The sequence below is a fragment of the Streptomyces sp. NPDC014991 genome (genome assembly GCF_043080665.1).
In the GTDB taxonomy this organism is placed as follows: Bacteria; Actinomycetota; Actinomycetes; order Streptomycetales; family Streptomycetaceae; genus Streptomyces.
Genome location: NZ_JBIBVY010000005.1, coordinates 76,455 through 133,057 on the forward strand (window position 1 = coordinate 76,455; position 56,603 = coordinate 133,057).

The following is a 56,603-nucleotide window of genomic DNA, read 5'->3' on the forward strand; positions in this document are numbered from 1 at the left end:
GGCCGGTGACCGACATGCTCTCCCTCACGCGGGAGCGCACCGCGGGAACCTGGACCATCAGCCGGGTCCGCAGCCGGGACGTGCGGGGATCCTCCTCGACGCCCCGCCGGACGGCCTGCCCCAGAACGTGGCGGACGGTGTCCGGCCACGGTTCGTCCGGGGGCCGCCGCCGGATCTCCGCCAGGAGGAGCGGACCGTACTCGTCGGTGACGACGATGTCCTCCCTGGCCGGGAAGTACCTGAGGACGGTCGACGGCGACACCTCGGCCCGGGCGGCGATCCGGTCGATCGTCGTGGCCTCCCAGCCCTGCTCCTCGATCAGCGCGTACGTGGCCGCGCGGATCGCCTCCCGGGTCCTGGTCTTCTTGCGTTCGCGCAGGCCGGGGCGGCGCCCGTCGGGGGCGGAGGCGGTGGGCGGGGGTGCGGCCGTCATGCCGGTCATTGTCGGGCATCCACCGTGGCGGCGGCCACGGCCGGGGGCGGCGCCGGGGACGAGGTCAGGCGTGCTGGTAGGCCACCAGCGAGATGCCGATGTAGTGGACGACGAACGCGGCGAGGGTCAGGGAGTGGAAGACCTCGTGGAAGCCGAACCAGCGCGGTGACGGGTTCGGCCGCTTGATGCCGTAGACCACACCGCCGGCGCTGTAGAGCAGGCCGCCGACGACCACCAGGACCAGGACGGCGATGCCGCCCGTGCGCGCGAAGTCGGGCAGGAAGAAGACGGCCGCCCAGCCCATGGCGATGTAGCAGGGCGTGTAGAGCCAGCGCGGGGCGCCGACCCAGAAGACGCGGAAGGCGATGCCGGCCGCGGCGGCGCCCCAGATCCCCCACAGCAGCCACCGGCTCTTGGCGCCGGGCAGGAGCAGCAGGGTCAGCGGGGTGTAGGTGCCCGCGATGATCAGGAAGATGTTGGCGTGGTCGAGGCGGCGCAGGACACGGTCCGTCCGGGCGCTCCAGTCGCCCCGGTGGTACAGCGCGCTGACGCCGAAGAGCAGGCAGGCCGTGAGGACGTAGATCCCGCAGGCGACGCGGCCCCTGGGGGATCGGGCGCCGGCGGTGAGTACGAGTCCCGCGACGAGTACGGCCGGGAACATGCCCAGGTGCAGCCAGCCGCGGAGCCGGGGCTTGACCGGATGCGGCAGGGGGAGTTCGACGGGACCGCGGCCGGCGGCCGGCGTGTTCGTGGGCGTGTCGGGGACGGACGCAGTCATGGATCGCATGGTACCCAGGCCGCCGGAAATCGCCCATCAGTGCCGCCCATTGAAGGCCTCGTGGCAAAAAGTCCTTCAGTCGAACCCAATGCGGACGCAAAGAACCGAGGAAACCGTGGGATTCCTCACGCCGCTCACCTGTGATGCCCTCTGGACAGATGGGCACTAGAATCGGATGATCAAATGAGTGCGGTCGGCACCGGATGAGCGGGCTACGAAGCATCCGGGTCGCGGCCCCCACGGGGCGAACAACCCAAATTCCCTCATTTAGGAGCAATCGTGGCGCGCGACATCGCGGCTCCCACCGTCGTCCCCACCCACCACCAGGAACTGATCTCGTGGGTCAACGAGATTGCCGAACTGACGCAGCCGGACAGCGTGGTCTGGTGTGACGGCTCCGAGGCCGAGTACGAGCGGCTGTGCGAGGAACTGGTCGCCAAGGGCACGTTCCGGAAGCTGGACGCGGTCAAGCGCCCCCACTCCTACTACGCCGCGTCCGACCCGAGCGACGTCGCGCGCGTCGAGGACCGCACCTTCATCTGCTCCGAGAAGGAGCAGGACGCGGGCCCGACCAACCACTGGAAGGCCCCCGCCGAGATGCGGGAGATCTTCGCCGGCGAGCAGGGCCTGTTCCGCGGCTCCATGCGCGGCCGCACGATGTACGTCGTGCCCTTCTGCATGGGCCCCCTCGGCTCCCCGCTGTCCGCGATCGGCGTGGAGATCACCGACTCCGCCTACGTCGCCGTCTCCATGCGCACGATGACCCGCATGGGCCAGGCCGTCCTGGAAGAGCTGGGCGACGAGGGCTTCTTCGTGCGCGCCGTCCACACCCTCGGCGCCCCCCTGGCGGAGGGCCAGGAGGACGTGCCGTGGCCGTGCAACTCCACCAAGTACATCTCGCACTTCCCCGAGTCGCGCGAGATCTGGTCCTACGGCTCCGGCTACGGCGGCAACGCCCTGCTCGGCAAGAAGTGCTACGCCCTGCGCATCGCCTCCGTGATGGCCCGCGACGAGGGCTGGCTGGCCGAGCACATGCTGATCCTCAAGCTCACCCCGCCACGGGGCGAGTCCAAGTACGTCGCCGCCGCCTTCCCCAGCGCCTGCGGCAAGACCAACCTCGCCATGCTGGAGCCCACGGTCTCCGGCTGGACCGTGGAGACGATCGGCGACGACATCGCCTGGATGCGGTTCGGCGAGGACGGCCGCCTCTACGCGATCAACCCCGAAGCCGGTTTCTTCGGCGTCGCGCCCGGCACCGGTGAGCACACCAACGCCAACGCGATGAAGACCCTGTGGGGCAACGCCGTCTTCACCAACGTCGCGCTCACCGACGACGGCGACGTGTGGTGGGAGGGCATGACCGAGGAGCCCCCGGCCCACCTGACCGACTGGAAGGGCAACGACTGGACGCCGGCCTCCGGCACGCCGGCCGCCCACCCCAACGCCCGCTTCACCGTGCCGGCCTCGCAGTGCCCGATCATCGCGCCCGAGTGGGAGGACCCCAAGGGCGTGCCGATCTCGGCGATCCTCTTCGGTGGCCGGCGCGCCAGCGCGGTCCCGCTGGTGACCGAGTCCTTCGACTGGAACCACGGCGTGTTCCTCGGCGCCAACGTGGCCTCCGAGAAGACCGCTGCGGCCGAGGGCAAGGTCGGCGAGCTGCGCCGCGACCCGTTCGCGATGCTGCCGTTCTGCGGCTACAACATGGGTGACTACATGGCCCACTGGGTCGACGTGGCCAAGGACAAGGACCAGTCGAAGCTTCCGAAGATCTACTACGTCAACTGGTTCCGCAAGAACGACGAGGGCCAGTTCGTCTGGCCCGGCTTCGGCGAGAACTCCCGGGTCCTGAAGTGGATCGTGGAGCGGCTGGAGGGCACGGCGGAGGGCGTCGAGACGCCGATCGGCATCCTGCCGGCCAGGGGCGCCCTGGACACCGAAGGCCTCGAACTGTCCGAGTCCGACCTGGACTTCCTGCTCACCGTCGACAAGGACGTGTGGCGCGAGGAGGCCGCCCTGGTCCCCGGTCACCTCGAGACCTTCGGCGACCACACGCCGAAGGAGCTGTGGGACCAGTACCGCGCGCTGGTGGAGCGCCTGGGCTGAGCGCCCCCGACGACTCCACGGCCGGTCGCGTGCCCTGACCAGCGATCGTCACGGCCGGCCGTGGGACCCACCTGACCGGAAGGGGCCCCGCACACTTGTGTGCGGGGCCCCTTCCGGTGGTTTTCCGGCGGCCGGGGGCGGCGTGGTGTGTGGCGCCCGGTCCGCGCGTCGCTGCGGGTGCACGCGGACCGGGGCCGATCGGGGGGAGCCGGGCAGGAGGTCAGTGGGCGGTGCTGAGTTCCTTCGGCCCGGACAGCGCGGCTCCGTGCGCGTCCATCCGCTCCGCCGTGAGGATCGCCGCGGCCGTGTCCGCGCGCGACGCGGCGACGAGGAGAGCGCGCGCGGCGAGCGTATGGGCGCGCCGGTGCAACGCGCACGGGTCACCCGCCGCGGCCGGCGCCGCCCGCAGGGGCGTGCGTCCTCCCCGCAGCCGGGTCACCTGCGCCGCGAGGCGCTCCGCGGCCGTGTCCAGGTCCTCGGTCGGGGCCAGTGCGCGCAGTTCGTCGGTGACGGCGAGCAGCGCGGAGAGGTGGCCGGCGAGCTGGATGTCCAGCTCCTCCTCGCGTGAGCGGTGCGGGAAGCCGGAGGCGGTGCCGGCCATCGTGGTGTGGACCGACTTGGTGCGGATCGGTTCGTACATGGGGATGGCCTCCTGTGCTCTGACAGGAAACCATCCTAGCTTGGATTTCGTCTAAAGTTGAGTCGGGTCACGGAACGCGGTCCTCCGCTGCCCCTCCGTCCGCACAGCGGCCGGTTACGGCTGGCTGTATCCGTCCAGGAAGGTGCCGATCCTCGTCACGGCGTCCCGCAGGTCGGCGACCGCCGGCAGGGTCACCACCCGGAAGTGGTCCGGTTCGGGCCAGTTGAAGCCCGAGCCCTGCACGACCATGATCTTCTCCTGTCGCAGCAGGTCCAGGACCAGCTGCCGGTCGTCCTTGACCTTGAAGACCCGCGGGTCCAGGCGCGGGAACAGATACAGCGCGCCCCTGGGCCGTACGCAGCTCACGCCCGGGATCTGCGTCAGCAGCTCGTAGGCGGTGTCCATCTGCTCCTTCAGCCGCCCGCCCGGCAGCACCAGGTCGTTGATCGTCTGGCGTCCGCCGAGCGCGGCGACCACCCCGTGCTGGCCCGGCATGTTGGCGCACAGCCGCATGTTCGCCAGGATCGTCAGACCCTCGATGTAGGAGTCGGCGTGCGCGCGCGGGCCGGAGATGGACATCCAGCCGACGCGGTAGCCCGCCACCCGGTAGGCCTTCGACATGCCGTTGAAGGTCAGGGTGAGCAGGTCGGGGGCGACCTTCGCGGTCGGGGTGTGCGTGGCGCCGTCGTACAGGATCCGGTCGTAGATCTCGTCGGAGCAGACCAGCAGGTTGTGCCGGCGGGCGATGTCGGTCAGGCCCTTGAGCACGGACTCGTCGTACACCGCGCCCGTGGGGTTGTTCGGGTTGATGATGACGAGCGCCTTGGTGCGGTCGGTGACCTTGCGCTCGATGTCGGCGAGGTCGGGCATCCAGTCCGCCTGCTCGTCGCAGCGGTAGTGCACGGCCGTGCCGCCGGAGAGGGAGACGGCCGCCGTCCACAGGGGGTAGTCGGGCGCCGGTACGAGGACCTCGTCGCCGTCGTCCAGCAGGCCCTGCATCGCCATCACGATCAGCTCGGAGACGCCGTTGCCGATGAAGACGTGCTCGACGTCCGTCTCGATGCCGATGGTCTGGTTGTGCATGACGACCGCGCGGCGGGCGGCGAGCAGGCCCTTGGCGTCGCCGTAACCGTGCGCGGTGGAGACGTTGCGGAGGATGTCCTCGAGGATCTCCGGGGGACACTCGAAGCCGAACGCCGCCGGGTTGCCGGTGTTGAGCTTGAGGATGCGGTGGCCCGCCGCCTCCAGCCGCATGGCCTCCTCGAGAACCGGACCCCGGATCTCGTAACAGACGTTGGCGAGCTTCGTCGACTGGATCACCTGCATGCCGCGAGCTTACGGCTCGGTAACGCCTCGTGGGCCGTGTTTTCCACCACGTGAGACACCGAGGTTTGCCCGGATATCGCCGTTGACTGTCTCAGGAGTCACTTGCGTCTCTAGAATCCGCTGACATGTCCACGGAACGGGAGTACGAGGCGGGGGCGCACGACCCGCGGGGAGCGGGCGGCGCGCCGGGAATCCGGCCGAACGTCTACCACCCGCGGCCGGCCCCGGCCCCGGCCTACGAGGAGTACGCCGACCCGGCCGCGGCGCACGGCTGGCAGGACGAGTACCAGGTCACGCGCGAGCTGCCCCCGGTGCCCGTGGAACCAGCGCCGGGCGCGGACCGGGCGGGGCGCCGGCGGGCACGGCGGCGCCGCAGCGACCGCCGCAGGGTGGCGGTGGTCGCCGGCGCCCTCGGGGTGGCCGGAACCGTCGCGGTGGTCGCCGCTCTGGCCGGTTCGCACGCCCCGGCCGGATCCCGTCCCGTGGACGGCGGGCGGGTCGCGGGCGGCACTCCCGCCACCGTCGGCGGCGGCGCGGACACGCCCACCCCGTCCGTGACGGCCCCGTCCGCCACGGCATCGGTCACCGCCGCGGGATCCGCCGTGGCCTCACCCACCCGCACGGCCACCGGCCGCCCCTCCGGCGGCACGGCCCCGAGCGCCGCCCCGAGCGGACCGGACGGACCGAGCGGGCCGAGTGGGCCGGGCGGCAGTCCGCCCGCCACGGCCACGGCCCCCGCTACGGCCTCGGCCACCCCCGCGCCCACGACCCCGGCCACCGGTCCGACGGCGTCCGTTTCCGGCAGCCCGTACGTCCGCGGTCACGGCCACAGATGGCCGAAGGGGCCACGCTGACCCGACCGAGCACCTCAACGACCACGTTGTTCCCAGTGGTTGAGATCGCGGGTGTCGGAAAACCCTCCCCGGTGCGAGAGTTGAACCCGCGCACAGGGAAACCCCTATGACCTGACGCGGCTTCTTGTCCCCGAGCCCCTCAGCGTCTGAGAATGCGCATGACAATCGAGTGGGCGACCGGAGGACCTCCGGTCGCCCAAGTCGTAAGAGGGGACCCCCACATGAACAAGCCTCTCCTTGCCGCGCTCTCCTCCCTGGCGATAGCCGGGCTGGGCGCGACACCGGCGATCGCGGCCCCGTCCGCCGCGCCGCACACCACGGCCCCGCACGCCACCGCGCAGGCGTCCGCCCCGCACGCCGCCAAGGCCGCCGCGGTGACCGTCAACTTCGCCGGCACCGTCTCGCTCAGCAACTGCTCCGGCTCCGTCATCCGCTTCCCCAACTCCGCCGACACCGACCCGGCCCTCGTGCTGACCAACGGCCACTGCCTGGAGACCGGCTTCCCGGCGCCCGGCGAGGTCATCACCGGCCAGTCCTCCAGCCGCACCTTCGGGCTGCTGAACTCCGCCGGCACCAAGGTCGCCACGCTCCGCGCCAACCAGGTCGTCTACTCGACCATGACGGACACCGACGTCACGATCTACCGGACCACCACCACGTACGCGGCGATCCGCAGTTCGTACGGCATCAGCCCGCTCACCGTGCAGGACACGCACCCGGTCGCCGGCACCGCCATCAAGGTGGTCTCCGGCTACTGGAAGCGCATCTACAGCTGCAACATCGACGGGTTCGTGTACCGCCTGAAGGAGGGCGACTGGACCTGGAAGGACTCGGTCCGCTACACCTCGGCCTGCAACACCATCGGCGGCACCTCCGGCTCCCCGGTCATCGACACCGCCACCGGGAAGGTCGTCGCCGTGAACAACACGGGCAACGAGGACGGCCAGCGCTGCACGGAGAACAACCCGTGCGAGGTGGACGCGAACGGCAACGTCACGGTCCGTCAGGGCATCAACTACGCCGAGGAGATCTACAACGTCCCCGCCTGCTTCACGACGGGCAACAAGCTCAACCTGAGCGCGTCCGGCTGCACGCTGCCCAAGCCGTAGCCACCGGCGGCGGGCGGTCACACCGGAGTACGGCGGACCGCCCGCCCCGCCAGCACGTCCGTCCGCCTGCCGTCCTCGATGACGAACCGGCCGTCGACCAGGACGTACGGGATGCCTTCCGGCAGCCTGCGCGGCTCGGCGAAGGTGGCGCCCGGCGCGACCGTCTCCGGGTCGAACAGCACCAGGTCGGCCCGGTACCCCTCGCGCACCAGCCCCCGGTCCGGCAGCCGCAGCCGGGCCGCGGGCCGCCCGGTGAGCCGGGCCACGCACTCCTCCAGCGTCAGCACGCCCAACTCCCGCACGTAGTGCCCGAGATAGCGCGGGAAGGTGCCGTAGGCGCGCGGGTGCGGCTTGCTGCCCCGCAGGATGCCGTCGGAACCGCCGGTGTGCGCCCGGTGCCGCATGATCGCGCGGACGTTCTCCTCGTGGCCCACGTGCTGGAGAACCGTCGTACCCAGCCGGTCCCGCAGCAGCAGATCGCGGGCCGTGGTCCAGGGCGTCTCGCCGCGCAGGTCCGCCGCCTGCCGCACCGTACGGCCCACGAGAGTGCCCAGTGCCGGGTCGGTGACCCCGGAGATCTCGACCGTCTCCCACTCCACGGGCACGCCGTGGCAGCCGTCGGAGCCGGTGACCTCCAGGTCGTGCCGCATGCGCTCGGCCGTCTCCGGGTCGGCGAGCCGGGCGAGGACCTCCTCCGGGCCGCCCTCGCTCGCCCAGCCCGGCAGCAGCGCGGCCAGGGTGGTGCAGCCGGGCGTGTAGGGGTAGGTGTCCAGCGTGATGTCGGCACCCTCGTCCAGGGCCCGGTCGAGCAGGGCCAGCAGCTCGGGGGCGCGGCTCCGGTTCACGCCGAAGTTCATCGTCGCGTGGGCCAGGTGCAGCGGGCAGCCGGCCTCCCGGGTCAGGGCGACCATTTCGGCGTAGGCAGCCAGGGCGCCTGCGCCGTAGGAGCGGTGGTGGGGGCAGTAGTAGCCGCCGTACGCCGCCACCACCCGGCACAGCTCGGTCAGTTCACCGTCCCCGGCGTACATGCCGGGTGTGTAGGTCAGGCCGGAGGACAGCCCGACCGCGCCCTGCTCCAGCCCCTCGGCCACCAGCCGCCGCATCCGGTCCAGTTCCCCGGGGGTGGCCTCGCGGTCCTCCCAGCCGACGACGAGGGCCCGCACCGTGCCCTGCGGGACGAGGTAGGCCGCGTTCACGGCGATGCCGCGGTCCAGCCGGTCGAGGTACTCGCCCACCGACCGCCAGTCGAAGTCGATGTCGTCGCCGTACCCGTTCCAGCCGGTGATCGCCCGGCGCACCTCGGCCAGCGTGCGGTCGTCCACCGGCGCGTACGACAGCCCGTCCTGGCCGATCACCTCCAGCGTGACCCCCTGCGCGGCCTTCGCGCTGTGGTCGGGGTCGCGCAGCAGGGCCAGGTCGGAGTGGGCGTGCATGTCGATGAAGCCGGGAGAGAGGACCAGGCCCTCGGCGTCCAGCTCCCGCACGGCACCCGGCCGCTGGCAGCCCGCCGCGGCGGCCTCCTTCACGATCGAGACGATCCGGCCGCCGTCGACCACGACGTCGGCGCGGTAGGAGTCCGCGCCGCTGCCGTCGACGACGTCGGCGTCACGGATGACCAGATCCTCCACGCGCGGGCCTCCTAGAAGAACGTGCGGACGTAGTCGACGACCGTGCCGTCGGCCTCGGCCACCGGGATCAGCTGCCACTTGTCGAAGACCGTGCACGGGTGGGACAGCCCGAAGCCGACCCAGTCGCCGACCGCGACATCCGTCCCGGGCGCGGTGCGCAGCCACAGGTGCTGGTCGGACAGGGCGCTCACCTCGATGCCGGCGGCCGGACGCTCGGTACCGTCCCGGCGTACCACGTGGGCCACCGGAAGGTCGAGGTCGTAGGCCGCGTCACGCTTGCCCGCGTTGACGAACGCCTCCGTGGGCGACGGCCGGGACACCACCTGTGCCCACAGCCGGAACGCGGGCTCCAGCGCGCCCTCCTCGGGCACCCGGTTGAACGGCGTCAGCCTGCTGTAGTGCACGTCGTCGTGCGAGACGTAGGCGCCGGAGCGCAGCAGCCGCAGCACCGGCAGGGAGAGCTGGGGGACGGCGGAGAAGACGTCGGCGACCGCGTCGAACCACTCACTGCCGCCGGCGCTCACCACGACGGTGTCCGCCCCGGCGAAGCGCCCGGCCCGGTCGAACTCCACCGCCAGGCCCACCAGCCGCTCCAGCCACCGCCGCACCCGCTCCGGAGAGGCGTCCGGCACCTGGGCCTCGTACCCCGCCACGCCGACGAGCCGCAGCGTGCCGGTGCCGGCCACCGCGTCGGCGACCGCCGTGGCCTCCGCCCCGGTCCGCACACCGGTCCGGGCGCCCTCGCCCGCGCCCAGCTCCACCACCACGTCCACCGGACGGACCGCACCCCGCAGCGCCGCGTCCATCAGCTCGACCCCGCGCACGGAGTCGACGTAACAGACGAACCGGAACTCCGGGTCGGCGGCCAGCTCGGCGGCGATCCAGCGCAGCGCGGAGGCGTCCACCAGCTCGTTGGCGAGGAAGATCCGCCGGACGCCGAACGCGCGGGCGACCCGCACCTGGTGGGGCACGGCCAGCGTGATCCCCCAGGCGCCGTGGGCGAGCTGGCGGTGGAAGAGCTGCGGGGCCATGGACGTCTTGCCGTGCGGGGCGAAGGCCAGGCCGTGCCGGGCGGTGTACGTCTCCATCAGCGCGAGGTTGTGCGCCAGGCGTTCGGCGGACAGCGCGAGCACGGGGGTGGTGAAGCCGTCGTCCGCCCGGAACAGGTTGCGGCGCTGGGCCGTCAGCTCGCCGACGGTCAGGCCGTCGGCGTCCGGCGGGAGGCCCTTGAAGCGGTGGTCGACGCGTTCCTCGGCCAGGCGGGCGAGCCGTTCCCCGGCCAGGCGGGCGAGCGCTTCGGTGCTCATGGGGCCCCTCTCTCGGTCCGTGCTCATTGCGATATGTGCAACGGCCATTGCATACGGTGCTGGCTGGTGTCTAGCATCTCGCCGAACACCGGGTCAACGGAGAACCGTCACCCGGCAATCGACAGGAGTCATCATCGACGACGCTGCTTACGCCTCGGCCGTTGCGCACCCGTGGGACGTCGTGGACGTGGTGACGCTCGGCGAGTCCATGATCACCTTCCTGCCCGGCCGGCCCGGCCGCCTCGCCGACGTGCCCTCCTTCGACCGGGCCATCGGCGGCGCCGAGTCCAACGTGGCCTGCGCGCTGGCCGTGTTCGGACACACGGCACGCTGGGTCGGCCGGGTCGGCGCCGACGGCTTCGGCGACCACCTGGTGGAGCGGATCGCCGGCTACGGGGTCGACGTCTCCGCCGTACGCCGGGACCCCGGCCGCCCCACCGGCGTGTACTTCCGCACCGCCGGGGACCGCGGAACGGGCGCCCACGAGGTGGCGTACTACCGGGAGGGCTCGGCCGCCTCCGCGATGAGCACCGGGAACGTGGACCTGGCGGCCGTACGGGCGGGGCGCGTGCTGCACCTGTCGGGCATCACGGCGGCACTGTCCGGCGACTGCCTGGCGCTGATGTACGCGCTGACGGCCCCCGACGCCGGCCGCCCCCCGCTCTCCTTCGACGTCAACCACCGCCCGGGCCTGCCGGGAGCCGACCCGCCGGCCCTCCTGGAGCTCGCCCGCAGGGCGGACCTCGCCTTCGTGGGAGAGGACGAGGCGGAGCAGGCGTGGGGCGTCACCGGGGGACCGGCGGCGATCCGCGAGGCACTGCCCGAGCCGGCGGTGCTGGTCGTCAAGCAGGGGGCGAGGGGAGCGACGGCGTTCGACGGCGAGCCCGTCTTCGAACCGGCCCCGCACACGGACGTCGTCGCGCCCACCGGCGCCGGGGACGCCTTCGCCGCCGGCTTCCTCTCCGCCACCCTGCGCGGACTCCCCGTCCGCGACCGCCTCCGCCACGGCCACCTGATGGCCGCCGCCACCCTCACCACCCCCGGCGACCTCGCCACACCCCCCACCCGCGGCCACGCCGACCGCCTCGCCGCCCTGGACGACGACGCATGGGGGAGACTTCGACTCGGCCCCGGCTGGACGCAGGCCGATCGGGCCCCACAGGAGGCGAACATCCCATGAGTCAGACCGTCGACCGCGCCCTGAGCATCCTGCCGCTGCTCGCCGAGGGCCCCGCAGACCTCGGGCAGGTCGCCGACCGCCTGGGCGTCCACAAGTCCACCGCGCTGCGTCTCCTGCGCACCCTGCACGAGCACGGCCTGGTCTACCGCCAGTCCGACCAGCGCTACCGCCTCGGCGCCCGCCTCTTCGCCCTCGCCCAGGAGGCGATGGAGAACCTCGACGTCCGCGAGATCGCCCACCCCCACCTCGCGCGCCTGAACGAGAGCTGCGGACACACCGTCCACCTTGCCGTGTACGAGGAGAACGAGGTCCTGTACATCGACAAGGTCGACAGCCGCTATCCCGTCCGCATGTACTCGCGGATCGGCAAGCCCGTCGCCATCACGGTCGCCGCCGTGGCCAAGCTGCTCCTCGCCGACCTCCCCGAACCCGAGCGCCGGGCCCTCGCGGACAAGCTCGACTACCCCCTGTACACCTCGCGCTCCACCCCCGACGCCGCCGCGTTCCTGCGCGAGTTGGAGCAGGTACGCGAACAGGGCTGGGCCACCGACCTCGGTGGCCACGAGGAGTCCATCAACTGCGTGGCCGCACCCATCCGCGGCGCCGACGGACGCGTCGTCGCCGCCATGTCGGTCTCCGCGCCCAACGTCGTCGTCACCGCCGACGAACTCCTCACCCTGCTCCCGCAGGTGCGCCGTACCGCGGACGCGATCAGCGGCGAGTACTCCGGAAGAACGCCAGTGAAGGGCACCCCCGCATGACCGATAAGACCGCGCTCACCCCGAAGACCCACACCGCCCCGCCCGCCGCGTTCTCGCACGGCGTCAGGAAGGGCAACATCCTCCAGGTCGCCGGCCAGGTCGGCTTCCTGCCCGCCGAGGAGGGCCGGCCCCCGACACCGGCCGGCCCCACCCTGCGCGAACAGACCCTCCAGACCCTCGCCAACGTACGGGCGATCCTCCAGGAGGGCGGCGCGGGCTGGGACGACGTCATGATGATCCGCGTCTACCTCACCGACGTCGGCCACTTCGCCGAGATGAACGAGATCTACAACGCCTACTTCGCGGAGCAGGGCCTCACCCAGCCGCCCGCCGCCCGCACGACGGTCTACGTCGGCCTGCCGGCCGGCCTGCTCATCGAGATCGACGCGCTGGCCGTCCTCGGCTGAGCCCCTGACGCCCCCGCGCCCCCCTCACCTCCCGCACGTCCCGCACGGCACGGCACCCTCCGGGGCGCCGTGCCGCGATCCCCCCTGCCCGAAAGCAGCATGCATTTACGAAGAGGACCCCCGTATGCCCGTTCCGCTCGCCGTTCCGGCCCCCGCCGCCCCACCCCACACCGGGGGCCTGCTCCTCCTCGTCGACGGCACCCCCGGCCTGCTCACGGTCGCCGCCCTCGGCATCGCCCTGCTCCTCCTGCTGATCATCAAGGCCAGGCTCCAGCCGTTCGTCGCCCTCCTCGCCGTCTCCATAGCCGTGGGCCTGCTGGCCGGCCTCTCGGTCACCGAACTCTTCGGCACGGTCCAGCGGTCCGACGCCGTCTCGACCATCGAATCCGGCATGGGCGGCATCCTCGGCCACGTCGCGATCATCATCGGCCTCGGCACGATGCTCGGCGCGATCCTCGAGGTCAGCGGCGGCGCGGAGGTGCTCGCCGGCCGCCTGCTGACCCTGTTCGGCGAACGCCGCGCCCCCCTCGCCATGGGCCTGACCGGCCTGCTCTTCGGCATCCCGGTCTTCTTCGACGTGGGCATCTTCGTCCTGGCCCCGATCGTCTACGCCGCCGCCAGACGCTCGGGCAGGTCGATCCTGCTCTACTGCCTGCCGCTCCTCGCGGGCCTGTCCATGACCCACGCCTTCCTGCCACCGCACCCCGGCCCGGTCGCCGCCGCCGGACTGCTGCACGTCCAGCTCGGCTGGATCATCCTCATGGGCGCCGTCTGCGGCCTCCCCGCCGTCCTGGCCGCCTGGGCGTACGCCGCCTGGATCGGACAACGGATCTTCGTCGCCGTACCGCGGGACATGGCCGACGCCGCGGAGGAGGCGAAGCGGGCCGTCCTGGCCGAACAGCGTGCGCAGGCAGTGGCGCCGCAGGAGCGGCCGGTGCCGCTCGGCACGGTTCTCGCCATCATCGGCACGCCCCTGCTGCTCATCCTCGCCGCGACCTTCTCCTCCATCGCCCTGGACCCGTCCCCGGGCCGCTCGGTGCTGGAGTTCGCCGGCAACCCCTTCGTCGCCCTGACCGTCGCCCTGCTCCTGGCCTGCTACCTCCTCGGCATCCGGCGCGGCTGGTCCCGCACCTCCCTGGAGACGGTGTCGACGTCGTCCCTGAAGCCCGTCGGCAACATCCTGCTGGTGGTCGGCGCGGGCGGGGTCTTCGGCGCCGTACTGAAGGCCGGCGGGGTCGCCCAGGCCCTGTCGGACACCTTCCACGGCGTGGGACTGCCGGTGATCGCCCTCTCCTACCTGATCTCGCTCGTGCTGCGGGTCGCCCAGGGCTCGGCGACCGTGGCCATCGTGACGACGGCGGGCATCGTGGCACCCCTGCTGTCGGCGGACCACCACTCCCAGGCCTTCACCGCCCTCGTCATCATGGCGATCTCCGCCGGTTCCATCTTCGCCTCGCACGTCAACGACGGCGGCTTCTGGATGGTGGCGAAGTACTTCGGCATCAGCGAACGCGACACCCTGCGGACGTGGACGGTTCTGGAGTCGGTGCTCTCGCTGGCGGGGTTCGCGGTGGCCGGTGTGGTCAGCGTGTTCGTGGTCTGACTGGTTCCGGCACAGGGAAGTCGTCCATACTGCCGCCGTGGAGCAGCGCATAGGAGCGAGCAGCAAGCCGTCGGAAGGCGAGCCGGCGGACGCCGAGCCGTCGAAGGCCGAGCCGTTGCAGGCCGTGCCGTTGAAGGCCGAGCCCGTGACGGGCGCCGGTTTCGACCCGGCTTTCATCCCGGGCATCACGGGTCCGTCACCCACGGGTCCGGTGGCCAAGGGTCCGGGAGCGAAGGATCCGGCGGCCGGGAAGCCGAAGGCCGAGGATCCGGTGTCCGACGATCCGGTGGCGGACGATCCGGTGGCCGTGGGGACGGCGGCCGACGGGGCGAAGGCCCCGGTGCCGGCGGCCGGGGACCCGGCCTCCTCGCCGTCGTCCGACCCGGCGGACGCCGGACCGGCGCCCGAGGGGCCGGTGTTCGAGGCGTCCGACCGTCGCGCCCGGATCGTCGCCGACCACCGGGGGGTCCGCCTCCGCCTGGACGAGGAGACGTGCGATTTCCGCTGGGAGGAGATCGCCGCGGTGGAGACGGAGTCGCCCCGCTTCGGCAAGCGCTTCACGGTCACCGTGCACACCCCTGACCGCCGCTGGTACCCGATCGAGATCGAGGCGGCGGCCAGGGCGCGCTTCGCGGAGTGGGAGTCGGCACTGGACGCGGTGCTCGACGCCTACTTCGAGGAGGCCTAGGGTCTTTCGTTCGGATCGGGCCGGATCAGGGAGCGGGTCGTGGTGCCCTGCGTCGCAAGGCGGAGGAGGGCGCCATGGCGGAGCCATGGCAACCGACGACAACGCGGCGAGGCGCGGTGCCAGGGCCCGCGAGCCCGGCATGATCCGAACGAGAGGGCCTAGCCGCTAGCCGCAGTACTGGGCGGCCTTGCCGATGGCCCGGTACATGCAGTCCGCGTTCTCCAGCAGCTGCAGCACGGCGTCCTTGTTCCGGGAGGTCTCGCGCTCGATCACCTCGTCGGGCGGGTAGAACCCGCCTCCGCCGGACGCCGGATACATCTCGAAGGTGTAGTCGAAGATCTTCTGCGTACCCCACAGATAGTCGTCGATCGACCCGTCGGTGATGTACAGGTCACTGGACTGCTCCGGCGTGTACCCGTTGCTGGCGGCCATCTTCTGCCCCACGGCCTTGTACGCGGCCGCGTCGTCCGCGGTCATCCCGGACGCCGTGTCCGCGTACGTGTACCCGAACGGCCACAGCACCAGCTCGCTGTAGGTGTGGAAGTCGATGCCGGCCCTGATCTGCTGCCGCCCGCCGACGACCCGGCTGCGCACGAAGTCGGCGACGACCCGCACCTCGGGCGCGGACTCGGCGGCGGACCCGCGGTAGGTCTCCGAGGACGTCGACCCGGAGGAACCGCCGCAGCAGCCCCACTTGAAGTTCCAGTTCCGGTTGAGGTCCGTACCGACGTACGAGGAACCGGAGTTGGGCTGCCGGTTCTTCCGCCAGGACCGGTAGGACCCGGTGGCGATGTCGTACTCGCCCCCGTCCGGGTTCAGGTCCGGGACGATCCATATCTCCCGGCTGTCGACGAGGTTCTTGATCCGGGAGTCGGTCCCGTACCCCGCGCCCAGTTCGCGCAGCAGGTACAGGGCCATCTCCACGGTCAGGTGCTCCCGCGCGTGCTGGTGGGCGGTGAACAGCACCTCGGGCTCGTCCTCGTCGGTGCCGACGTTGTCGCTGACCTTGATGGCGACGATGTCCCGCCCCTGGTACGACTTCCCGATCACCCGCCGGCTCATGATGCCCGGGTAGGCGGCGAGCCGCTGGTCGATCTCGGCGTTCGTCTCGGCGAAGTTGTGGTACTTCGAGTCGGCGCTCGGGAAGTCGTGGAGCCGGGCTCCGGCCCGCTGCGGCGCGGCGCCCAGCGGCTGGACGTCGTACCCCAGCCGGCGCAGCCGCCGGATCTGTTCCGCCCGCCCGGAGACGACGACGGTCTCCTCGTCGGCCTCGTCGACGGTGACACCGGTCGCCTGAATGGCCGTACGGGTCACGGGAGTCGTGCTCTGGCGGATCTCGTACTGCCGGATGTCGTCGCCGGAGGGAGCGGCCCGGCGGACGCTGTCGGCACTGGCCTGACCGACGGTGGCCGAGACGGGGGCGGCGAGGGCGAGGGCCAGCAGGGCGCCGAGGGCGGCGGTACGTCTGCCGCCGAGCGCGCCGGAGCCGCGGATACGGAGTCGCATGAACTCTCCTTGGGTGTGGAGGTGGGGGTGTTCGCGTGCGACGTGCGGTGCGGTCCCGCCGGGGCCTTCCGTGGGGCTCCCTGTGAGTCCGCTGTGCGGGTTGGCGCTCATGCTGAAGCGTTGGCATGCCTAGGTCAAGCATGGGCGGGTCCGGACCGGCCGGAGGCGGCGGAAACCGGCCGACCGCACGGAAGCGCCGCACGCGCACCCCTCGGTGACGACCTGCGGCCATGCCGGTCCATCTCCTGTGGCCCACCGGCCACCAGGACGCGGCCGATGGCGCGGCACGACCCCGCACCGCGACGGCGACGACGTCGAACTGCTCGGCGTCTACTCCGCCCACGCGAAGGCGGCGGACCCGATGCGCCGGGCCCGCCTCCTGCCGGGCCTCGCCGACGAACCGGAGTACTTCGTCATCGACGAGCACACCGTGGACGCGGACGAGTGGACCGAGAGCTTCGCACGCGTGACCCCGCTAACCGGCTGGGGCACGCGGACAGCGCGCCGTTCCGGAGGAAGCGGCGCGCTGCCGGTGGGTGAGGTCAGCACTCACCCCCGCACGGGCGGGTGGGGATCAGTGGCGCCCGCCGTGCCGTCCGCCGTCGCGGTCGCCGCGGTGGTCACGGTGGTCACGGCCGCCGTCGCGGTGGCCGCGGTGGTCACGGTCGTCGTGGCCCCAGGAGATGGAGTCGACGAAGCGGCCGTGGTCGTTGCGGAGGGTCGCCGTGTCGTGGTTGTTGTCCCACACGGACCGGCGGCGGTCCTGGTAGAGGTCGTTCCGGTTGTCCCGGCCGAACCCGGTGTGCACGCGGACGGTCGCGTCCCCCGCCAGCCGGTAATGGCGGAAGGTGTAGGTGTGGCCGTCCTCGTCGGACAGCGTCCACCCGTCGAGGTTCACGGCTCGGCGGCTCTCGTTGCTGATCTCCACCCACTCCCGGTTCAAGGGACGGCCGGAGCGGTCGTGACGGGCCGACGAGGGGTGCTGCACGCCGCTGATGACCACGTCGTCGCGGTGCGAGCGGCCGTGGTCGCGGTCGACGGCCGAGGCCGGCAGTGCCACCGCACCCACGACGGCGGCCGCCGCCACGGTGGCGGCGGCGACACGGCGGGCGGTGACGGAAACGGAAACGGACACGAAGTCCCCCTTCGCAAGGGCTGTACACACCTCGCCGCGGTGGCCCAGGGCGCGTGCGGCGAAGTGCGGTGTACGGGTGGCGGCCGGTCGGCCGCACATCCACACCATGCAGTGACATGCGGGGACGATCGCGGATATGCCGGTCACCGTTACGGTTCGCGCACATATCTGTGACTCACGGCTGCAATGTCCATTTATGCCCCGCATTGCCACTGAGCGCCCAACTCAAGAACACGACGCGACGCCCGTCACCCGAAAGTGGGTAACGACGGGACCGGCACTGCGGCGTTGCGCGCATCCGCAGGGGCCGTCTCCGAGGGGTGTCCGCGCCCGGTTTGCAGCCGGCGCGGACACCTGGCAAGTGCACCTTGGTGCTGTGTGGCGGTTCAAGGACCTTGACTGCCGTCTCGTAGCGACAAATCCAGCCGAGCGTCATGGTTGACCGGGGCCTCGACCTCGGGCTCGGGTCGGGGCTCGGTCCTGGTGGCGCCGTTCCCCCGGGCGATGGGTGCGGGGGTCGCCGGTACCCGAAATGCGAGGTCGGTGACTGTCTGGTGGCGGAATCACTTCCTGTGGGCCTAACGGGGTGTTTCGACCGGCCTAGCGGAATACCTCATCGAGGATCCAGTACTCAGATCCTTCTCTGCTCACCGCACGCACCTTCTGGCCGCTCAGGTCCCGCGCGACGAAGAGAAGGTCGCCCTCCGGATCCTGCAAGAAAAAGATGTTGGTCGCGCTGGTCAGTCTCACGTGGAACCATCCGTGCTCCAGGCCGCCAGCGGCAAGGAAGGAGTCGTCTTCGGCCAGTACGCCTGTCTCCCGAGCGTGCCTGGTCCAGGTTTCGTTGACTCGCGCGGCAAGATCAGGTGTGTCACGTGGGATTGTTTCGACGGGCCGTGCCTCTACGTGCACCACTCGACGAAAGGCTTCGGTGACGCCTGGCCCGGACCCTGAAAACGTTCCGATCACCGCAAGGCCTACGGTTTCGAAACGCCGCTTGTTCTCGTCGTCAGACAAAATGATGATCTCCGCCGGTTTTGCCCAAAGCGTGATACCGATTTCTTGTCGAATGCCCGACCGATCCCAACTCGAGCATGGTCTGCGGGACCGGTATATCCGGTCAAATCATCGGGCTGCCGTGTGTTCTAGCCAACGAGACAGAGCGCCGCGGGTCTCCTCGGGGATTGAAGCATCTTCGGAAAGCTTCATCCCCATTTCTCTTAGAGGAGTAATGTGATAAGCGTCGCGCAGACAGACGATGTCTGTCCACTTCTGCCCTTGAGACCCCTGAACAACTACGTTTCCATTGAGGGAGAGCATGATGAATTCTGGCCGTCCCCAGCTATATCCCGTAACCCCGGCCTCGGCGCCGGATCCTGCGAAATCCCAGTCTGTCTGGAGCTGTACGCGTGCCCACCATGCCATGTCGGGGCGGTCGTTCTCGACATCGCGCACGGCGATGAGGAACTGTGGTTTTGATGTGATGAACAACCCTTGATGCGCGCCGAGCATGTACCACTCGTGATTGACCCTCTCCCGGAAGTCCGGAGCGTCGTTCTCGATGCTCACGGCCCACTCCTGCCCGCCGGCAGCCGTCGAGTTCACGAATGTAGCAAGACGTGGGGGAATGAGGGGCTCGGAAGGTGCCACCATGCCTAGATACTTCAGTCCTGCCGTGGCCAGGGTCCTGGCCAGTTCTGTTCCCTGCATGAGAATCACCCCGGTTCTGCGGTGATGGTCGGGTTCTCTAATTCATCGGTCTCTTGGCCCAAGGGTACGGAATGACTTGGTCGTAGTTGTGTGAGCCGTCCCTGCGCCTGCCGATGTACGCGATGTTACCGTCTCCGTCGACCATGACGCGCAGTTGGCTGAGTGAATCGCCGTTGTCATAGATCGGAGAACCAGCCCAGCGCGTTCCCGCGCGAGAATTGCCACCCTGATAGAAGTCCAGTTTTCGTGTGCCGTCGCGGTTAGCGGTAAGGCGCTGCGGATAATCGCGGTCGTTGATCAACCTCTCCACCAGTTCGTGAACGTCCCGCGGAGTTTCGAACCACGCCTTACGGTCACCATTTCCAGCTACACGATCATCGATCGCACGCGGTTCATAGTTCTCATCCGGGAACCACTGGCGTCCGACTTCCCCGTCGGGACAGGCATCAGGAGCGAGCCCCAAGTGATCAGTAAACGCCCGGGGGTCGTGGACGTAGGTGGCCGGATTGAGAGCCGGTGCCAGTCCGAGTGGATCGGGAGTGAGGTACCGCGCCGTTTCCGGGTCGTAGTGGCGGAAGTAGTTGTGGTGCAGGCCCGTTTCCGGGTCGTAGTACTGGCCTGGGAAGCGTAGGGGCGTGTAGGTCGTGCTGGTTGTCGACCAGGCCGTCGTGCCCCACAGGGTGCTGCGGGTGTGCCAGGCGATGTCGCCCTGTTCGTCGACGAGTTCGCTGGGGGTGCCGACCAGGTCGGTGACGATGGCGAAGAAGCGGGAGTCGATCTCCTGCTGCGGGGCGTCGGCCGCCGTGATGCGTTCTGTCTGGGACAGCGGGCGCAGGCCCTGGTGGTCCCAGGTGAGGGTGACCGGGTGGGGGAGGTCTGCGGAGGTTGTCGTCTGTTCGCACAGGGTGGTGCCGTCCCAGGTGAAGTCCACCCTTTCCCGTACCGTTTCGCCGTCGTCCGCCAGGCGGAGTTTCGCCGTGCGACGGCCGAGCGGGTCGTAGGTGTAGCGCCAGCGGGTGCCGTCCGGGGTCACCACCGACGTCAGGCGGTCCTCCGCGTCCCACGCGTAGCGCCAGGTGTCCGGCTTGCGGGACAGGCGGGTCTTCTGGCGCAGGGTGATGCGGCCCAGGGCGTCGTGTTCGTAGCGGATGTTGCCGGCTCGGGTGATGCGGGTGCCGACGTACGAGCGGGAGCCGACCGCCTCCACGCCCGGGTGGTCCGTCGGCCAGGACGCCTGGGTCTGGTTGCCCGCTGCGTCGTAGGCGTACCGCTCCGTCCAGCCCGCCGCGTGGACCGCCGTGACCCGGCCCGTCGCGTCCAGGTCGAAGTGGCGGGAGCCGGAGAGGTGGTCCTCCACGCCGATGAGGTTGCCGTCGGGACGGTAGGTGTACGCCCGGTGTTGCACCGTGCGGCCGTGCGCGCCGGTCACCGACTGGGTCGTCAGGCGGCCCAGGGCGTCGTAGGCGTGCTCCAGCGTGACCGCTCCACCGACCTGGCGGGTCAGTTCGCGGCCCGTCTCGTCGTACGTGAAGTCGATGGCGCGGCCCGACGCCACCATGTCCGTGCGGCGGCCTGCCGCGTCGTAGGACCAGGTGGAGACGGCGCCGGTCGGGGTCGTGCGGCCCGTGCGACGGCCCAGGGCGTCGTAGGCGTACGTCAGCGTCCGGCCGTCGACCGTCTCGGAGCGCAGACGGCCGTGGCGGTCGCGCAGCAGCGTCAGCGTCGTGCCGTCCGGGCCCGTCGCCCCGGCGAGCTGGTCGGTGAGGTCGTAGGCGTAGGTCGTGACCTGGCCGGCCGCGTTCTTGCGGAGGACCTGGCCCAGTTCGTCGCGCTCGAACGTCACCTCCTCGCCGAGCGCGTTCCGGCGGGAGGTCAGACGTCCCGTGGGGTCGTAGGAGTACGTCAGCACACGGTCGTCGAAGTCGGTCTCCGAGCGCAGGCGGCCGGCCGCGTCGTATTCGTACGTCCAGGTCAGGCCCTGCGGGTTCGTGACCCTCGTCAGGCGCAACTCCGTGTCGTGCTCGAACTCGTGGCGGACGCCGTCGGGGCCGGTGCGGGCGGTCAGCAGGTCGAAGTGGGTGTACTCGAAGCGACTCACCCCGCCGAGCGGGTCCGTGTGGCTCGTGCGGTTGCCCTCGCCGTCGTACGTCCACGTCTCCGTCGTGCCGTCGGCGGCCGTGCGGCGGGTCAGATGCCCCTCGACCGACCAGGCGAGAAGTGTCGTGGCGCCGGCGGGGTCCGTGATCGCGGTCGGCAGGCCCAACGCGTTCCGTTCGTAGCGCACGGTCGCGCCCAGCGGGTCCGTCACCTCCACCGGGAGTCCCGCGCGGTCGCAGACGACCCTCGTCGTGTTCCCCAGGGGATCCGTCACCGAGGTCAGGTGGCCGGCCTCCGTGTACGTGAAGCGGGTCGTCCGGCCCGCTGAATCCGTGACCGACGTGCGGTTGCCCCGCTCGTCGTACGTCTGGCGGATCACCGTGCCGGCCGGGTCCACGACCTTCACCGGCAGGCCCAGGTCGTCGTACTCCGCCCTTGCCTCGCGGCCGTCCGGGCGGACGACGCGCGTGAGGTTGCCGTTCCCGTCGTACGCGAACGTCGTCGTGCGGCCCAGCGCGTCCGTCGTGGAGCGCAGGTGGTGGTGCCGGTCGCGGACGTGGCGGACCGTCGCGCCCAGCGGGTCCGTCTCCGCCACCACCTGCCAGGTCTCGTTGATCAGGTAGCGGTGCGTGTGGCCCCGGGCCGTCGTCGCCGTCGTCGTGCGCAGGCCCGTCGCCGGGTCCGGGCCCTCGTACGTCAGGCGCACGGCCATGTGGCCGGCCGCGCCGCTCTGGGCGGTGCAGCGGTCCTGGTCGTCGTACTCGTACGCGTAGCCGTGGCCGTTCGTGTCCGTCCAGGACGTGATGCGGCCCCGCTCGTCGTACGTGAAACGCAGGGGCAGGCGCGAGGAGTTGACGACCTCGGTGAGGTTGCCGTCCGTGTAGCCGAAGCGCTTCAGTTCCTCACCGGTGGCGGTCAGGTGGTACGCCGTGACGCGGCCCGCGTCCGTGGTGATGCGGACGCCTTGTCCGGCGCTCGTGAAGACGCCCAGCGGGGTGCCGTCGGCGTCGTACTCGAAGGTGATCCAGTTGCCGTTGCGGTCATCCACCTGTTCCAGGACCGCGAGGCCGGGGCCCCGGTCGGCGAAGTGCCAGGTGCGGTGGGTACGGGGATCGGTGATCGTGTAGCCGTCGTCCACCCGGTCCAGGGGGAGGCGGGGGCCGTGGCTCGCCAGGGTGGGCAGGCCCGGGGCGGGGTGGGGGTACGACAGGAGCCGGCCGTCGTCCGTGACGAAGACGACCCCCTCCGCGTCGATCTCCAGGCGTTGGTCCAGCGTGGAGGACCAGGACGGGCCGAACCACCGGCCGAGGCGGTAGCCGGACTCGACCCGCCGGGTGAGGAGGAGCGGCAGCACGCCGGGGAGGGTGACGTCCGTCTGCGGCAGGTACATCCTGCCGGTGGCCACGTTGACCGGGTCGCCGCAGCCCTTGGCGCTGTTCTCGTCGTGCGAGTGCCGCGGGGGATCGTGCTCGACCGTGTCCCGGGCCGACTTCCCCGCCGCGCCCTCCGCTCCCGCCCGTGCCTCCCGGGCCGCCGCCTCAGCCGCCTGGCGCGTGAGCCCCGCCTGGGCCGCGTCCCGCGCCAGCCCCGCCTCCATGCCGACGCCGCCGGTGCCGAAGAACTGGGGAAGCATGCGACCGCCGAACTCCGACGGGTCCTTGCGGAACTCGTCGTACATGGTCTTCGCGGTGCGTTCGGGGTGGGCGGCGGTGGAGACCAGGCCGGAGAGCGTCATGCTGACGTTCTGGAGGTAGGCGGCCGGGTGGGTCACGTTGTAGGGGTCGGCGGGGTTGAGGCCGCGGACGAAGTCGACCAGCCCGGCCGTGCCCTTGAGGGCGCCGCCCACGACGTGGGCGAGTTCGGTGGCGCCGGACTGGAAACCGTCGGTGAGGTCGCGCTCGACGCGCTCCAGGGGCGGTGGTTCGGCGGGCGCGTGGGCCAGGGCCGCCCTGACCTTGCCCTGGGCTTCGAAGGCGGCGGTGTTGCGCTGCTTGCGGGCCTCGGCGAGCTTGTGGTGCGCGGCCTGGACGTCGGCCTTGCCCGGGTCGTGGAACGGGCCGGGCTCGGGATCCTCGTTCGCCTCGGCCTTGGCGTTGTACGACTCGACCTTCCGCTTGTGGGTCTCGAACGCCGCCCTGGACGCCTTCACACCCTTGTCGTAGAGCTCCACGGCCTCCCTGGCCTGGCCCTGCGCCCATTTGACGGTGTCGGCGTACGCCTCCAGCGCCCCGGCCGCCGTCCCGCACGCCTCGGCGGCCTGCGCCCACTTGACGGGGTGGACGCCGAACTTCCTGCGGAAGGCGTCACCGCCGGCGCCCTGCCAGCCGGAGGAGTCGACCTTCCTGAGTCCCTGGCCGACCTTGTCGAACGCGCCGTGGAAGTCCCGCAGACGCCTGGCGCTCGCACGGATCTTCGCCGGGCTGCCGTGGACGAGTTCGTTCGCCTCGTCGGTCTCGCCGAGCTGCTGCTCGCCCGGGGTCGCGCCCAGGTCGGAGACGATCGCGTCGCCCCAGTCCTCCACCACGTCGGCCCACTTGTGCGCCCCGAGGTGGTCCAGGCCCTCACCGATCCTGTCGGTGGTGCAGTCGACGCCCTTGCCGAGAAGCTTCTTGCCGCCGTCGACGAGATGCTCGCCGCCGCCGAGCAGCGAGTCGGTGATGTCCCCGATGCCCATCAGCCGGTACCGCCCGGCCGCTCGTCATCCGGGTGACCGGCCATGTCGCGCAGGTCGCCCAGTCCCACGCCTGGCAGCGGCCCGATGGTGTGCGAGGTCGACGCGTCGTCCCCGGCGGCCTTCCAGCCCCCCTTGCTGTTGTCCCACGCCTGCTCGAAGGACTCCTTGCTGTAGTCGACGTCACCGCCGTAGGCACCGGATCCGGCGATGTCGCCCCAGCCCGTCTTCCGCACGTCCTCCTCGGAGGCGTACGGATTACCGACGGCCGAGTTCGTGACGACCTTGAAACTGCCCTCGACGTACTTCTCGGTCTCGTAGTACGTGCCCGCCGACAGGCCTGTCTTGACCGCGAAGCCGTTGCCCTCGTTGATCAGCGAGCGCACGCCCCACTCCCATCGCTCGCAGAACGACTTGAACTCCCCCGTCAGGCCCTCGTGCCCCAACTCAAGACCGGACAGAGCGATGTCGCCGAAACCGCGCCCGGCCCCGGCCTCCCCGACCGTGCCCAGCTCCTTCAGTTCGCCCAGGGCATCGGTCAGACCCTTGGCGATCAGGTCGAGGCCGTCGGTCCTCAGGTCCTTGCCGCTGTCGGTCACCGCTCGTCCCCCGCCTCACCGTCGGCGTCCACCGCCACCTCGTCCGGCCCGATCCCGCGCACCGGAGGGAACACCGTCCCGTCCGCACCGTCCGCGCAGTCCAGTGCCACCCCGCACGGAACTCCCGCAGCCGGCACGGCCGCGTCCAGCAGCCGGGCGCCCAGCCACCGCTGGTACGCCCACTCCCGGTCGCCCTCGCCCCGCGCGAGTGCGAACCGGGCGAGGGCCGGTTCGCCCGAGAAGGCGTAGAACCAGCGGACGCCGCCGAAGTCCGCGGTCAGCGGGCTTCCGTCCTCGTGGTCGAGGGGGACGAGGACGGCCGTGCGCCGGAACTCGCCCAGCAGGACGGCGAACGCGCGGCGACTTCGCTCGACGGCGTCGGCGGCAGGAATGCCGGAAGTGTCCGCGGCCGAGGTTTCCTCCCGCTCGGATCCGGTCGGTTCCGCGTAGTCGTACAGCCGTGATCTGCGGGCGTGGCCCGCCGCGTCGGCGTCTCCCCCGTGCTCGGCCATGTCCGGGATCATCACATTCGGGCGTTGGTGCCCGCAACGCGATACGGACCCGACCGGTCAGGTCCGGCCAGCCGGAGCGCTCCTCCCCGCACGCGGCAGCGCCCGGACCGTGGGGGGTCCGGGCGCCGGTCTCGCCGTGCGGGTCAGGTCACGGCAGGGCGTGCACGTGGGCCCCCACGGAGTTCGACCAGGCGTTGCCGGCCGCCGCGTCCCAGTTCGTGGACCAGGTCATCGCGCCGCGCAGCCCGGGGTAGGTTCTGGACGGCTTGAAGGTGCCGCAGCCCGTGCCCTTGGCCAGGCAGTCCAGGGCGTTGTTGACCACCGTCGGGGAGACGTAACCGCTGCCCGCGCCCCTCGGTGACGCCGGCAGGCCGAGGCCCACCTGGTTCGGGGCGAGTCCGCCCTCCAGTTGGATGCAGGCCAGCGCGGTGAGGAAGTCGACCGTGCCCTGGCTGTAGACCTTGCCGTCGCAGCCCAGCATGGAACCGCTGTTGTAGTACTGCATGTTGACGACCGTGAGGATGTCCTTCACGTTCAGGGCCGTCTGGAAGTAGGCCGCCGACGTGGACTGCATGTCGATGGTCTGCGGGGCCATCGTGAGGATCAGGGAGGAGCCCGCCTTCGACGACAGCGCGCGCAGCGCCTGCGTCATGTAGGTCGCGTTGAGGCCGTTCTCCAGGTCGATGTCGACGCCGTCGAAGCCGTACGTCTGCATCAGCGAGTGGACGGAGTTGGCGAAGTTCGTCGCCGATGCCGCGTCGTTCACCGACACGGAACCCTTCTCGCCGCCGATCGAGATGACGACCTTCTTGCCGGCCGCCTGCTTGGCCCTGATGTCGGCCTTGAACTGGTCGACCGTGTAGCCGCCGAGGCCGGCCGAGTCCAGGCTGAAGGACACGGCTCCCGGTGTGGAGGTCGCGTCCGCGAAGGCCACGGCGATGATGTCGTAGGCGGAGGGGACGTCGGACAGCTTCTGGACGGTCGCGCCGTTGTTGAAGTTCTGCCAGTAGCCGGTGACCGCGTGCTTGGGGAGGGTGCCGCCTCCGCCGCCGCCCGTGCCGGATGACGTCGTGCCGGTCACGGACGCCGACCTGGCCGACTCGCCCGCCGCGTTGGTCGCCGTGACCTGGAAGGTGTAGGCCGTCGAGGCGGACAGGCCGGTGACCACCGCGGACGTGCCGGTCACCGCCGTCACCTTGGTGCCGTCGCGGTAGACGTTGTAGCCCGTCGCGCCCGACACCGTGGACCAGGACAGCGACACGGAGGAGGACGTCGTACCGGTCACGGACAGGCCGCCCGGCGCCGCCGGGACCGTCGGGGCGGGGTCGCCGCCACCGCCGCCGTCGGGGCCGTGGACCGAGATGTCGTCGGCGTAGTAGGCCGCCTGGCCGTACCAGCCGTGGGTGTAGACGGTGACGGACGTCGTCGACGCGCCGGTCGTGAACGTCGTCGACAGCTGCTTCCAGGCGGAGGAGTCGGGGGTCCAGGTGGAGACGTCCGTGGTGCCCGTGCCCGTCACGCCCAGGTAGGAGTAGCCGCCCTGCACCCACGCGCTCAGCGTGTACGTCGAGTTGGGCTTGACCGCCACCGGCTGGGTGCACTGGGCGTTGTCCTGGCCGGCCGGGGTCGCCTTGAGGGCGGCGGAGCCGCCGTGCGCCGGGGAGGAGACCGTCGTACCGCTGCCCGCCGTACAGGTCCAGTTGGTCAGGCCCGACTCGAAGCCGGCGTTCCTGACGTTGTTGACGTCCGCCGCGGAGGCCGGGGTGGCGGCGAGGCCCGCCACCGAGAGGGCGAGGGCGGTGGCGGCGGACCATGCCGCGAGCCGCCCTCCGCGGGGTCTGGGTATGCCTGATGCGCGGTCCACGGGGAGCCTTTCGGTGGGGAGTCGGCGGGGAGAGGGGGAGAGCGCGGTGGCCACCGCTCGCCTACAAGTTGGTCCAGACCAATCGGGGTGTCAAGAGGTCCAGACCGAACCCGTCCCGGGCCGGCCGGGCAACGTGTACCGGTTTGACGGGACTTGCGCCGGGGGACTTCCCCACCGGCTCCACAAACGCTGTTCTCCGGCCATACGCCCGTGGATACAGTGCTCAGGTAGTCACGCAACGAAGTCGTCCGGCGCATGGGAGTCACCACCGGTTGGGCCGGAGGGTGTGAAGAGCGGGGAGCTGCGCGTGCCAACTGCCATCGCCGTGACCAGTGCCGACATGGCACTGCCGGCGCAGGACGAACGGACCATGCCCGCCGCCGTGCTGAGCGGCCTCGACGACAAGCCGCTGGACCATGCGCTCACCGAACTCCACACCCTCACCGAGCAGTACGGCCATGTCGTCGTCCTGTGCTCACAGGCCACCCCGGAGCCGGTCGTACGGCGGCTGTACACCCTGCGCTCGCTGCTGGAGAGCGACCGCATCGCCCTCTTCCGGCCCGGGCTGCCGCCCCTCGCGGTCGCCGTCCTGGCCCGGCAGCTGCGCCAGCTCGCCTCCTGCGACCTCAGCCCGGGCGTGCTCGCCTCCGCCGGACGGCTGCTGACCCACTACCTCCACGCCGGCGCCGTCCTCGGCTCCGTCGCCAAGCTGGACCGGGTCCCGGTCGGACTCAAGGCGCACGCCAGGTCCTGGGTGCCCGGAAGCCAGTTCGCGGTCGTCGCCCACCCCGAGCCCCAGCTCGTCAAGGTCGCCCCCGGCGCCACCCTCGACGGGCCCGAGTTCGGCACCTGGATGCTGGTCGCCAAGGGGCAGTTGCAGAGCGACTGGGCCGCCGGGCTCGGCACGGCGTGGAACGTGCACGGTCTGCGCGAGACCCCGCTGCCCGCCGAGTCCCCGGTGTGGTGGGGGACCGGCCGCCTGATCGAGTTCTGCAGCTACCTCGCCGACCTCTCCGTCCTCTACCAACTGGTCACCTCCGTGCGCCGGACCAGCTGCCACTGGTGCGGCATGGACGTCATCGGCGACCGCTGCGTCTTCTGCTCCGCCACCCCGCCCGCCCACGAGCCGCCCCGCGCACCGGACCGGCGGACGCCCGCCTGACCGGCCCGGACACCGCCCTCACATCCCGCTCGACCGATTCCCCCAATGAGGTTGCACGGTTCATGAACTCCCGTCAGCGCCGCGGCGTGATACTCCTGATCCTGTCGGTCCTGTGCGCTCTCGGCGCGTTCGCCGGCGTGCTCTCCGTCGTCCACGACGCGAACTCCAAGGTCGGGCCCGAGGCCACCGCCTACCGGGTCAGGTCCGAGGTGAAGCCGTACACCACGCTGGACACGGGCCAGTTCGAGAAGATCCGGATGCCCAGGCGATGGCTGTCCGACCGCGCCGTCACCGACCTCCGCCAGCTCCGCGGCAAGATCGCCGTGACCACGTTGCACCCCGGCTCCCTGCTCCAGACCGACATGATCGTGGACCAGCCCGCCCTCCAGCCCGGCCAGCAGGAGGTCGCCATCATGATCGACGCGGCGACCGGCGTCGCCGGAAAGATCACCCCCGGGTCGCGCGTCAACGTCTACGCCACCTTCGAGGGGAGGAAGGAGGGCGACCCCGACCAGTCGAAGATCATCGTCACGAACGCGCGGGTCCTCGACGTCGGCCAGATCACCGCCCTGGACCCCGACCGCGACAAGAACCAGCAGCCCACCGAAGCCGTCCCCATCACCTTCGCGCTGTCCACCATCGACGCCCAGCGCGTCACCTACGCCGAGTCCTTCGCCCAGCGCGTCCGGCTCGCGCTCGTGGCACCCGGCAGCGAGACCAGCGTCCCCGACAAGGACCGCACCTACGAACTCGCGACGGACAAGTGAGAGGCGGCCATGCCCACCAGGATCCTCCCGGCCGGCGCGGACCCGGACGCCGTCCGCTCCCTCGTCACCCTGCTCAGCCAGCTCCCCGACGCCGAACCACAGCCCCCGGCCGGTGACTCCACCCAACTGGTCGACACCCTCGCCCGGCTCGCCGCCGAATCGGTCGAGGAACTGCCGGAAGTGGTCGTCGTCCACGAACGCATCGGCCCCGTCCCCGCGCTGGAACTGATCCGGGAGATCGCCCTGCGCTTCCCGGCCGCCGGCGTCGTCCTCGTCACCACCGACGCGAGCCCCGGCCTGTTCGCCGCCGCCATGGACGCCGGCGCCCGCGGCCTGGTCGCGCTCCCGCTGTCGTACGAGGAACTCGCCGGCCGCGTCCAGGCCGTCGCCCAGTGGTCGACGGGCGTACGCCGCCATCTCGGCCACGGCGCCGACGTGACCGGCGGGGCCGGCGGCACGGTCGTCACGGTCAGCGGTGCCAAGGGCGGCACCGGCGCCACCCTCACCGCCGTCCAGCTCGCCCTCGCCGCCCAGGCCTCCGGCCGTGCCACCGTGCTCGTCGACCTCGACCTCCAGACCGGCGACATCGCCTCCTACCTGGACGTCCAGTTCCGCCGCTCGGTGGTCGACCTGGCCGCCATCACCGACATCTCGCCGCGCGTCCTCGCCGACGCCGTCTTCCGCCACGACACCGGCCTCGCCCTGCTCCTCGCCCCCGGCGAGGGCGAACGCGGCGAGGAGGTCACCGACCGCGCCGCCCGCCAGATCGTCAGCGCCCTGCGCGCCCGCTACGAGATCGTCGTGATCGACTGCGGCTCCCAGCTCAGCGGCGCGGGTGCGGTGGCCGTCGAGACGGCGGACACCGCGCTGCTCGTGACCACCCCGGACGTCATCGCCGTACGCGCCGCCAAACGGACCGTTCGGATGTGGGACCGGCTCCAGATCCGCAAGGCCGAGGAGACGACGGTGGTCGTGAACCGGCAGGCGCGGAACACGGAGATCCAGCCCGCCCTGATCCGGCGCATCACCGGTACGGCACTCGCCCGCACCACCGTCCCCGCCAACTTCAGGGAACTGCAAGGGGTCGTGGACGCCGGGCGGGTCCACGAGCTGGACGGCAGAAGCACGGTGAAGCAGGCGTTGTGGGCGCTCGCGGGGGAGCTGGGGCTGGTGAAGGCGGGCGAGGGCGCCCACCGCGGCACGGGCCGCGGAGCTGCCGGACTGCGACGGCGGAAGGAGTGAGCCGCCCATGAGACGGGGTGGAGACCGCGCAGACCCGCGGGGTGGAGACCGCGCAGACCCGCGGGGTGGAGACCGCGGACAGGTCAGCATCGAGTTCCTGGGGATGACGCCGCTGATCGTCCTGACACTGGTGCTCGTGTGGCAGGCCGTGCTCGTGGGGTACACCTTCACGCTCGCCGGGAATGCTGCGGACGAGGCGGTGCGGGCGGGAACGGCGGCACCGCGGGGCGGCGCGCGCCAGGCGGCCTGCTCGGCCGCGGGGCTCGAGCACCTGTCGGCGGCATGGAAGGGGAGTGCCGGAGTGGACTGCAACCCGAGCGGCTATGTGACCGCCGAGGTCACGCTGCACGTACCCGTCCTCTTCCCCGGCCTCATCGACTTCCCGGTCGAGGTGAGGGGCCACGCCGGGGCCGTCGAGGAGGTGAAGCGCTGAGATGCCGTACCGGCGCAGGCGGCGCGACGCGGGCCAAGTGGCCATCGAGTACCTCGGGTTCGTCCCGGTCCTGCTGATCGTGGCCATGGCGGGAATCCAGATCGGAGCCGTCGCCTACGCCGCCGAGCAGGCCGGTACGGCGGCCCGGGCCGGGGCGCGGGCGGCGTCCCTGGGGCAGGACGCCCAGCAGGCGTGCGCGCAGGCGGTCAGCGGCGCGCTCTCGGTGTCGTGCGGCCCGGACGGCGGCGGCGCCGGCTCGGTGACCGTCACCGCCACCGTGTCCATCCCGCAGATCGTCCCCGGCTGGCACTTCGACCCCGCCCGGAAGTCCGCCACCATGCCGCTCGACCACCAGCCGAGGAGCAGCAACCCATGAGCCTGCGGGCACGCATCAGCACACCCGAGGACCACGGCAGCCGGGGCGGGGACGGGCATCTGGTCGCCTCCTACCGGGCCAAACTCCTCGAGGAGATCGACCTCGCCGAGATGAGTTCGCTGGCCGCCGCCGAACGCCGGGCCCGGCTGGAACGCGTGCTCGGGCACATCATCAGCCGCGAGGGCCCGGTCCTGTCGACCGTCGAGCGAGCCCAGCTGATCCGCCGGGTCGTGGACGAGGCGCTCGGCCTCGGCATCCTCGAACCGCTCCTGGAGGACACCTCGGTCACCGAGATCATGGTCAACGGCCCCGACGCCATCTTCGTGGAACGCGGCGGCCGGGTCGAACAGCTGCCGCTGCGCTTCGTCTCCACCGACCAGCTGATGCAGACCATCGAACGGATCGTGTCGACGGTCAACCGCCGCGTGGACGAGTCCAACCCGATGGTGGACGCCCGGCTGCCCTCCGGCGAACGCGTCAACGTCATCATCCCGCCGCTGTCCCTGACCGGCCCCATCCTCACCATCCGCCGCTTCCCGCGCTCGTTCACCCTCCAGGAGCTGATCGGCTTCGGCTCGCTCGACGAACACATGGTGTACCTGCTGGCCGGACTGGTGCAGGCCAAGTTCAACATCATCGTCTCCGGCGCGACCGGCACCGGGAAGACGACCCTGCTGAACTCCCTGTCCGGGCTGATCCCGCCGCACGAACGCATCATCACCATCGAGGACTCCGCCGAACTCCAGCTCCAGCAGACCCACGTGGTCCGCCTGGAGTCACGCCCGCCGAACGTGGAGGGCAAGGGACAGATCACCATCCGCGACCTGGTCCGCAACTCCCTGCGCATGCGCCCCGACCGGATCGTGGTCGGCGAGGTCCGCGGCGGCGAGTCCCTGGACATGCTCCAGGCGATGTCGACGGGCCACGACGGCTCCCTGGCCACCGTGCACGCGAACAGCGCCGAGGACGCCCTCACCCGCCTCCAGACCCTGGCCTCCATGTCCGACGTCGAGGTCCCCTTCGTCGCCCTGCACGACCAGATCAACAGCGCCGTCGACGTCATCGTCCAGCTCACCCGGTTCGCCGACGGCGCCCGCCGCATCACCGAGATCGCGCTGCTCGACAGCCACGGCGGGGAGCCGTACCGGCTGGCCACCGTCGCCCGGTTCGACGCCCGGCCCATGACGTCCGACGGCCGTGTCCACGGCACCTTCCAGTACTTCCCGCTGCCCCGCCGCACCGCCGACCGCCTCTACATGGCGAGCCAGCCCGTCCCGCAGGCCTTCGGCGTCGCCCACTCCGCGGAACAGCTCGCGACCCGAGAAGCCAGGTAGGACCATGGAACTGCACACCCTCGTCCAGCTCACCACCGGTGTGACGCTGCTGACCTGCGTCCTGGCGGTGGCCGGCATCCACACCTACGCCTCGGGCCGGGCCCGGCGCGCCGCCCTCGTCGACCGCCTCGCCCACACCGACGCGCCCCCGGCGACCGGCCGCCGGCGCCACTTCCGCGACCTGGACCGCAGACTGCGCCGCACCCGCCTCGGCCGCCGGCTCGAACTGCGCCTCGCGGCGACCGGCCTCGACGTCACACCGGGCGAGTTCTTCGCCGGCGTCCTCTTCACGGTCGCCGCGCTCTGGCTGATCGGCCAGGCCGCCCTGGCCCCCTTCTTCGGCCCCCTCGCCGGACTCGTCGGCATCTGGGCGGCCGTCCAGTTCCTCAACTGGCAGCGCCGCAAACGCATCGAACGTTTCATCGGCCAACTCCCCGAACTCGCCCGCATCCTGGCCAACGCCACCCAGGCCGGTCTCGCCCTGCGCACGGCGATCGGCATGGCGGCGGAGGAACTGGAGGCCCCGGCGGGCGAGGAACTCGCCAAGGTCGCCGACCAGCTGGCCATCGGCCACTCACTCGACGACGCCCTCGGCGAACTCGCCGACCGGCTGCCCTCCCGCGAACTGGTCGTCCTGGTCACCACCCTCGTCCTGTCCAACCGGGCGGGCGGCCAGGTGGTCTCCGCCCTGCGCAACCTCACCGACACCCTGGAGGAACGCAAGGAGACCCGGCGCGAGATCCGCACCCAGCTCTCCCAGGTGACCATGACCTCGTACGCCGTCCCCGTCCTCGGGATCGGCGCGCTGTTCCTGATGAACGGCGTCAAGGACGGCGCCCTGGACCGCATGACCGGCTCACCGGTCGGCCAGGCCAGCGTGATCATCGCGTTCGCCATGTACGCCGTCGGTTTCGTCCTCATCCGGCGCATGAGCCGGATCGACGTCTGAGGAAGGCACCATGGCACTCCTGCTCGCCCTGCTGACGGGCCTCGGCGTCTGGGGCGCCTTCGCGGGCCTGCGCATGTACCGCGCGGACGCCCGGCTGCCCGCCGACCTCGCCGTCGCCCTCGAGGTCGGCGCCACCCGCACCGGCGCGGTCGGCTCGGCCGTCGACCGGATGGGCATGCGCTACGCCCCGGCGGTCCTGCGCCTCATGGGCCCGCGACGAGTGGCCCGGTACCGCCGCAGGATCGACCTGGCGGGCAACCCCGGCGGCCTGACCATCGACCGCTACGCGGCCCGCCGCGCGGTCTACGGCGCGCTGGGCGGCGTGGGCTTCGTGGTCTTCCTGCTCCGCGGCCAGTGGTTCGTGGCCCTGCTCCTGCTGGCCTTCGGCGCGTTCTGGACGGAGGTCGGCATCTGGTCGGCGATCCGGGTCCGCCGGGACGTCATCGAGCGCACGCTGCCCGACTTCCTGGACGTCCTCGCGGTGGTGGTCAGCGCCGGGCTCGGCTTCCGCCAGGCCCTGGAACGGGTCGCCGCCCGCTACGAGGGCCCGTGGGCCGACGAACTGCGCATCACCCTGCGCCAGATGGACCTCGGCATGAGCCGCCGCCAGGCCTTCACGGAACTGCGGCGCAGGAACGACTCCGAACAGGTGGCCATGTTCGTCACCGCGCTCCAGCAGGGCGAGGAACTGGGCGCCCCGATCGTGGACACCCTGGTCTCCCTGGCCAGGGACATGCGCCGCACCGACGCCCAGAACGCCCGCCGCAAGGCCGCGCGCGCGGTGCCCAAGGCCACGCTGATGATCACCACGTTCATGGTCCCCGCCACCATGCTCCTGCTGGGCGCGGGCCTGCTGCTGGGCTCCGGGGTGGACTTCGGCTCGCTCACGGGGAAGTGAGGACGGCCATGACGGTGACACTGCCCGGCCACACCGGCCGCACCGGCGCCGCCTCGACCTGGCGCCGCTTCACCCACCGCGCGAAGGAAACGACCGGCGGTGCGGGGCCCTCCGGGGGTGAGGCGGCAGGGGGAGCGGGAGCCGGCGCCGGGACGGCCGGGGGCGCGGGAGGCCGGAAGGGGGCCGCCGGGGGCGAGGCCGCCGGGGGCGAGGCTTTCGACGGTCGGGTTGTCGGGGGTTCGGGGGCTCGGGCGAGGACGGTGGGGGAGGGGGCCGCCGGGAGTGAGGCCGCGGAGGGCGAGGCCGTCGGGGCCGGGGCGTTCGGCAGTCGGGTTGTCGGGGGTTCGGGGGCTCGGGCGAGGGCGGTGGGGGAGGCGGCTGCCGGGAGTGAGGTGGCCGGGGGCGAGGCCGCCGGGGCCGGGGCTTTCGGCGGTCGGGTTGTCGGGGGTTCGGGGGCTCGGGTGAGGACGGTGGGGGAGGGGGCCGCCGGGAGTGAGGCCGCGGAGGGCGAGGCCGTCGGGGCTCGGGGCGGCGGAAGTGAGGCGGCGGGGTCAGGAGCGGTCCGGACGTCCGGGGACGCGGCCTCGCGGGCTGAGGCGTCCGACGGCGCGGCGCCGCGGGCCGAGGTGTCCGGAGGTGAGACGCCGCGGGATGAGGGGGGCGGGGCGCCGCGAGGCGAGGCGTACGGAGGTGCGGCGGAGGCCTCGCCGGGGCAGGCGGTCGTACCCGCCGAGCCGTCCGAGAAGCTCCAGATCCGTGCCTTACAGGCTCTGTGCAGGCAGGTCTTCGGCTTCCGCCTCGCGATGACCGTCGTGTCGGCCCCCGCCGCCCTCCTCAACGCCGCCCCCGGCCTGGGCGCCCGCCTGGTCGGCGCGGCCGTCGTCGTCACCTTCATGGTGTCGTACGTCCTCTTCCGCGACTGGGAACGCTTCGGCCCCCTCCTCCTGCGCCATCCCAGTCTCCTCGCCGCCGACACCCTCTGCGGCGCCTTCCTCCTCGTCTCGGCGGGCCCGGACACCACCCTCGCCTACGTCAGCGTCTGCACCCCGCTCCTGGCCGGCCTGGTCTACAGCTGGCGCGGCGCGGCCGGCTTCGCCTCCCTGGAGGCCCTGATCCTGCTCCTGGTCCACACCACCCTGAAGGCCGGCCGGCACGCCCCCGTCGCCGAGGCGCTCCTCCTGCCCGGCCTGTGCGTCATCACCGGCGCGATGGGCTCCACCCTGCGCGGCCTGATGCTCCGCTTCGGCGCCGCGACCCAGGCGCTGACGGCGGTTCAGGCCCGCCTCGCGGCGACGGAGGCGGTGAGCGCGGAACGCGCCCGGCTGGCCCGCGAGATGCACGACTCCGTGGCCAAGACCCTGTACGGCGTGGCTCTCGCGGCGGACGGCCTGGCGGTCACGGCCGCGGCGGAGGCGCCCGACCCGGTCCGCGTCCGGGAACAGGCGGACCTGGTGTCGCGCTCGGCGCGCAGGGCGGCGGCGGAATCCCGGGAACTGCTGACGGACCTACGGCGGCACCAGCCGGACCCGACGGCCCCCGTCCCCCTGTGGCACGCCCTGTCCGACCACGCGCGGGCCCTCACCGCCCGCACCGGCCTCCGGGTGACATGCCACTGGCCCGAGGACGCCGCCGCCCTCCCGCCCCTGCCCGCCGCCGTCGCCCGGCCCGTCCTCTCCATCGCCACGGAAGCGCTGGAGAACGCCCACCGCCACGCGTCCGCGACCCGGGTGGACATCCGCGCCACGGTGCACGGCGGTCTGCTCCGCCTCACGATCCACGACGACGGCACCGGCCTCCCGCCCGGCACCACCCTGGAACAGCTCCGGGACTCCGGCCACTTCGGCCTGCTCGGCATGGTCGAACGGGCCGCGCAGGCGGGCGCCCGCATCCGGATCGGGCGGGGCGGCCACGAACGCGGCACGGAGGTACGCCTGGACCTCCGCCTGCCGGCAGCCGATCCCGTTTCCCAGGAAGCCTGAGAGGAGGCACCATGCGGACCTCGGACCGCGAACCCCGGCCGGACTTCCCGCCGCCGGCGCCGGCTCCACCGCCACTGCGGCTGCTGGTGGCCGACGACAATCCCGTGGTACGCGCGGGACTGACGGCCCTGTTGTCGGACCGCCCGGACACCACGGTGGTGGCGGAGGCGACGGACGGCCGCGAGGCGTACGAGGCGGCGCTGCGGCACCGGCCGGACGTCGTCCTCCTCGATGTCCGGATGCCCGGAGTCGACGGGATCTCGGCGTTGCCCCACCTGGCACGGCTGGCCCCCGTCATGATGCTCACCTACAGCCACGAGACCCGGACCGTACGGGAGGCGCTGCGGCTGGGGGCGGGGGGATACCTGGTGCACGGCGAGTTCACGACGGAGCAGCTGGTGAGGGCGGTACGGGACGTACGGGAGGGACGGCCGCATGTCACGCCGGGCGCCGCACGCGCACTCCTCACCGACCTCAGCGAAGATGCACCAGCACATGACATCGAGCAAGCTGCCCCGGAAGTACCCGATTTCTCGGCCAAATCGCTTTCGCATTTGCAACGCTGTGTGGGACAGTCGTTCCGGCGACGGTTCCGGCTGAGTACGAGGGAGGCGGAGATCATGGACCTCATCGCGTCCGGCATGACCAACCAGCAGATCGCCGCCGCCTGCTTCATCAGCGAGAAGACGGTCAAGAACCACATCAACCGCATCTTCGCCAAGCTCCACAGCACCACGCGCTCCCAGGCGGCGGCGAAGTGGCTGGGGGTGTCCTGACATGACCGGCCGGCCGAGCACCCCCCAGCGGATTTGGGCCCACCCCTGGGCCCTGGGACCCTCCGACCGGCCGGGGGATGCGCTCTACGGTTCGTCGGTCGAAAGCAGGCCCAGAGGGGAGCGTCGTGAGCGATCTTTTCCTGAAGGCGGCCGTGGCGACAAGGGTTCGCCTGAACGGCTGGAAGAACACGACGGTCGAGTCCATGCGGCGGAGTGCGGCCGACCGGGGCCAGACCGCCGTCGAGTACCTGGGCATCATCGCGGTGGTGGTCGCGATCGTGTTGGCGATCACGGGGACGGACATCGGGCAGACGATCCTGGACAAGATCAAGGCCAAGATCACCGAAATCACCTGAGGCGTCGCCGCCGGCACGGCGATACAGGGCAGGCCTTCCCCATCTACATCACGGTGGTGGCGGGCCTGCTCTTTCTTGCGTTCGCCTACCTCGCTGTGGGCCAGGCCGCGGTGAACCGGAGTGGGGCGCAGACGGCGGCCGACGCGGCAGCGCTGGCAGCGGCACAGGGTCGTCGTGCCGACCTGACGGGACAGTGGGAGGAAATTCTCGAGGACCCGGCCAAGTGGCAGGAGGTCCTGGAGGGCGACGTGAACCACCACAGCCCGGTCTGTTGGCGGGCCGACCAACTCGCCGCCCAGAACGACGGCCAGGTCGAGAGCTGCGACGACCACCTTCCGCTGGAGATAACGGTCAGGGTCAGGACCGACAAGCGGGTCGGGGACTCGGTCGTGCCGGATGTGGCGGACATTCGTTCCAGCCGCTCGGCCACTGCCGTGATCGAGCCGCTCTGCGACTTCGACGCCCCCGGTCAAGAGGCTGAGAACGCCCCGCTGCCTGCACTCGTCTGCGACGGCAAGCCCTGGAAGCTCGATCCCGCTGACCGGGACAAGCTGCCGAGTCCTGAGGACCTGTTCGATGTCCACTTGGCCGACCGACAAGCGAACGACGAGTGAAAAGGGAAGCGGAGCGATGAGCATTCGGATCACTGCGAGGGCCCGCAGGGGAGTGATCGCACTGACCATTGCGGTTGGCATGGCCGTGAGTGTGGCCGGTTGCGGTGGTGGTGGCAGTGACGACAAGAAGCCGGCAGACCCGGCCTCGGCTTCCCGGAGCGGTGATTCCCACGCCAGCCCTCAGGAAGGGCAGTCGGACGAACCCTTGGCCGAACTCAAGGGCCCGAGCGGCCTGCTCCTGGCCATCACCTCGGCCAAGCGGGACTCCGGTGGATTCATCACGGTGAACGGAAACCTGAAGAACGACGGCGGCAGCACAGCTGTCATCCCGTCCAACCTCAGCGGCAACGAGACCGAGATCATCAAGAACGGCAGCTCACTCGGTGGCGCCACGCTCGTCGATCCCAAGGGGAAGAAGCGCTACTACGTCCTGCGTGACACGGATGGCCGGCCCCTCACCACGACCGGGCTTCCGGCGCTGAGATCCGGTGACACACTGCCGGTCTTCATGCAGTTCCCCTCACCACCCACTACCACGACCGAAGTGGACTTCCAACTGCCCGGGTTCCCCACGGCCGCCCTCAAGATCTCCGGGTGAGGCAGAAGTGACCACCACACCCCGGCTCGCGCTGACGGCCGCTGTCCTTCTGCTCACGGTGTACGCGCACGGCGCGACGGCGGTCGCCGACGACGCCGGCCCCAGCACTCCGCCCGGCACCGCCCCCTCCGCCGCGGCCCCGGTGAAGGTCGATCCCACCGATCCGGATCTGAAGCTGCCGGAGGGGGCCACGCTGGCGGGGGCCAAGGTGCTGGACATCAAGTCGGTCGTGGAGGACCAGAGCGGGGACGAGCGGCGGGAGGACACCAACGCCGACGTGACCTTCGCGCTCCAGGCCGAGGTGCTGTTCGGCAAGGACAGCGCCGAACTCGGCGGTGAGGCGAGGGCCCGCGTCTCCGTCATCGTCGAGGAGATCAGGAAGCAGCACGCCACGCGCGTCCGCGTCTTCGGCTTCACCGACGACCTCGGCTCCTCCGCCCACGGCGACACCCTCTCCAGGCGGCGAGCCGACGCCGTACAGGCCGTCCTCGACCAGGACCTGAACGACCCGGCCGTCACCTTCGACGTCCGTGGCTACGGCGAGCAGTACCCCATCGCCGACAACTCCACCGAGGCCGGCCGGAAGAAGAACCGCCGGGTGGAGGTGTCCTTCCCACGCACCCAGCAGTGAGCCACCCGTCCGTCAGGGCGTCTCCTCCGGCTCCCCGTCACATTCCCTCTCCACCGCCACCTCCGCCTCCACATAGACATCCACCCGCACCCCGGCCCGCAGCCCCCACCCCGCCATCGCCCCGGCCTCCGCCTCCAGTACGTGCCGTGCCCGCAGGCGGGGCAGGCCCAGGCGGCCCGGGGGCATCGTGCGGACGGCCAGGACGGTCAGACGGCGGTCCAGGTAGGCGACGTCGATCGGGATCCGCATCCCGAACGTGTGCACACCGCTCGCCGGTGACAGCAGCAGTGCCCCGTCGACCGAGTCCCGGCCCAGAAGTCCCCTCGTCCGCGCCCGGTAGGACGCGGCGATCTCCAGGGGGACGGGGGCGGTGAGCGACTCCCCGGTCTCCGACCGCAGGAGCAGCCGGCCGCGCCCGTCCCCCCGCCACCCTCCCCGCGGCCTGCCCCTGCCCCCGCCCGGGCCCCGACCCCCGTGCGCGTCCCCGCCCCCGCCCCTGCCCATGTCCGTGTCCATGTCCCGTCCTTCCCCCTCCACGGGGAGCGGCAAGTCCCCCGGTGCGTAATTGCGTTGCCCTCTTCCCGTCCTCCCCGCTAGGAAGGGCCTCATGACTGCACTCGGTGTCGTGTTCCGTCCCCAGCTCCCGCCCGAGCGGCTGCGGGCCGTCGCCCGCCTCGCGGACGAGGTGGGGCTCGAGGAGCTGTGGCTGTGGGAGGACTGCTTCCTGGAGGGCGGGGTGTCCACGGCCGCCGCCGCGCTCGCCTGGACGGAGCGGGTGCGGATCGGGATCGGCCTGTTGCCCGTGCCGCTCAGGAACGTGGCCGTCACCGCCATGGAGGCCGCCACGCTGGAGCGCCTGTTCCCCGGCCGGGCCGTCCTGACCGTGGGCCACGGGGTGCAGGACTGGATGGGACAGGTCGGGGCCCGGGCCGACTCGCCGCTCGGTCTGCTCGGTGAGCACCTCGACGCCCTGCGCGCCCTGCTGCGCGGGGAACGGGTCAGTGTGCGCGGCCGGTACGTCCGGCTGGACGACGTCGCTCTGGACTGGCCTCCGCGGTCTCCGGTCGACGTACTCGCCGGCGGCACCGGCCCCCGCACGCTCCGGCTCTCCGGTGAGAAGGCCGACGGCACCCTCCTCACGTGCGCCACCTCCGTGGACGGTGTGCGGCGGGCCCGGCGGCTCGCCGAGGAGGGGCGGCGGGCGGCCGGGCGCGGCGGCCACCACCGGGTCGTCGTCTACCTCCTGGCCGCCACGGGGGCGGGCGCCGACGCCCGGCTGCGGGCCGAACTCGCCGCCGAGGGGCTGGCGTCGGTGCCGGACGTGGGGGTGGCGGGGGACGCCGCCGCGGTGGCCGGGGCCGTGCGGAGGCTGGCGGAGGCCGGCGCGGACACCGTCGTCCTCCAGCCGACCGCGGACGAGCCCGACCCGGAGGGCTTCGTACGGTTCGCCGCCGAGGAGGTCCGCCCCCTGCTGCCGTGAACGGAGGGCGTTGTCAGTGGCGGGTGTCACACTGCGCCGCATGACCGACGTACACGAGACGGTGGCCCTGCGGGACGTCCTGGACGAGGACCTGGAGGTCCTCTTCGTCTACGAGCACGACCCGGAAGCCGTCCGGCGCTCGACGTTCGTCCCCCGGCCGCGGGACGACTTCTTCCGGCACTGGCGGGAGCGGGTGCTCCCCGACCCCGACTGCCTGGTGCGGACGGTCACGGTCGGCGGGGAGGTGGCTGGGAGCGTCGTGTCGTGGACCGCCGACGGGCGCCGGTTCGTCGGGTACTGGCTCGGACGGCCCTACTGGGGCCGCGGCATCGGCACCCGCGCGCTCGGCCTCTTCCTGGAGCTGGAGCCCGTACGTCCGCTGTACGCCGACCCGTTCTCCGGCAACGCCGCCTCCGTCCGGCTGCTGGAGAGACACGGCTTCGAGCGGATCGGCACGGACCGGCACGGGGAGCGGGAGCACGTGCTGCTGGCCCTCGGGGAGCCCGCCCCGGCGACCTGGGGGACACCGCCGGCCGGACCGCCCGCCTGACGGGCGGCCGGTTCCCCCGGCCGTGGGCTGGGATCATGGCGGCATGGCAGTGAACCGCTCGTTCGAGGACCTCGTGGCCGAAGGGGCTGCCGTGCCCACCGAGGGGTGGGATTTCTCGTGGTTCGAGGGGCGGGCCGCTGAGGCACGGCCCTCGTGGGGGTACGCCCGGTCGGCGGGGGAGCGGCTGGCCGGCGCCGAGGCCGCGCTGGACATCCAGACCGGCGGCGGCGAGGTGCTGGACTTCGCGCTGAGCCGGGCGGAGCCGGCCCGGCCGAGGCTGGTCGCGGCGACGGAAGGCTGGCCGCCGAACGTGGCCGCAGCGACGGCGTTGCTGCGGCCACGCGGTGTCGTGGTGGTCGCCGCGCCGGACGACGCGCCGCTGCCGTTCGCCGACGAGGCGTTCGACCTGGTGCTCAGCCGGCACCCGGTGCGCCCGCACTGGGACCGGATCGCCAGGGTGCTGCGGCCCGGTGGCACGTACTTCGCCCAGCACGTGGGTCCGGCGAGCGTCTTCGAGCTGGTCGAGTACTTCCTCGGCCCGCAGCCGGCGGAGGTGCGGGCCGGGCGCGACCCGGAGCGGGAGCGGGCCGGTGCCCAGGCGGCGGGCCTGGAGGTGGTGGGGCTGCGGGCGGAGCGGCTGCGGATGGAGTTCCATGACGTCGCCGCCGTCGTCCACTTCCTGCGCAAGGTGGTCTGGATGGTCCCCGGCTTCACCGTCGAGGCGTACGAGCCCCGCCTGCGGGAGCTGCACGCGCGCATCGGGACGCACGGGCCGTTCGTCGCGCACAGCACCCGGCATCTCTTCGACGTGCGCAAGCGGGTCGGCCGGTGAGCCCGTACGCGGGCCGGCAGCGGAACCGTCAAGTCACCGTTCGCTGACGGCGTCGCCCGACGGGGGGATCAGGAGGGCACCACGTCGACACTTCCCAAGATGGCTCAATCCTTACGAAAGCACGTGCATTCGGCTGGATCCGCCTGGGATTCTGCTCTGTATCGGTCATGCGACACCGCTGAATCCCGCATTCCGCCCCCACCGGGGCGTCGCCGGATGATTCCGGAGAGTAGTTGTTCCGCGCCGATGCACCCACCATCACTTACGAAGGGTTATGGTGGAAACCCCCCCTCGGGCCGGTCCGTCTCCCCCCCACGGACCGGCCCGTTTTTTCGTCCCCGCGCCGGAACCTCCCCGTACCGGAACCGTCCGGCACGGGTCCGGTGTCCTCACCGGCGGGGACCGCGCCACGCGGCAGCGGCCGGCCCCGGCGGTCCCGCCCGGCGGCGAAACCGTACGAACCCGCCCCCAAGGCCCGGGCCGGAACCAGGCCTTCGGCAGGGGTAGGCTCAACGGCTCCGGCACTCCTGCTCCGCGCCCAACCCCCGGAGGGTCACGTGAACCTGCGCGACAAGCTGCGCGGCCTGCTCGTCAGGCTCTACGCACGCCGGGTGGAAGGCCACCTGGACCACGCTCAGGTGCCCAAGCACATCGGCGTCATCATGGACGGCAACCGCCGCTGGGCGAAGGCCAGCGGCTCCAGCACGGTCCACGGGCACCGGGCCGGTGCCGAGAAGATCGAGGAGTTCCTCGGCTGGTGCTCCGAGACCGACGTCGAGGTCGTCACCCTGTGGCTGCTGTCCACCGACAACTTCGACCGGCCGCGGGACGAGCTGGTCCCCCTGCTCGGCATCATCGAGGACGTCGTCCGCACCCTGGCCGCCGACGGCCGCTGGCGCGTCCACCACGTGGGCACCCTCGACCTGCTGCCCGCGGGCATGCAGCGCACCCTGAAGGAGGCCGAGGAGGCCACCGCCCACATCGACGGCATAGTCGTCAACGTGGCCATCGGCTACGGCGGCCGGCAGGAGATCGCCGACGCGGTGCGCTCCATGCTGCTCGACGCCGAGGACAAGGGCGTGCCGATGGCGGAGCTCGCCGACTCCGTCGACGTCGACATGATCGGCCGGCACCTCTACACCGGTGCCCAGCCCGACCCCGACCTGGTGATCCGCACCAGCGGCGAGCAGCGGCTGTCCGGATTCATGCTCTGGCAGACCGCGCACTCCGAGTACTACTTCTGCGAGGTCTTCTGGCCGGCCTTCCGCAAGGTCGACTTCCTGCGCGCCCTGCGCGACTACGCCGCACGTCACCGCCGGTACGGCGGCTGACCCGCCGGCCCCGCCCCGTCACCCGCCGGTGACGGGGCGTTGTCGTGCGCCCCGGTCGGGGCGGCCGTGGGAAGGAGTTCACCGTCGCGCTGTTGGCCGCATTTGCATGGCGGCGCGTGTTCGAGGGCATAGTCCAGACAGGTCGACACCCGAACCACGGGTGTCGGATCTCAGCGGGCGGCTCGGGGCCGTCCGCCCGGGAGGCCCCTTGCACCAGCCCGATCGTGCGGTCACGGCACGGACGAAGAGGCGGAGGGCCGGTCGCCGGCCCCACGCGGGGCGGTCGTCGACCGGCATGGACATCCGCGCCCTGCCGGACTGTGTCTCCCCACCCTCCCCGCCCTCCCGGCACTGCTCCCACTCCGTCGCTCCCCGACCTCATCCGAGGGGGTACGTCCTTCCGTGGTGACCAGCACAAAGCGCCACAAGCCAGACCGGCGCACCTATGTCCTCGACACCAGCGTCCTGCTGGCCGACCCGAACGCCCTGACCCGCTTCGACGAGCACGAGGTCGTGCTCCCCATCGTGGTGGTCACGGAACTGGAGGCCAAGCGGCACCACCCCGAACTCGGCTACTTCGCCCGCCAGGCGCTGCGCCTGCTGGACGACTACCGGGTGAAGTACGGCCGCCTCGACGCCCCCATCCCGATCGGAGAACTCGGCGGGACGATCCGTGTCGAGCTGAACCACTCGGACCCCAGCGTGCTGCCCAGCGGCTACCGCCTGGGGGACAACGACTCCCGCATCCTCGCGGTCGCCCGCAACCTCCAGGCCGAGGGGTACGACGTCACCGTCGTGTCGAAGGACCTGCCGCTCAGGATCAAGGCGTCCTCGGTCGGTCTCCTCGCCGAGGAGTACCGGGCCGAACTCGCCATCACGGAGAACTCCGGCTGGACCGGGATGTCCGAACTCACCCTCCCCGGTGACCAGGTGGACGTCCTCTTCGAGGAAGGACACGCGTACGTCCCGGAGGCGGCCGGCCTCCCCGTGCACACCGGCCTGACCATCCAGTCCGAGCGCGGCAAGGCGCTCGGCCGGGTCGCCGCCGACGGCAACGTCCGCCTGGTGCGCGGGGACCGGGAGGCGTTCGGCATCAAGGGCCGCAGCGCCGAGCAGCGCATCGCGCTCGACCTGCTGCTCGACCCGGACGTCGGCATCGTCTCGATGGGTGGCCGGGCAGGCACCGGCAAGTCGGCGCTGGCGCTGTGCGCGGGCCTGGAGGCGGTCCTGGAGCGCCGCCAGCACCAGAAGGTGATGGTCTTCCGCCCGCTGTACGCGGTCGGTGGGCAGGAGCTGGGCTACCTGCCGGGCTCCGAGGCCGAGAAGATGAGCCCCTGGGCGCAGGCCGTCTTCGACACCCTCTCCGCGGTCACCAGCCGCGAGGTCATCGAGGAGGTCACCGCGCGCGGGATGCTCGAGGTGCTCCCGCTCACCCACATCCGCGGGCGCTCGCTGCACGACGCGTTCGTGATCGTGGACGAGGCACAGTCGCTCGAACGCAACGTGCTGCTGACCGTCCTGTCCCGGATCGGCGCCAACTCGCGGGTGGTGCTGACCCACGACGTGGCACAGCGGGACAACCTGCGCGTCGGCCGTTACGACGGTGTCGTCGCCGTGGTCGAGAAGCTGAAGGGGCACCCCCTCTTCGCGCACGTCACCCTCACACGTTCCGAGAGGTCCCAGATTGCGGCGCTTGTGACCGAAATGCTGGAGGACGGCCACATCTGATCCTGGTCGACGCCCACTTGGCGCCGTCCGGCAAAGGCACAAGAGCCTAGCCGGGCGGCGCCTTCGTGTGTGGCGGTTTCCTGAAATCCCGGGGCGCAAACGGGATGTGAGCTTTCACACGCAACACAGAATTGCCACCTGCCATCGGGTTACGGCAGAGTCTCAGTCCTGTCAGGCCCCGCATACGGCACACGTGTACCCCCAGCGGTATGGCACCAAAGCAGCACCTTCAACTCCATAACGACGCCGTATGCCGCCCGAGCATCACGCGGCACTCCCTTCCGGGGAGTTGCCCACCGGGCCCGCGCCTCCCGTGACCACGCAGTTGGGAGGCCAGCGTCAGGGGCACGATCGCGTCCGCCAGGGTCACCGAAGCGGACGGTGCTGGAAGGAAACCGTGTGAGCCGGATTTCGGTCCGGGGATTCGCAGTGGCCTCGGCCACCGCGGTCACCGCTGTCGGAAGCGTCGTCGGTGTTGCCTCGGGCAGCACCGCGCAGACCAACGACGCCGAGGCGACGGCAGCCGACGCGACGCTCCTCGCGGACATCCCCGCGTCTCAGCAGGCGCAGGTGCAGACCGCGTCCCTCACGCAGCAGGCCGACGCACAGGCCATCGCCGCGGACACGAGCGCCAAGAAGGACGCGGAGGAAGCGGCCCGCAAGGCCGCCGCCGAGACCGCGATCGCGAAGAAGGAGGCCGCCGAGCAGGCGGCCAAGGCCGCTGAGAAGGCGGCCAAGGAGCGCGCCGAGACGAAGGCCGCGGCGGCCAGCCGCGACGACGTCCGCGACTCCTCCAGCTTCCCGACCCAGACCAGCTACAACGCGGCGCAGATCCAGGCGATGGCGCGTCAGATGGTGGCCGGCGGACAGTTCCAGTGCTTCAGCAACATCGTGGACCACGAGTCCAGCTGGAACTACCAGGCGGTGAACGCCTCCTCCGGTGCCTACGGTCTCTTCCAGGCCCTGCCCGCCGGCAAGTACGCCTCCGCCGGTGCCGACTGGCGCACCAACCCGGCCACCCAGATCAAGTGGGGCCTCAACTACATGAACGAGCGCTACGGCAGCCCCTGCCAGGCCTGGTCGTTCTGGCAGGCCAACCACTGGTACTAGGCCGGCCGGTACACGTTTCGACCCCGCGCAGCCCCTCCCCGTCCTCGGGGGAGGGGCTTTCGCCCTGTACGGTCGTACCGGAACGACTCCAGGGGGGAGTGGTGGCTAGCACCCGGGGACGCGGGGGAAGAGGACGGACATGTCGCGAGTACCAGGGTGGCTGGGCCGGCTCGGGGCCGGCCTCACCGAGATGAGCGAGCGCCTCGACGAGCGCCGCGCGGAGGTGGAGAAGGACGGCACCGGGCCCGCCCGGCGCAGGCGGGCCGAGGCGCCCGCCGAGGAGCCGGCCCCGCCCGTACGCCGGCCCGTGCCTCCGCCGGGCCCGCGCCCCGACCCGGCCCAGGCCGTTCCCTGGGGTGTGCGGGTCGCCGCCGAGGCCGGCTGGCGGCTGCTGGTGCTGGCCGGCACCGTGTGGGTGCTGATGCGGGTCATCAGCGCCATCCAGCTGGTGGTGTTCGCCTTCGTCATCGCCCTGCTGGTCACCGCGCTGCTCCAGCCGACGGTCGCCCGGCTCAGGCGGCGCGGGGTGCCGCGCGGCCCGGCCACCGCGATGACCGCCGTCCTCGGCTTCGTCGTGATCGGCCTGATGGGCTGGTTCGTGACCTGGCAGGTCATGGAGAACATCGACACGCTCTCCACCCAGATACAGAGCGGCATCGACGATCTGCGCAACTGGCTGCTGAAGAGCCCGTTCCACGTCACCGACAAGCAGATCAACCAGATCGCCAAGAACCTGCGTGAGGCGATCGGCGCCAACGCCGACCAGATAACGTCCGCGGGCCTGGAGGGCGTCCAGGTCATCGTGGAGGCCCTCACCGGCATCCTGCTGGTGTTCTTCTCGACGCTGTTCCTGCTCTACGACGGCGAGCGCATCTGGCAGTGGTTCCTGAAGCTGGTGCCCGCCGCCGCCCGTCCGGGCGTGGCCGGCGCCGGCCCGCGCGCCTGGCGCACCCTGACCGCCTACGTCCGCGGCACGGTCCTGGTCGCCCTCATCGACGCCATCTTCATCGGCATCGGCATCTACTTCCTCGACGTGCCGATGGCCGTTCCGCTGGCCGTCTTCATCTTCCTGTTCTCGTTCATCCCGCTGGTGGGCGCGGTGGCCTCCGGCGCGCTCGCGGTGATCGTGGCGCTGGTGACACAGGGTGTCTTCGCCGCCGTCATGACCCTCGTCGTGGTCCTCGCGGTCCAGCAGATCGAGGGGCACGTCCTCCAGCCGTTCATCCTGGGCCGCGCGGTCCGTGTCCATCCGCTGGCGGTCGTGCTGACCGTGGCGGCCGGCGGCATGGTGGCCGGCATCGGCGGCGCCGTGGTGGCCGTACCGCTGGTGGCGGTGACGAACACGGTGGTCGGTTATCTGCGGACCTACGCCCAGGAGATGCATGACGACGCGGTACCCGAGGACCAGCCGGACGGGTCCGCCGAGGCCGAGGGGGAGGCCGGCGAGGGAACGCCCGATGCCTCCCCCGAGGAGGTCCCCCTCGAACACGCGGAGAACCCCGCCCACGGAGGGTGAGCGGGGTTCCGGTGAGCGGCTGTCCTACTCGGACAGCACCGCTTCCGCTTCGAGGGTGACGCCGACGGCCTGCACCACGGAGGCGATCTTGAACGCCTCCTGGACGGCCTCGCGCTCCACGCCGGCCTTGCGCAGCACCTGCTCGTGCGAGTCCAGGCACATGCCACAGCCGTTGATCGCGGAGACCGCGAACGACCACAGCTCGAAGTCGACCTTCTCCACGCCCGGGTTGCCGATGACGTTCATCCGCAGGCCCGCGCGCAGGGTGCCGTACTCGTGGTCGGACAGCAGGTGCCGGGTGCGGTAGAAGACGTTGTTCATCGCCATCACCGCGGCGGCGGCCTTCGCGGCCGTGTACGCCTCGGGCGACAGGTTGGCCTTCGCCTCGGGCTCCAGCTCACGCAGCACGATCGGGGAGCGGGAGGCGATGGCGGTGGCCAGCACCGTGCCCCACAGCTGCTGCGCGGGCAGCTCGGAGTTGCCGATGACCGAGCCCAGGTTGAGCTTCAGGTCCTTGGCGTAGTCCGGTACCCGGGACTTCAGGGAGTCGAGCGACATGGGTCACTCACCAGCCAGCAGCGCGACCGGGTCAAGGGTCTCCTCGCCCTTGCTCCAGTTGCACGGGCACAGCTCGTCGGTCTGGAGGGCGTCCAGGACCCGCAGGACCTCCTTGGGGTTACGCCCCACGGAACCGGCGGTGACCATCGTGAACTGGATCTCGTGGTTGGGGTCGACGATGAAGACGGCACGCTGTGCGAAGCCGTCCTCGCCCTCGATGCCCAGCGCGCGCATCAGCTCGTGCTTGGAGTCGGCCATCATCGGGAACGGCAGGTCGGTCAGGTCCGGGTGGTCCTTGCGCCACGCGTGGTGGACGAACTCGGAGTCACCGGAGAAGCCGAGGATCTGAGCGTCGCGGTCGGCGAACTCGTCGTTCAGCTTCCCGAACGCGGCGATCTCGGTCGGGCACACGAACGTGAAGTCCTTGGGCCACGCGAAGACGACCAGCCACTTGCCCTCGTAGGACTTGTGGTGGATCTGCTCGAACTCCCGACCCTTCTCCAGCGAGACGCAGGAGGTCAGTTCGAACTCGGGGAACTTGTCACCGACAGTGAGCACACGCTCTCCTTGCAGCGAAGAAACTTCCCTTTTGGGGCGTTTCCCATTGGGTTGGACGTTATTGATGTTGGCACAGGGTGCATTGATTAGTGAAATAGCTACACTCGGTCGTGTTGATCGGAGGCGGCTATCAGTGACCATCAGTAACGGAACCAAGCGGCGGCAGCCCAGCCTGGCGCAGCTGCGGGCCTTCGCCGCCGTGGCGGAGCACCTGCACTTCCGGGACGCCGCGGCGGCCATCGGGATGAGCCAGCCCGCCCTGTCCGGCGCGGTCTCGGCGCTCGAGGAGACCCTCGGTGTGACCCTCCTCGAGCGTACGACCCGCAAGGTACTGCTCTCACCGGCGGGGGAGCGGCTGGCCGTACGGGCCAGGGCGGTGCTGGACGCGGTCGGGGCCCTGCTGGAGGAGGCCGAGGCGGTCCGGGCGCCCTTCACGGGGGTGCTGCGCCTCGGGGTGATCCCCACCGTCGCGCCCTACCTGCTGCCCGCCGTGCTGCGGCTCGTCCACGAACGCTACCCGCACCTCGATCTCCAGGTGCACGAGGAGCAGACCGCCAGCCTGGTCGACGGCCTGCACTCCGGCCGGCTCGACCTGCTCCTGCTGGCCGTGCCGCTCGGCGTCCCCGGAGTCGTCGAACTGCCCCTGTTCGACGAGGACTTCGTGCTCGTCACCCCGCTCGACCACGCGCTCGGCGGCCGGGAGGGCATCCCGCGCGAGGCGCTGAAGGAGCTGAACCTGCTGCTCCTGGACGAGGGCCACTGCCTGCGCGACCAGGCCCTGGACATCTGCCGGGAGGCCGGCCGCGCGGACGCGCCGGTCACCACCACGGCCGCCGGACTGTCCACGCTGGTCCAGCTGGTGGCGGGCGGACTGGGCTGCACACTCCTGCCGCGCACCGCGCAGAGGCTGGAGACCGCCCGCAGCAGCCAACTGCTGACGGGCTACTTCGCAGAACCCGCCCCCAGCCGCCGCGTCGCCTTCGCGATGCGGGCCGGCGCCGCCCGCGCCGCCGAGTACGAGGAGCTGGCGGCGGCCCTGCGCGAGGCACTGCGCGCCCTGCCGGTGCGGGTCGTGGACGGCGACGTCTGAGACGCGGAAGGGCTCCTTCCCGGGAAGACGGCCCCCGGGAAGGAGCCCTGACGCGTTCCGGCCCGCCTACTCCGTCCGCAGCCCCTCCGGCCGCATCAGCCGTACCAGCGGCGGCAGGCTCAGCAGGGTGACGGTGAGGACCACGGCCGCGCCGGCTCCGGTCATCCACAGCACGCTCGCCCAGTCGACGGACACCGAGGTGGCCGTCATCCTCAGCAGCACCGCGCCGAGGGACAGGCCCACCCCCGAGGCCAGCAGCAGGCCCAGCGTGATGGGCACCGCCGTCTGCCACAGCACCGACAGGCCCAGCGTGCGGCGCCGGGTGCCGAAGGCGACCAGCGACGACAGCAGCTTGCGCCGCTCACGCAACTGCTCCAACTGGGAGACCAGCAGGCTGGCCCCGATCAGCGCCAGCACACCGACCGCGCCGACGAACAGGCCGGTGCGCAGCGAGGTGTACTTCCGGGACTGCTGGGTCGAGGACCACTGCCACGCGGTGGCGAGGGGGTCCACCCGCGCCGCCGTGTTCCGCACGTACTCCTCCGCGTCCGGCACGGACGGGTCGATGCGGACGTAGACCTGGCTGTACATCGTCGGTGTGGCCGCGGCGGGCAGGGCGGAGGGAGTGGCCAGCAGGCCGCCGACGCCGGTGTTCAGCGCGTCTTTGCGAATGCTGACCTGCGGCAACGCGGCCGGCACCGTCCAGGGGATCTCGCGTCCGCGCTCGGCGTCCGAGTAGGTGGGATCGAGGAAGCCGTGCCCGCCGGACCGCCGCAGGGCGCGCAGGCCCTCGTCGCCGTTGCCGCCGTGCACGGCGAACACGTCGCCGTCCCGGCAGGACGGCAGGTGGGCCAGCTCGCGCAGCGCCGCGCAGTCGCCGACGGTGACAGCCGTGGTGTCCTCGGGGTCGCGGCGCCGGTCGCCGAGCCCGCCGGTGGAGATCGCCACCGATGCCCTGACGCCCTTGGTGCGCTCGAACTCCCGCCCCGCGGCCCGCACCTGCGTCCGGCCGGAGAGGTCGACCTCCATCTGCGCCCGCCCGGGGTCGCGGCCGGTCTCCTGCGTGTACTGGCTCTCCACGCCCGCGAACAGCATCTGGAGCGCGATCGCCCCGGCCACCGCCACGGCGATGCCGTTGACCATCCGGGCCGCCGAACCGCTGCTCACCTGGAGCCGCCTGACGGCCAGCTGCCAGGACACCGAGCCCGGGCCGAGCCGGGCCACGACCGCCTCCACGAGCCAGGGCAGCAGCGCGGTCACGCCGACGAGCAGCAGCATCACCCCGCCGATGACCAGGTACTGGTTGAAGTCGCCGTGGGAGCGGCCGTTGCCGATCATCGGATACAGCATCGCCAGGCCCGCCACCGGCAGCAGCAGCCGCCACCACAGGCGCCGCCGGGCCGGCCTGGCCGCCCGCACCACACCGAGCGGTTCGACGACCACCCCGCGCATCGCCAGCAGCGTCACCAGCACCGCGGACGCCGGGACCGCGACCGCCACCAGCGCGACGAGCGCGGGCGAGGGGTTCAGGTAGCTCGGGAAGAAGCTCTCGCCCAGCACCTCGACGGAGCCCGCCACCTGACGTCCGATCAGGAAGAACACCGCACCGACGACCAGGCCGAGCAGTGCTCCGGCCAGCGCCTCGCCGGCCGCGATCCGGCGGGTCATCCGGCTGTCGGAGCCCACCAGCCGCAGCGCGGCCAGCCGCCGGTCGCGCCGCTCGCCGCCGAACCGCGCGGCCGCGGCGATGAACACGGCGACCGGCATCAGCAGCACCACGAACACGACCAGCATCATCAGGATGAGCACGGGGTCGGCCCGCTCGGTCGTCGGGTGCGGGTCCCCGAACGCGGTCAGCCGCAGCACCGACGAACTGTCCGGCCTCACCACCAGGCCTTCCGCTCCGGCGTAGTAGGCCAGTTCGTGCGATCCGATCAGCCCGGGCTCACCGATCGTGCCGGTGATCCGGTACGGGATCCGCTCCCGCAGCAGCTTCGCCCCGTCCGAGGCCAGCAGCTCCTTCAGCGCGGGCGAGGCGACCATCTCGCCCTTCGCCGGGAGGCGGTCCACCCCCGGCGGCAGTGGCGCCCGGGGTCCCTCGGCCTCCAGCAGCCGGCCCCGGACGTCCTTCGTGCGCCACTTGGTGTCGGTGGTGGCGACCAGGACGGTGTGCTCGCTCCTGGGCGGGACGGCCGCGTTGTAGGTGAGGTCCTGGCGGGCCTCCTCGCGCTGGTGGCGCACGGTGAGCACGTTCGGCAGCGCGGTCGTCAGCAGCAGCAGGGCCACCCCCATGCCGACGCCGACGGCCGTCAGCAGCATCCGGACCCATCCCTCGCGCCCGCCGGTGCAGGCGAACCGGACGCCCATGCCGAGGTCCCTGGCCCACTGCCGCACGTTCATACGGCGCGCTCCATGTCGCGGGACTTCCCGTCGCGTACGACGATCTCCCGGTCGGAGTAGGCGGCCACCCGGGCCTCGTGCGTGACCAGCACCACGGCCGCGTTGGTGGAGCGGGCGGCGTCGGTCAGCAGTTCCATCACGCGTTCGCCGTTGAGGGAGTCCAGCGCGCCGGTCGGCTCGTCGGCGAACAGCACCCGCGGCTGGGTGACGAGCGCCCGAGCGACCGCGACCCGCTGGCCCTGGCCGCCGGAGACCTCGCCGGGCCGTTTGCCCCCGAGGTCGTCGACCTCCAGGCGTTCCATCCAGGTCAGCGCGGCCCGCTCGGCGGCCTTGCGGGAGGTGCCGTTCAGGCGCAGCGGCAGCGCCACGTTCTCCACGCAGGTCAGCTCGGGCACGAGCTGGCCGAACTGGAAGACGAAGCCGAACTCGCTGCGGCGCAGCGCGCTGCGCCGGGCGTCGCTCAGGCCGGCCAGTTCACGGCCGTCGTAGGTGATGGAACCGGAGTCCGGCGGCACGATGCCGGCGAGGCAGTGCAGCAGCGTGGACTTGCCGGACCCGGACGGGCCCATCACGGCGACGACCTCGCCGGGATGGATGGAGAACTCGGCGCCGTCGAGCGCGACCGTGGGGCCGTAGGCCTTGCGCAGGTTCTCGGCGGTGAGCAGGGAGCCGGGCGGAGGAGTCATCGGGCCACCGCCTCCCCGAGCTTGTCCAGGCGTGCCGCGGTCAGCTCCAGCCAGCGCAGGTCGGCCTCCAGATGGAACAGGGCGTGATCGCAGATCAGCTGGTCGGCGAGGTCGCCCCGGCGCTTGCGGTCGGTCAGGATCCGCATGCTGCGCAGGTGCTCGGCACGCTGGGTGTCGAGGATGGTGGTGGCGTCCCGGTGGGTGAGGAGGGCGAGGACGACCTTGGTGTAGAGGGTCGACTGGAGGTACTCCTCCGGCTTCTCCGGGGTGGCGAGCCAGTGCTCCACGTCGGTGACGCCGGCGTCGGTGACGGCGTACCGCTTGCGCTCGGGCCCGCCGCCCGTCTCGATCCCGTCGACTTCCACGAGGCCGTGCTTCAGGAGCCGGGACATCGTGGAGTAGACCTGGCCGTAGTGCAGCGGCCGGTCGTGACCGAACTTCTCGTCGAAGGCCCGCTTGAGGTCGTAACCGTGGCGCGGGCCGGACTCCAGGAGTCCTAGGAGGGTGTGACCGATGGACATGCGAAGCACTCTACATACGGTGTATACGCGGGATGTATACACCGTGTGGACAGGCCGTGGCAGGCGGTACGGCCCCGCAGGTGGGGGCCGATTGTCACGGTTCTGACACAGGCGGCCGGCCCCGGCGGGGCAGCGGCCCGGTGTCCTTGGGCAGCCGCCCGGCGTCGGCCAGCGCCTTGCGCAGCAGGAACTCGATCTGCGCGTTGGCCGACCGCAGCTCGTCCCCGGCCCACCGGGCCAGCGCCTCGTACACCGACGGGTCCAGCCGCAGCAGCACCTGCTTGCGCTGCTGCGGCCGGCGCTTCGGGGGCTCAGGAGGGTCCGGCGTCCTCGGGGAGTCCGGGTCCGTGCGGTCCGTCATTGGTAGAGCGTTCCGGTGTTGAGGACGGGCTGCGGGGCGCGGTCGCCGCACAGCACCACCATCAGGTTCGACACCATCGCCGCCTTCCGTTCGTCGTCCAGCTCCACGATGTCCGCCTCGGCGATCCGGGCCAGTGCCGCCTCGACCATGCCCACCGCGCCGTCGACGATCTGCCGCCGGGCCGCGACGACCGCTCCCGCCTGCTGCCGCTGGAGCATCGCCGAGGCGATCTCGGGGGCGTACGCGAGATGCGTGAAGCGTGACTCGATGACCTTCACCCCGGCCGCCTCGACCCGCGCCTGGAGCTCGACGGCCAGCTTCTCGGTGATCTCCTCGGCGTTGCCGCGCAGCGACAGGCCGTCCTCCTCGTGGGCGTCGTAGGGGTACTCGATCGCGATGTGCCGCACGGCCGTCTCGGTCTGCGTGGCGACGAACTCGGCGAAGTCGTCCACCTCGAAGGTGGCCTGCGCGGTGTCCTGGACCTTCCAGACCACGACCGCGGCCAGCTCTATCGGGTTGCCGTAGGCGTCGTTGACCTTCAGGACGGCCGTCTCGTGGTTGCGCACCCGGGTGGAGATCCGGGTGCGGGAGGTGAAGGGGTTCACCCAGCGCAGGCCGTCCTGCCGGATCGTGCCCCGGTAGCGCCCGAAGAGCTGGACGACCCGGGCCTCGCCCGGTGCGACCGTGTTCAGGCCGCGCATCGCGATGACGGCCGCCAGGAGGACGAGGATCCCGGCGGTGACGAGGCCGCCCCGGGTGCCGGGTGAGGAGGTCGCTCCGGAGGCGGCGAACAGGGCGACCGCGGCGCCGAGGCCGAGCAGCCCGAGCAGCAGGGCGAGCCCGCCGCCGATGCTGTGGGCGGTGAACTCCCGCACCTTCGGGGCGGGCATGTCAGGGATGTCGGCGGTGGCGGCCGGCTCGGATATGGACACAGGGGACCCCCGGTTCTGGCGAGGCCAGGCGGCGTGCGCGCCGGGCTCGGTACTAGCTAAGTGATATCACTTTAAGCCGTCAGGCAACCCTGCGCCATCGATTTGCCGTCGGTTCCCTAGGGGCGGGTGCTGATTGTCACGTCCGTAAAAGAACGGATCAGACGCCCTTTGTCATATAGAGGGGTGTTAGCTTTCGGAGCTGACCCCAAGACGGAAGCGAGCGTAGGGACCCATGGGACGAGCGGAAGAGAGACGAGCGCGACAGGGCGGCGGCCACCGCGCGGCGCCCCGGCGCCGCCGCCCCACGCCCGACCCCGCGCCCACGGACCCGACCCGTATCGGACCCGCCCCCGGCGGCAGGCCCGCCCGGAGCCTCATACGCCGGATATTCACCTGGAAGAAGATCCTCGGGACCTTCTTCGGCGTGTGCCTGCTGGTCGTCGTGGGCTTCATCGGGCTGTACCTGTACGTGGACATCCCCGAGGGCAATGCCGCCGCGCGGCAGCAGAGCAACGTCTACAAGTTCAGTGACGGCACGGTCCTGGCCCGCGACGGCAAGACCAACCGCGAGATCGTGGACCTCTCCAAGGTGCCCCGCAAGGTCCAGCTCACCTTCGTCGCCGCCGAGAACAAGAGCTTCTACCACGACCCCGGCGTCGACCTGAAGGGGACGGCCCGCGGTCTGATCAACACGCTTACCGGCAAGGGCAAACAGGGTGGTTCCACGATCACCCAGCAGTACGTCAAGAACTACTACCTCGACCAGGACCAGACCGTCACCCGCAAGCTGAAGGAACTGGTCATCTCGTTGAAGGTGGAGCGAGAGACGTCGAAGAAGGACATCCTCGCGGGCTACATCAACACCAGTTACTACGGCCGCGGCGCCTACGGCATCCAGGCCGCCGCCCAGGCCTACTACCACATCGACGCGAAGGACCTCACCGTCCAGCAGGGCGCCTACCTCGCCGCGCTGCTCCAGGCACCGAGCCAGTACGACTGGGCGGTCGCCACGCCCACCGGCAAGCGGCTGGTCACCGAGCGCTGGAACTACGTCCTGGACAACATGGTCGAGGAGGGCTGGCTGCCCAAGGCCGAGCGCGCCGCCATGCACTTCCCCCGGCCGGAGGAACCCAAGGGCGCCCCGGGCCTCGGCGGACAGAAGGGCTACCTCGTCGAGCTGGCCAACCAGCAGCTGGAGCAGCAGCTCATGGCGCAGCAGGGACTCACCCAGTCCCAGGCGGAGAACGCGGTCGTCCACAAGGGCTGGACCATCACCCTCAACGTCGACCGCAAGAAGCAGGCCGCGTTGGAGAGGGCCGTCAAGACCCAGCTGACCAGCAAGCTCGACAAGAAGAAGCGCAAGGTCGACGGCGCCATCCAGGCCGGTGCCGTCTCCGTCGACCCCCGGACGGGCAGGATCGTCGCCCTGTACGGCGGCAAGAACTACTACGAGCACTACTTCGACAACGCCACCCGCCGGGACTACCAGCCGGCCTCGACGTTCAAGCCGGTCATCCTCGCCGCGGCCCTGGACGGCGCCGCCACCACGCAGGACGGCACCCGGATCAACGCCGACACCCTCTACGACGGCACCAGCCGCCGCCCGGTCGTGAACCACGGCTCCCGGGTCGGCTTCGCGCCGCCCAACGAGGACGACGTCAGCTACGGCAAGATCACCGTCCAGCAGGCCATGAACAAGTCCGTCAACTCCGTCTTCGCGCAGATGGGCGTCGACGTGGGCATGGACCGGGTCATGGGCACGGCCGGCAGGCTCGGCATGGACACCAAGGGCATGCAGGCGGTGCCCGCGCAGACGCTGGGCTCGATGGGCGCCAGTCCGGTGGAGATGGCCGGGATCTACGCCACCTTCGCCAACCACGGCCACAAGGTGACACCGACGATCATCAAGGCGGCCGAGAACAGG

The 56,603-nt window shown here is 71.4% G+C and carries 53 protein-coding genes (2 of these 53 cut by a window edge); 31 read left to right on the forward strand and 22 right to left on the reverse strand.

Features of this window, described 5'->3' with window-relative positions; genetic code table 11:
• Positions 1–442: the 5' portion of a TetR/AcrR family transcriptional regulator gene (locus ACF1BE_RS10760; protein ID WP_392198647.1), read on the reverse strand. Its footprint begins 203 nt before the window's first position; only the first 442 of its 645 coding nucleotides appear in the window; it begins with the start codon at positions 440–442; the stop codon falls past the left edge of the window.
• A gap of 55 nt (positions 443–497) precedes the next feature.
• Entirely contained in the window at positions 498–1,211 is a 714-nt protein-coding gene (locus ACF1BE_RS10765) for a hemolysin III family protein (protein WP_392198648.1), read from the reverse strand.
• Between the two features lie 279 nt (positions 1,212–1,490).
• Between ACF1BE_RS10765 and ACF1BE_RS10770 the strand changes: the two genes are divergently transcribed.
• Positions 1,491–3,314 carry a phosphoenolpyruvate carboxykinase (GTP) gene (locus ACF1BE_RS10770; protein ID WP_392198649.1) on the forward strand — a complete coding sequence of 608 codons (1,824 nt, stop codon included), beginning with the start codon at positions 1,491–1,493 and terminating at the stop codon, positions 3,312–3,314.
• A gap of 220 nt (positions 3,315–3,534) precedes the next feature.
• Here the strand turns inward: ACF1BE_RS10770 and ACF1BE_RS10775 are convergent, their stop codons facing one another.
• Positions 3,535–3,954 (reverse strand): hypothetical protein, encoded by a 420-nt coding sequence (locus ACF1BE_RS10775; protein WP_392198650.1) that lies wholly within the window; start codon positions 3,952–3,954, stop codon positions 3,535–3,537.
• 114 nt (positions 3,955–4,068) lie between these two features.
• The gene (locus ACF1BE_RS10780; protein ID WP_392198651.1) at positions 4,069–5,280 is read right to left on the reverse strand and encodes a pyridoxal phosphate-dependent aminotransferase; all 1,212 of its coding nucleotides are present in this window, start codon (positions 5,278–5,280) and stop codon (positions 4,069–4,071) included.
• 125 nt (positions 5,281–5,405) lie between these two features.
• On the opposite strand from ACF1BE_RS10780, the gene ACF1BE_RS10785 reads away from it, so the two are divergent.
• On the forward strand, positions 5,406–6,134 hold the full coding sequence (locus ACF1BE_RS10785; protein ID WP_392198652.1) for a hypothetical protein: 729 nt from the start codon (positions 5,406–5,408) through the stop codon (positions 6,132–6,134).
• 221 nt (positions 6,135–6,355) lie between these two features.
• Complete coding sequence (locus tag ACF1BE_RS10790) at positions 6,356–7,243, forward strand: serine protease (RefSeq protein WP_392198653.1); 888 nt, start codon at positions 6,356–6,358, stop codon at positions 7,241–7,243.
• Positions 7,244–7,260: 17 nt separating this feature from the next.
• Here ACF1BE_RS10790 and ACF1BE_RS10795 read toward each other — a convergent pair whose 3' ends face one another.
• Entirely contained in the window at positions 7,261–8,871 is a 1,611-nt protein-coding gene (locus ACF1BE_RS10795; protein WP_392198654.1) for an amidohydrolase family protein, read from the reverse strand.
• Positions 8,872–8,882: 11 nt separating this feature from the next.
• Complete coding sequence (locus tag ACF1BE_RS10800) at positions 8,883–10,178, reverse strand: amino acid deaminase (protein ID WP_392198655.1); 1,296 nt, start codon at positions 10,176–10,178, stop codon at positions 8,883–8,885.
• Between the two features lie 181 nt (positions 10,179–10,359).
• Here ACF1BE_RS10800 and ACF1BE_RS10805 point away from each other — a divergent pair, with 181 nt between their 5' ends.
• The 5 genes from ACF1BE_RS10805 to ACF1BE_RS10825 all read left to right on the forward strand — a co-directional run bounded on the left by ACF1BE_RS10805 (position 10,360) and on the right by ACF1BE_RS10825 (position 14,817).
• Positions 10,360–11,358: a sugar kinase gene (locus ACF1BE_RS10805; RefSeq protein WP_392198656.1), complete on the forward strand. Its 999-nt coding sequence runs from the start codon at positions 10,360–10,362 to the stop codon at positions 11,356–11,358.
• A complete protein-coding gene (locus ACF1BE_RS10810; protein WP_392198657.1) occupies positions 11,355–12,119 on the forward strand; it encodes an IclR family transcriptional regulator in 765 nt (254 codons plus the stop codon). The genes ACF1BE_RS10805 and ACF1BE_RS10810 overlap by 4 nt, the downstream gene beginning before the upstream one ends.
• Entirely contained in the window at positions 12,116–12,526 is a 411-nt protein-coding gene (locus tag ACF1BE_RS10815; protein WP_392198658.1) for a RidA family protein, read from the forward strand. The genes ACF1BE_RS10810 and ACF1BE_RS10815 overlap by 4 nt, the downstream gene beginning before the upstream one ends.
• Before the next feature lie 124 nt (positions 12,527–12,650).
• Positions 12,651–14,129, forward strand: a complete 1,479-nt coding sequence (locus tag ACF1BE_RS10820; protein WP_392198659.1) for a GntP family permease — start codon at positions 12,651–12,653, stop codon at positions 14,127–14,129.
• A 37-nt stretch (positions 14,130–14,166) separates the two neighbouring features.
• Complete coding sequence (locus tag ACF1BE_RS10825) at positions 14,167–14,817, forward strand: hypothetical protein (protein WP_392198660.1); 651 nt, start codon at positions 14,167–14,169, stop codon at positions 14,815–14,817.
• 165 nt (positions 14,818–14,982) lie between these two features.
• Here the strand turns inward: ACF1BE_RS10825 and ACF1BE_RS10830 are convergent, their stop codons facing one another.
• From ACF1BE_RS10830 to ACF1BE_RS10865, 8 genes are all read right to left on the reverse strand, one after another.
• Positions 14,983–16,323 (reverse strand): M14 family metallopeptidase, encoded by a 1,341-nt coding sequence (locus ACF1BE_RS10830; protein ID WP_392198661.1) that lies wholly within the window; start codon positions 16,321–16,323, stop codon positions 14,983–14,985.
• Between the two features lie 574 nt (positions 16,324–16,897).
• Complete coding sequence (locus tag ACF1BE_RS10835) at positions 16,898–17,458, reverse strand: lamin tail domain-containing protein (protein ID WP_392198662.1); 561 nt, start codon at positions 17,456–17,458, stop codon at positions 16,898–16,900.
• Positions 17,459–18,058: 600 nt separating this feature from the next.
• Entirely contained in the window at positions 18,059–18,475 is a 417-nt protein-coding gene (locus ACF1BE_RS10840) for a hypothetical protein (protein ID WP_392198663.1), read from the reverse strand.
• Positions 18,476–18,583: 108 nt separating this feature from the next.
• The gene (locus ACF1BE_RS10845) at positions 18,584–19,027 is read right to left on the reverse strand and encodes a hypothetical protein (RefSeq protein ID WP_392198664.1); all 444 of its coding nucleotides are present in this window, start codon (positions 19,025–19,027) and stop codon (positions 18,584–18,586) included.
• 178 nt (positions 19,028–19,205) lie between these two features.
• Complete coding sequence (locus ACF1BE_RS10850) at positions 19,206–23,939, reverse strand: putative T7SS-secreted protein (protein WP_392198665.1); 4,734 nt, start codon at positions 23,937–23,939, stop codon at positions 19,206–19,208.
• Positions 23,939–24,535 carry a hypothetical protein gene (locus tag ACF1BE_RS10855; protein ID WP_392198666.1) on the reverse strand — a complete coding sequence of 199 codons (597 nt, stop codon included), beginning with the start codon at positions 24,533–24,535 and terminating at the stop codon, positions 23,939–23,941. The genes ACF1BE_RS10850 and ACF1BE_RS10855 overlap by 1 nt, the downstream gene beginning before the upstream one ends.
• Entirely contained in the window at positions 24,532–25,047 is a 516-nt protein-coding gene (locus ACF1BE_RS10860) for a hypothetical protein (protein WP_392198667.1), read from the reverse strand. The genes ACF1BE_RS10855 and ACF1BE_RS10860 overlap by 4 nt, the downstream gene beginning before the upstream one ends.
• Before the next feature lie 148 nt (positions 25,048–25,195).
• Positions 25,196–26,911, reverse strand: coding sequence for a chitinase (locus tag ACF1BE_RS10865; protein WP_392198668.1), 1,716 nt, complete (start codon positions 26,909–26,911; stop codon positions 25,196–25,198).
• A 340-nt stretch (positions 26,912–27,251) separates the two neighbouring features.
• Between ACF1BE_RS10865 and ACF1BE_RS10870 the strand changes: the two genes are divergently transcribed.
• The 14 genes from ACF1BE_RS10870 to ACF1BE_RS10935 all read left to right on the forward strand — a co-directional run bounded on the left by ACF1BE_RS10870 (position 27,252) and on the right by ACF1BE_RS10935 (position 39,026).
• Complete coding sequence (locus ACF1BE_RS10870) at positions 27,252–28,073, forward strand: hypothetical protein (protein ID WP_392198869.1); 822 nt, start codon at positions 27,252–27,254, stop codon at positions 28,071–28,073.
• A 62-nt stretch (positions 28,074–28,135) separates the two neighbouring features.
• Positions 28,136–28,840, forward strand: a complete 705-nt coding sequence (cpaB, locus tag ACF1BE_RS10875) for a Flp pilus assembly protein CpaB (RefSeq protein WP_392198669.1) — start codon at positions 28,136–28,138, stop codon at positions 28,838–28,840.
• Positions 28,841–28,849: 9 nt separating this feature from the next.
• The gene (locus ACF1BE_RS10880; RefSeq protein ID WP_392198670.1) at positions 28,850–30,082 is read left to right on the forward strand and encodes a CpaE family protein; all 1,233 of its coding nucleotides are present in this window, start codon (positions 28,850–28,852) and stop codon (positions 30,080–30,082) included.
• 103 nt (positions 30,083–30,185) lie between these two features.
• A complete protein-coding gene (locus ACF1BE_RS10885) occupies positions 30,186–30,515 on the forward strand; it encodes a pilus assembly protein (protein WP_392198671.1) in 330 nt (109 codons plus the stop codon).
• A gap of 1 nt (position 30,516) precedes the next feature.
• Positions 30,517–30,891 (forward strand): TadE/TadG family type IV pilus assembly protein, encoded by a 375-nt coding sequence (locus ACF1BE_RS10890; protein ID WP_392198672.1) that lies wholly within the window; start codon positions 30,517–30,519, stop codon positions 30,889–30,891.
• Positions 30,888–32,225: a CpaF family protein gene (locus tag ACF1BE_RS10895; RefSeq protein WP_392198673.1), complete on the forward strand. Its 1,338-nt coding sequence runs from the start codon at positions 30,888–30,890 to the stop codon at positions 32,223–32,225. Before ACF1BE_RS10890 ends, ACF1BE_RS10895 begins: the two co-directional genes overlap by 4 nt.
• Positions 32,226–32,229: 4 nt before the next feature.
• Complete coding sequence (locus ACF1BE_RS10900) at positions 32,230–33,174, forward strand: type II secretion system F family protein (protein WP_392198674.1); 945 nt, start codon at positions 32,230–32,232, stop codon at positions 33,172–33,174.
• 10 nt (positions 33,175–33,184) lie between these two features.
• Entirely contained in the window at positions 33,185–34,072 is an 888-nt protein-coding gene (locus ACF1BE_RS10905; protein ID WP_392198675.1) for a DUF5936 domain-containing protein, read from the forward strand.
• A 626-nt stretch (positions 34,073–34,698) separates the two neighbouring features.
• Positions 34,699–36,051 carry a sensor histidine kinase gene (locus tag ACF1BE_RS10910; RefSeq protein ID WP_392198676.1) on the forward strand — a complete coding sequence of 451 codons (1,353 nt, stop codon included), beginning with the start codon at positions 34,699–34,701 and terminating at the stop codon, positions 36,049–36,051.
• An 11-nt stretch (positions 36,052–36,062) separates the two neighbouring features.
• Positions 36,063–36,827: a response regulator gene (locus ACF1BE_RS10915; RefSeq protein WP_392198677.1), complete on the forward strand. Its 765-nt coding sequence runs from the start codon at positions 36,063–36,065 to the stop codon at positions 36,825–36,827.
• Positions 36,828–36,952: 125 nt separating this feature from the next.
• On the forward strand, positions 36,953–37,183 hold the full coding sequence (locus ACF1BE_RS10920; protein WP_392198678.1) for a hypothetical protein: 231 nt from the start codon (positions 36,953–36,955) through the stop codon (positions 37,181–37,183).
• The gene (locus ACF1BE_RS10925; RefSeq protein WP_392198870.1) at positions 37,180–37,797 is read left to right on the forward strand and encodes a pilus assembly protein TadG-related protein; all 618 of its coding nucleotides are present in this window, start codon (positions 37,180–37,182) and stop codon (positions 37,795–37,797) included. Before ACF1BE_RS10920 ends, ACF1BE_RS10925 begins: the two co-directional genes overlap by 4 nt.
• Before the next feature lie 16 nt (positions 37,798–37,813).
• Complete coding sequence (locus ACF1BE_RS10930; RefSeq protein WP_392198679.1) at positions 37,814–38,395, forward strand: hypothetical protein; 582 nt, start codon at positions 37,814–37,816, stop codon at positions 38,393–38,395.
• 7 nt (positions 38,396–38,402) lie between these two features.
• Positions 38,403–39,026 carry an OmpA family protein gene (locus tag ACF1BE_RS10935; protein ID WP_392198680.1) on the forward strand — a complete coding sequence of 208 codons (624 nt, stop codon included), beginning with the start codon at positions 38,403–38,405 and terminating at the stop codon, positions 39,024–39,026.
• Between the two features lie 12 nt (positions 39,027–39,038).
• Here ACF1BE_RS10935 and ACF1BE_RS10940 read toward each other — a convergent pair whose 3' ends face one another.
• Positions 39,039–39,431: a DUF192 domain-containing protein gene (locus tag ACF1BE_RS10940; RefSeq protein WP_392198871.1), complete on the reverse strand. Its 393-nt coding sequence runs from the start codon at positions 39,429–39,431 to the stop codon at positions 39,039–39,041.
• 202 nt (positions 39,432–39,633) lie between these two features.
• On the opposite strand from ACF1BE_RS10940, the gene ACF1BE_RS10945 reads away from it, so the two are divergent.
• The 7 genes from ACF1BE_RS10945 to ACF1BE_RS10975 all read left to right on the forward strand — a co-directional run bounded on the left by ACF1BE_RS10945 (position 39,634) and on the right by ACF1BE_RS10975 (position 47,573).
• Positions 39,634–40,506 (forward strand): LLM class flavin-dependent oxidoreductase, encoded by an 873-nt coding sequence (locus tag ACF1BE_RS10945; RefSeq protein ID WP_392198681.1) that lies wholly within the window; start codon positions 39,634–39,636, stop codon positions 40,504–40,506.
• Between the two features lie 40 nt (positions 40,507–40,546).
• Complete coding sequence (locus ACF1BE_RS10950; protein ID WP_392198682.1) at positions 40,547–41,056, forward strand: GNAT family N-acetyltransferase; 510 nt, start codon at positions 40,547–40,549, stop codon at positions 41,054–41,056.
• 43 nt (positions 41,057–41,099) lie between these two features.
• Positions 41,100–41,888, forward strand: a complete 789-nt coding sequence (locus ACF1BE_RS10955) for a methyltransferase domain-containing protein (protein WP_392198683.1) — start codon at positions 41,100–41,102, stop codon at positions 41,886–41,888.
• A gap of 557 nt (positions 41,889–42,445) precedes the next feature.
• On the forward strand, positions 42,446–43,219 hold the full coding sequence (locus tag ACF1BE_RS10960; protein ID WP_392198684.1) for an isoprenyl transferase: 774 nt from the start codon (positions 42,446–42,448) through the stop codon (positions 43,217–43,219).
• 402 nt (positions 43,220–43,621) lie between these two features.
• Positions 43,622–44,947: a PhoH family protein gene (locus ACF1BE_RS10965; protein WP_392198685.1), complete on the forward strand. Its 1,326-nt coding sequence runs from the start codon at positions 43,622–43,624 to the stop codon at positions 44,945–44,947.
• Positions 44,948–45,346: 399 nt separating this feature from the next.
• Positions 45,347–46,057, forward strand: a complete 711-nt coding sequence (locus tag ACF1BE_RS10970) for a transglycosylase SLT domain-containing protein (protein WP_392198686.1) — start codon at positions 45,347–45,349, stop codon at positions 46,055–46,057.
• Between the two features lie 139 nt (positions 46,058–46,196).
• Positions 46,197–47,573: an AI-2E family transporter gene (locus ACF1BE_RS10975; protein ID WP_392198687.1), complete on the forward strand. Its 1,377-nt coding sequence runs from the start codon at positions 46,197–46,199 to the stop codon at positions 47,571–47,573.
• 24 nt (positions 47,574–47,597) lie between these two features.
• On the opposite strand, the gene ACF1BE_RS10980 is transcribed toward ACF1BE_RS10975, so the two are convergent.
• Entirely contained in the window at positions 47,598–48,131 is a 534-nt protein-coding gene (locus tag ACF1BE_RS10980) for an alkyl hydroperoxide reductase (protein ID WP_392198688.1), read from the reverse strand.
• 3 nt (positions 48,132–48,134) lie between these two features.
• Positions 48,135–48,689 carry a peroxiredoxin gene (locus ACF1BE_RS10985; protein ID WP_392198689.1) on the reverse strand — a complete coding sequence of 185 codons (555 nt, stop codon included), beginning with the start codon at positions 48,687–48,689 and terminating at the stop codon, positions 48,135–48,137.
• 133 nt (positions 48,690–48,822) lie between these two features.
• On the opposite strand from ACF1BE_RS10985, the gene ACF1BE_RS10990 reads away from it, so the two are divergent.
• Positions 48,823–49,779 carry a LysR substrate-binding domain-containing protein gene (locus ACF1BE_RS10990; RefSeq protein ID WP_392198690.1) on the forward strand — a complete coding sequence of 319 codons (957 nt, stop codon included), beginning with the start codon at positions 48,823–48,825 and terminating at the stop codon, positions 49,777–49,779.
• A 66-nt stretch (positions 49,780–49,845) separates the two neighbouring features.
• Here ACF1BE_RS10990 and ACF1BE_RS10995 read toward each other — a convergent pair whose 3' ends face one another.
• From ACF1BE_RS10995 to ACF1BE_RS11015, 5 genes are all read right to left on the reverse strand, one after another.
• Entirely contained in the window at positions 49,846–52,179 is a 2,334-nt protein-coding gene (locus tag ACF1BE_RS10995; protein WP_392198691.1) for an ABC transporter permease, read from the reverse strand.
• Entirely contained in the window at positions 52,176–52,865 is a 690-nt protein-coding gene (locus ACF1BE_RS11000) for an ABC transporter ATP-binding protein (protein WP_392198692.1), read from the reverse strand. Before ACF1BE_RS11000 ends, ACF1BE_RS10995 begins: the two co-directional genes overlap by 4 nt.
• On the reverse strand, positions 52,862–53,386 hold the full coding sequence (locus ACF1BE_RS11005; RefSeq protein WP_392198693.1) for a PadR family transcriptional regulator: 525 nt from the start codon (positions 53,384–53,386) through the stop codon (positions 52,862–52,864). Before ACF1BE_RS11005 ends, ACF1BE_RS11000 begins: the two co-directional genes overlap by 4 nt.
• Positions 53,387–53,480: 94 nt before the next feature.
• Positions 53,481–53,747, reverse strand: a complete 267-nt coding sequence (locus tag ACF1BE_RS11010; protein WP_392198694.1) for a hypothetical protein — start codon at positions 53,745–53,747, stop codon at positions 53,481–53,483.
• Positions 53,744–54,637 carry an SPFH domain-containing protein gene (locus ACF1BE_RS11015; protein ID WP_392198872.1) on the reverse strand — a complete coding sequence of 298 codons (894 nt, stop codon included), beginning with the start codon at positions 54,635–54,637 and terminating at the stop codon, positions 53,744–53,746. The genes ACF1BE_RS11010 and ACF1BE_RS11015 overlap by 4 nt, the downstream gene beginning before the upstream one ends.
• Positions 54,638–54,911: 274 nt before the next feature.
• On the opposite strand from ACF1BE_RS11015, the gene ACF1BE_RS11020 reads away from it, so the two are divergent.
• On the forward strand, positions 54,912–56,603 hold the 5' portion of the coding sequence (locus ACF1BE_RS11020) for a transglycosylase domain-containing protein (protein ID WP_392198695.1). The gene runs 654 nt beyond the window's last position; only the first 1,692 of its 2,346 coding nucleotides appear in the window; the start codon lies at positions 54,912–54,914; its stop codon lies off the right edge, out of view.

Excerpts from the sequence above, each read along its gene's own strand:
- ACF1BE_RS10765 (WP_392198648.1), bottom strand. The coding sequence starts at position 1,211 with ATGACTGCGTCCGTCCCCGACACGCCCACGAACACGCCGGCCGCCGGC.
- ACF1BE_RS10775 (WP_392198650.1), bottom strand. The coding sequence starts at position 3,954 with ATGTACGAACCGATCCGCACCAAGTCGGTCCACACCACGATGGCCGGC.
- ACF1BE_RS10780 (WP_392198651.1), bottom strand. The coding sequence starts at position 5,280 with ATGCAGGTGATCCAGTCGACGAAGCTCGCCAACGTCTGTTACGAGATC.
- ACF1BE_RS10785 (WP_392198652.1), top strand. The coding sequence starts at position 5,406 with ATGTCCACGGAACGGGAGTACGAGGCGGGGGCGCACGACCCGCGGGGA.
- ACF1BE_RS10790 (WP_392198653.1), top strand. The coding sequence starts at position 6,356 with ATGAACAAGCCTCTCCTTGCCGCGCTCTCCTCCCTGGCGATAGCCGGG.
- ACF1BE_RS10800 (WP_392198655.1), bottom strand. The coding sequence starts at position 10,178 with ATGAGCACCGAAGCGCTCGCCCGCCTGGCCGGGGAACGGCTCGCCCGC.
- ACF1BE_RS10810 (WP_392198657.1), top strand. The coding sequence starts at position 11,355 with ATGAGTCAGACCGTCGACCGCGCCCTGAGCATCCTGCCGCTGCTCGCC.
- ACF1BE_RS10815 (WP_392198658.1), top strand. The coding sequence starts at position 12,116 with ATGACCGATAAGACCGCGCTCACCCCGAAGACCCACACCGCCCCGCCC.
- ACF1BE_RS10820 (WP_392198659.1), top strand. The coding sequence starts at position 12,651 with ATGCCCGTTCCGCTCGCCGTTCCGGCCCCCGCCGCCCCACCCCACACC.
- ACF1BE_RS10830 (WP_392198661.1), bottom strand. The coding sequence starts at position 16,323 with ATGCGACTCCGTATCCGCGGCTCCGGCGCGCTCGGCGGCAGACGTACC.
- ACF1BE_RS10850 (WP_392198665.1), bottom strand. The coding sequence starts at position 23,939 with ATGGGCATCGGGGACATCACCGACTCGCTGCTCGGCGGCGGCGAGCAT.
- ACF1BE_RS10860 (WP_392198667.1), bottom strand. The coding sequence starts at position 25,047 with ATGGCCGAGCACGGGGGAGACGCCGACGCGGCGGGCCACGCCCGCAGA.
- ACF1BE_RS10870 (WP_392198869.1), top strand. The coding sequence starts at position 27,252 with ATGGCACTGCCGGCGCAGGACGAACGGACCATGCCCGCCGCCGTGCTG.
- cpaB (WP_392198669.1), top strand. The coding sequence starts at position 28,136 with ATGAACTCCCGTCAGCGCCGCGGCGTGATACTCCTGATCCTGTCGGTC.
- ACF1BE_RS10880 (WP_392198670.1), top strand. The coding sequence starts at position 28,850 with ATGCCCACCAGGATCCTCCCGGCCGGCGCGGACCCGGACGCCGTCCGC.
- ACF1BE_RS10885 (WP_392198671.1), top strand. The coding sequence starts at position 30,186 with ATGACGCCGCTGATCGTCCTGACACTGGTGCTCGTGTGGCAGGCCGTG.
- ACF1BE_RS10890 (WP_392198672.1), top strand. The coding sequence starts at position 30,517 with ATGCCGTACCGGCGCAGGCGGCGCGACGCGGGCCAAGTGGCCATCGAG.
- ACF1BE_RS10895 (WP_392198673.1), top strand. The coding sequence starts at position 30,888 with ATGAGCCTGCGGGCACGCATCAGCACACCCGAGGACCACGGCAGCCGG.
- ACF1BE_RS10900 (WP_392198674.1), top strand. The coding sequence starts at position 32,230 with ATGGAACTGCACACCCTCGTCCAGCTCACCACCGGTGTGACGCTGCTG.
- ACF1BE_RS10905 (WP_392198675.1), top strand. The coding sequence starts at position 33,185 with ATGGCACTCCTGCTCGCCCTGCTGACGGGCCTCGGCGTCTGGGGCGCC.
- ACF1BE_RS10915 (WP_392198677.1), top strand. The coding sequence starts at position 36,063 with ATGCGGACCTCGGACCGCGAACCCCGGCCGGACTTCCCGCCGCCGGCG.
- ACF1BE_RS10930 (WP_392198679.1), top strand. The coding sequence starts at position 37,814 with ATGAGCATTCGGATCACTGCGAGGGCCCGCAGGGGAGTGATCGCACTG.
- ACF1BE_RS10945 (WP_392198681.1), top strand. The coding sequence starts at position 39,634 with ATGACTGCACTCGGTGTCGTGTTCCGTCCCCAGCTCCCGCCCGAGCGG.
- ACF1BE_RS10950 (WP_392198682.1), top strand. The coding sequence starts at position 40,547 with ATGACCGACGTACACGAGACGGTGGCCCTGCGGGACGTCCTGGACGAG.
- ACF1BE_RS10955 (WP_392198683.1), top strand. The coding sequence starts at position 41,100 with ATGGCAGTGAACCGCTCGTTCGAGGACCTCGTGGCCGAAGGGGCTGCC.
- ACF1BE_RS10975 (WP_392198687.1), top strand. The coding sequence starts at position 46,197 with ATGTCGCGAGTACCAGGGTGGCTGGGCCGGCTCGGGGCCGGCCTCACC.
- ACF1BE_RS10980 (WP_392198688.1), bottom strand. The coding sequence starts at position 48,131 with ATGTCGCTCGACTCCCTGAAGTCCCGGGTACCGGACTACGCCAAGGAC.
- ACF1BE_RS10995 (WP_392198691.1), bottom strand. The coding sequence starts at position 52,179 with ATGAACGTGCGGCAGTGGGCCAGGGACCTCGGCATGGGCGTCCGGTTC.
- ACF1BE_RS11000 (WP_392198692.1), bottom strand. The coding sequence starts at position 52,865 with ATGACTCCTCCGCCCGGCTCCCTGCTCACCGCCGAGAACCTGCGCAAG.
- ACF1BE_RS11005 (WP_392198693.1), bottom strand. The coding sequence starts at position 53,386 with ATGTCCATCGGTCACACCCTCCTAGGACTCCTGGAGTCCGGCCCGCGC.
- ACF1BE_RS11010 (WP_392198694.1), bottom strand. The coding sequence starts at position 53,747 with ATGACGGACCGCACGGACCCGGACTCCCCGAGGACGCCGGACCCTCCT.
- ACF1BE_RS11015 (WP_392198872.1), bottom strand. The coding sequence starts at position 54,637 with ATGCCCGCCCCGAAGGTGCGGGAGTTCACCGCCCACAGCATCGGCGGC.